Annotated in this window: 50 protein-coding genes, 1 tRNA gene and 1 riboswitch; of the genes, 22 read left to right on the forward strand and 29 right to left on the reverse strand. The window is 71.6% G+C overall.

Annotated elements, in window-relative coordinates:
* Positions 1 to 1,062: 1,062 nt before the first annotated feature.
* From D3273_RS20225 to denD, 3 genes are all read right to left on the reverse strand, one after another.
* Positions 1,063 to 1,266, reverse strand: a complete 204-nt coding sequence (locus D3273_RS20225; RefSeq protein ID WP_129228707.1) for a hypothetical protein — start codon at positions 1,264 to 1,266, stop codon at positions 1,063 to 1,065.
* Positions 1,267 to 1,606: 340 nt separating this feature from the next.
* Entirely contained in the window at positions 1,607 to 2,506 is a 900-nt protein-coding gene (locus tag D3273_RS20230; protein ID WP_129228708.1) for a hydroxypyruvate isomerase family protein, read from the reverse strand.
* Between the two features lie 26 nt (positions 2,507 to 2,532).
* A complete protein-coding gene (gene denD / locus D3273_RS20235) occupies positions 2,533 to 3,522 on the reverse strand; it encodes a D-erythronate dehydrogenase (RefSeq protein WP_129228709.1) in 990 nt (329 codons plus the stop codon).
* 226 nt (positions 3,523 to 3,748) lie between these two features.
* On the opposite strand from denD, the gene D3273_RS20240 reads away from it, so the two are divergent.
* Both D3273_RS20240 and D3273_RS20245 read left to right on the forward strand, forming a co-directional pair.
* Positions 3,749 to 4,168 (forward strand): CopG family transcriptional regulator, encoded by a 420-nt coding sequence (locus D3273_RS20240; protein WP_129228710.1) that lies wholly within the window; start codon positions 3,749 to 3,751, stop codon positions 4,166 to 4,168.
* Between the two features lie 89 nt (positions 4,169 to 4,257).
* Positions 4,258 to 5,334 carry an extracellular catalytic domain type 1 short-chain-length polyhydroxyalkanoate depolymerase gene (locus D3273_RS20245; RefSeq protein WP_129228711.1) on the forward strand — a complete coding sequence of 359 codons (1,077 nt, stop codon included), beginning with the start codon at positions 4,258 to 4,260 and terminating at the stop codon, positions 5,332 to 5,334.
* 107 nt (positions 5,335 to 5,441) lie between these two features.
* Here the strand turns inward: D3273_RS20245 and D3273_RS20250 are convergent, their stop codons facing one another.
* A complete protein-coding gene (locus D3273_RS20250) occupies positions 5,442 to 6,128 on the reverse strand; it encodes a fumarylacetoacetate hydrolase family protein (RefSeq protein WP_129228712.1) in 687 nt (228 codons plus the stop codon).
* 93 nt (positions 6,129 to 6,221) lie between these two features.
* Positions 6,222 to 6,527 carry an ATP-dependent Clp protease adapter ClpS gene (clpS, locus tag D3273_RS20255; RefSeq protein ID WP_129228713.1) on the reverse strand — a complete coding sequence of 102 codons (306 nt, stop codon included), beginning with the start codon at positions 6,525 to 6,527 and terminating at the stop codon, positions 6,222 to 6,224.
* 190 nt (positions 6,528 to 6,717) lie between these two features.
* On the opposite strand from clpS, the gene D3273_RS20260 reads away from it, so the two are divergent.
* Together D3273_RS20260 and D3273_RS20265 are read left to right on the forward strand one after the other, a co-directional pair.
* Positions 6,718 to 7,491: an SDR family oxidoreductase gene (locus D3273_RS20260; RefSeq protein WP_129228714.1), complete on the forward strand. Its 774-nt coding sequence runs from the start codon at positions 6,718 to 6,720 to the stop codon at positions 7,489 to 7,491.
* 174 nt (positions 7,492 to 7,665) lie between these two features.
* Positions 7,666 to 8,307, forward strand: a complete 642-nt coding sequence (locus D3273_RS20265) for a YciE/YciF ferroxidase family protein (protein WP_129228715.1) — start codon at positions 7,666 to 7,668, stop codon at positions 8,305 to 8,307.
* Positions 8,308 to 8,417: 110 nt separating this feature from the next.
* Here the strand turns inward: D3273_RS20265 and thiC are convergent, their stop codons facing one another.
* The gene (thiC, locus tag D3273_RS20270) at positions 8,418 to 10,286 is read right to left on the reverse strand and encodes a phosphomethylpyrimidine synthase ThiC (protein ID WP_129228716.1); all 1,869 of its coding nucleotides are present in this window, start codon (positions 10,284 to 10,286) and stop codon (positions 8,418 to 8,420) included.
* A gap of 63 nt (positions 10,287 to 10,349) precedes the next feature.
* A riboswitch (TPP riboswitch) is annotated at positions 10,350 to 10,455 on the reverse strand.
* 152 nt (positions 10,456 to 10,607) lie between these two features.
* Here thiC and D3273_RS20275 point away from each other — a divergent pair.
* Both D3273_RS20275 and D3273_RS20280 read left to right on the forward strand, forming a co-directional pair.
* Complete coding sequence (locus tag D3273_RS20275) at positions 10,608 to 11,057, forward strand: hypothetical protein (RefSeq protein WP_129228717.1); 450 nt, start codon at positions 10,608 to 10,610, stop codon at positions 11,055 to 11,057.
* Positions 11,058 to 11,211: 154 nt separating this feature from the next.
* Positions 11,212 to 13,218, forward strand: a complete 2,007-nt coding sequence (locus tag D3273_RS20280) for an SPFH domain-containing protein (protein ID WP_129228718.1) — start codon at positions 11,212 to 11,214, stop codon at positions 13,216 to 13,218.
* A gap of 45 nt (positions 13,219 to 13,263) precedes the next feature.
* On the opposite strand, the gene truB is transcribed toward D3273_RS20280, so the two are convergent.
* The 11 genes from truB to D3273_RS20335 form a co-directional block, all read right to left on the reverse strand.
* Positions 13,264 to 14,220: a tRNA pseudouridine(55) synthase TruB gene (gene truB, locus D3273_RS20285; RefSeq protein ID WP_129228719.1), complete on the reverse strand. Its 957-nt coding sequence runs from the start codon at positions 14,218 to 14,220 to the stop codon at positions 13,264 to 13,266.
* A 4-nt stretch (positions 14,221 to 14,224) separates the two neighbouring features.
* Complete coding sequence (gene rbfA / locus D3273_RS20290; protein ID WP_129228720.1) at positions 14,225 to 14,638, reverse strand: 30S ribosome-binding factor RbfA; 414 nt, start codon at positions 14,636 to 14,638, stop codon at positions 14,225 to 14,227.
* Between the two features lie 199 nt (positions 14,639 to 14,837).
* Positions 14,838 to 18,002 (reverse strand): translation initiation factor IF-2, encoded by a 3,165-nt coding sequence (infB, locus tag D3273_RS20295; RefSeq protein WP_129228721.1) that lies wholly within the window; start codon positions 18,000 to 18,002, stop codon positions 14,838 to 14,840.
* Between the two features lie 76 nt (positions 18,003 to 18,078).
* On the reverse strand, positions 18,079 to 18,795 hold the full coding sequence (locus D3273_RS20300) for an RNA-binding protein (RefSeq protein WP_129228722.1): 717 nt from the start codon (positions 18,793 to 18,795) through the stop codon (positions 18,079 to 18,081).
* Between the two features lie 15 nt (positions 18,796 to 18,810).
* Positions 18,811 to 20,412 carry a transcription termination factor NusA gene (nusA, locus tag D3273_RS20305; protein ID WP_129228723.1) on the reverse strand — a complete coding sequence of 534 codons (1,602 nt, stop codon included), beginning with the start codon at positions 20,410 to 20,412 and terminating at the stop codon, positions 18,811 to 18,813.
* Positions 20,413 to 20,453: 41 nt separating this feature from the next.
* Entirely contained in the window at positions 20,454 to 21,236 is a 783-nt protein-coding gene (rimP, locus tag D3273_RS20310; protein ID WP_245501302.1) for a ribosome maturation factor RimP, read from the reverse strand.
* A gap of 209 nt (positions 21,237 to 21,445) precedes the next feature.
* The gene (locus D3273_RS20315; protein ID WP_207210852.1) at positions 21,446 to 22,234 is read right to left on the reverse strand and encodes an alpha/beta hydrolase; all 789 of its coding nucleotides are present in this window, start codon (positions 22,232 to 22,234) and stop codon (positions 21,446 to 21,448) included.
* Positions 22,231 to 22,425 carry a DUF1192 domain-containing protein gene (locus D3273_RS20320; RefSeq protein ID WP_129228725.1) on the reverse strand — a complete coding sequence of 65 codons (195 nt, stop codon included), beginning with the start codon at positions 22,423 to 22,425 and terminating at the stop codon, positions 22,231 to 22,233. The genes D3273_RS20315 and D3273_RS20320 overlap by 4 nt, the downstream gene beginning before the upstream one ends.
* A 2-nt stretch (positions 22,426 to 22,427) precedes the next feature.
* A complete protein-coding gene (locus D3273_RS20325; protein ID WP_245501303.1) occupies positions 22,428 to 23,429 on the reverse strand; it encodes an NAD(P)H-quinone oxidoreductase in 1,002 nt (333 codons plus the stop codon).
* Positions 23,430 to 23,502: 73 nt separating this feature from the next.
* Positions 23,503 to 24,420 (reverse strand): polyphosphate kinase 2 family protein, encoded by a 918-nt coding sequence (locus D3273_RS20330; protein ID WP_129228726.1) that lies wholly within the window; start codon positions 24,418 to 24,420, stop codon positions 23,503 to 23,505.
* 101 nt (positions 24,421 to 24,521) lie between these two features.
* Positions 24,522 to 25,772, reverse strand: a complete 1,251-nt coding sequence (locus D3273_RS20335; protein WP_245501304.1) for a sensor domain-containing diguanylate cyclase — start codon at positions 25,770 to 25,772, stop codon at positions 24,522 to 24,524.
* 334 nt (positions 25,773 to 26,106) lie between these two features.
* Here D3273_RS20335 and rfbA point away from each other — a divergent pair, with 334 nt between their 5' ends.
* From rfbA to D3273_RS20350, 3 genes are all read left to right on the forward strand, one after another.
* Positions 26,107 to 27,000, forward strand: a complete 894-nt coding sequence (gene rfbA / locus D3273_RS20340; RefSeq protein WP_129228728.1) for a glucose-1-phosphate thymidylyltransferase RfbA — start codon at positions 26,107 to 26,109, stop codon at positions 26,998 to 27,000.
* A gap of 38 nt (positions 27,001 to 27,038) precedes the next feature.
* Positions 27,039 to 29,171, forward strand: a complete 2,133-nt coding sequence (locus tag D3273_RS20345; RefSeq protein WP_129228729.1) for a glycosyltransferase family 2 protein — start codon at positions 27,039 to 27,041, stop codon at positions 29,169 to 29,171.
* A 249-nt stretch (positions 29,172 to 29,420) separates the two neighbouring features.
* Entirely contained in the window at positions 29,421 to 29,876 is a 456-nt protein-coding gene (locus D3273_RS20350) for a gamma-glutamylcyclotransferase family protein (RefSeq protein WP_165359590.1), read from the forward strand.
* On the opposite strand, the gene D3273_RS20355 is transcribed toward D3273_RS20350, so the two are convergent.
* The 7 genes from D3273_RS20355 to D3273_RS20385 are packed head-to-tail and all read right to left on the reverse strand — an operon-like array spanning position 29,849 to position 37,833.
* Entirely contained in the window at positions 29,849 to 31,081 is a 1,233-nt protein-coding gene (locus tag D3273_RS20355) for a glycosyltransferase family 4 protein (RefSeq protein WP_129228731.1), read from the reverse strand. The two genes, D3273_RS20350 and D3273_RS20355, sit on opposite strands and share 28 nt — an antisense overlap.
* Positions 31,078 to 31,965, reverse strand: coding sequence for a sugar phosphate isomerase/epimerase family protein (locus D3273_RS20360; protein ID WP_129228732.1), 888 nt, complete (start codon positions 31,963 to 31,965; stop codon positions 31,078 to 31,080). Before D3273_RS20360 ends, D3273_RS20355 begins: the two co-directional genes overlap by 4 nt.
* A 49-nt stretch (positions 31,966 to 32,014) precedes the next feature.
* Entirely contained in the window at positions 32,015 to 33,553 is a 1,539-nt protein-coding gene (locus D3273_RS20365; RefSeq protein ID WP_129228733.1) for a YcaO-like family protein, read from the reverse strand.
* Entirely contained in the window at positions 33,550 to 34,572 is a 1,023-nt protein-coding gene (locus D3273_RS20370) for a Gfo/Idh/MocA family protein (protein ID WP_129228734.1), read from the reverse strand. The genes D3273_RS20365 and D3273_RS20370 overlap by 4 nt, the downstream gene beginning before the upstream one ends.
* Positions 34,572 to 35,729: a class I SAM-dependent methyltransferase gene (locus D3273_RS20375; RefSeq protein WP_129228735.1), complete on the reverse strand. Its 1,158-nt coding sequence runs from the start codon at positions 35,727 to 35,729 to the stop codon at positions 34,572 to 34,574. The genes D3273_RS20370 and D3273_RS20375 overlap by 1 nt, the downstream gene beginning before the upstream one ends.
* The gene (locus D3273_RS20380) at positions 35,726 to 36,646 is read right to left on the reverse strand and encodes an HD domain-containing protein (RefSeq protein ID WP_129228736.1); all 921 of its coding nucleotides are present in this window, start codon (positions 36,644 to 36,646) and stop codon (positions 35,726 to 35,728) included. The genes D3273_RS20375 and D3273_RS20380 overlap by 4 nt, the downstream gene beginning before the upstream one ends.
* Positions 36,646 to 37,833, reverse strand: coding sequence for an inositol-3-phosphate synthase (locus D3273_RS20385; RefSeq protein ID WP_129228737.1), 1,188 nt, complete (start codon positions 37,831 to 37,833; stop codon positions 36,646 to 36,648). Before D3273_RS20385 ends, D3273_RS20380 begins: the two co-directional genes overlap by 1 nt.
* A 376-nt stretch (positions 37,834 to 38,209) precedes the next feature.
* On the opposite strand from D3273_RS20385, the gene D3273_RS20390 reads away from it, so the two are divergent.
* The 6 genes from D3273_RS20390 to D3273_RS28385 all read left to right on the forward strand — a co-directional run bounded on the left by D3273_RS20390 (position 38,210) and on the right by D3273_RS28385 (position 42,589).
* Positions 38,210 to 39,244 carry a LacI family DNA-binding transcriptional regulator gene (locus D3273_RS20390; protein ID WP_165359591.1) on the forward strand — a complete coding sequence of 345 codons (1,035 nt, stop codon included), beginning with the start codon at positions 38,210 to 38,212 and terminating at the stop codon, positions 39,242 to 39,244.
* 101 nt (positions 39,245 to 39,345) lie between these two features.
* Entirely contained in the window at positions 39,346 to 40,338 is a 993-nt protein-coding gene (locus D3273_RS20395; protein ID WP_207210853.1) for a UDP-glucuronic acid decarboxylase family protein, read from the forward strand.
* A gap of 22 nt (positions 40,339 to 40,360) precedes the next feature.
* Positions 40,361 to 40,885 (forward strand): gluconokinase, encoded by a 525-nt coding sequence (locus D3273_RS20400; protein ID WP_129228740.1) that lies wholly within the window; start codon positions 40,361 to 40,363, stop codon positions 40,883 to 40,885.
* A 21-nt stretch (positions 40,886 to 40,906) separates the two neighbouring features.
* A complete protein-coding gene (locus D3273_RS20405) occupies positions 40,907 to 41,731 on the forward strand; it encodes an SDR family NAD(P)-dependent oxidoreductase (RefSeq protein WP_129228741.1) in 825 nt (274 codons plus the stop codon).
* Between the two features lie 178 nt (positions 41,732 to 41,909).
* Positions 41,910 to 42,116 carry a hypothetical protein gene (locus D3273_RS28380; RefSeq protein ID WP_165359592.1) on the forward strand — a complete coding sequence of 69 codons (207 nt, stop codon included), beginning with the start codon at positions 41,910 to 41,912 and terminating at the stop codon, positions 42,114 to 42,116.
* A gap of 107 nt (positions 42,117 to 42,223) precedes the next feature.
* Complete coding sequence (locus tag D3273_RS28385) at positions 42,224 to 42,589, forward strand: response regulator (protein WP_165359593.1); 366 nt, start codon at positions 42,224 to 42,226, stop codon at positions 42,587 to 42,589.
* Positions 42,590 to 42,633: 44 nt separating this feature from the next.
* Here D3273_RS28385 and D3273_RS20415 read toward each other — a convergent pair whose 3' ends face one another.
* Positions 42,634 to 43,122: a hypothetical protein gene (locus D3273_RS20415; RefSeq protein ID WP_129228743.1), complete on the reverse strand. Its 489-nt coding sequence runs from the start codon at positions 43,120 to 43,122 to the stop codon at positions 42,634 to 42,636.
* Positions 43,119 to 43,823 (reverse strand): hypothetical protein, encoded by a 705-nt coding sequence (locus tag D3273_RS20420; protein WP_129228744.1) that lies wholly within the window; start codon positions 43,821 to 43,823, stop codon positions 43,119 to 43,121. The genes D3273_RS20415 and D3273_RS20420 overlap by 4 nt, the downstream gene beginning before the upstream one ends.
* A 147-nt stretch (positions 43,824 to 43,970) precedes the next feature.
* Here D3273_RS20420 and ddpX point away from each other — a divergent pair, with 147 nt between their 5' ends.
* Positions 43,971 to 44,534 carry a D-alanyl-D-alanine dipeptidase gene (gene ddpX / locus D3273_RS20425; protein WP_129228745.1) on the forward strand — a complete coding sequence of 188 codons (564 nt, stop codon included), beginning with the start codon at positions 43,971 to 43,973 and terminating at the stop codon, positions 44,532 to 44,534.
* Positions 44,531 to 44,734: a hypothetical protein gene (locus D3273_RS20430; protein WP_129228746.1), complete on the forward strand. Its 204-nt coding sequence runs from the start codon at positions 44,531 to 44,533 to the stop codon at positions 44,732 to 44,734. The genes ddpX and D3273_RS20430 overlap by 4 nt, the downstream gene beginning before the upstream one ends.
* On the opposite strand, the gene D3273_RS20435 is transcribed toward D3273_RS20430, so the two are convergent.
* Positions 44,728 to 44,982 (reverse strand): hypothetical protein, encoded by a 255-nt coding sequence (locus D3273_RS20435; RefSeq protein ID WP_129228747.1) that lies wholly within the window; start codon positions 44,980 to 44,982, stop codon positions 44,728 to 44,730. The two genes, D3273_RS20430 and D3273_RS20435, sit on opposite strands and share 7 nt — an antisense overlap.
* 246 nt (positions 44,983 to 45,228) lie before the next feature.
* Between D3273_RS20435 and D3273_RS20440 the strand changes: the two genes are divergently transcribed.
* Positions 45,229 to 45,690: a hypothetical protein gene (locus tag D3273_RS20440; protein ID WP_129228748.1), complete on the forward strand. Its 462-nt coding sequence runs from the start codon at positions 45,229 to 45,231 to the stop codon at positions 45,688 to 45,690.
* A gap of 10 nt (positions 45,691 to 45,700) precedes the next feature.
* Here D3273_RS20440 and D3273_RS20445 read toward each other — a convergent pair whose 3' ends face one another.
* A complete protein-coding gene (locus D3273_RS20445) occupies positions 45,701 to 45,985 on the reverse strand; it encodes a hypothetical protein (RefSeq protein WP_129228749.1) in 285 nt (94 codons plus the stop codon).
* Positions 45,986 to 46,202: 217 nt separating this feature from the next.
* On the opposite strand from D3273_RS20445, the gene D3273_RS20450 reads away from it, so the two are divergent.
* Positions 46,203 to 46,802 carry a hypothetical protein gene (locus tag D3273_RS20450; protein WP_129228750.1) on the forward strand — a complete coding sequence of 200 codons (600 nt, stop codon included), beginning with the start codon at positions 46,203 to 46,205 and terminating at the stop codon, positions 46,800 to 46,802.
* A 242-nt stretch (positions 46,803 to 47,044) separates the two neighbouring features.
* On the opposite strand, the gene D3273_RS28390 is transcribed toward D3273_RS20450, so the two are convergent.
* A tRNA-Ser gene (locus tag D3273_RS28390) sits at positions 47,045 to 47,136 on the reverse strand.
* A 94-nt stretch (positions 47,137 to 47,230) separates the two neighbouring features.
* On the opposite strand from D3273_RS28390, the gene D3273_RS20455 reads away from it, so the two are divergent.
* The 3 genes from D3273_RS20455 (at position 47,231) to D3273_RS20465 (ending at position 50,383) form a co-directional block, all read left to right on the forward strand.
* Entirely contained in the window at positions 47,231 to 48,439 is a 1,209-nt protein-coding gene (locus D3273_RS20455; protein ID WP_129228751.1) for a tyrosine-type recombinase/integrase, read from the forward strand.
* Positions 48,440 to 48,624: 185 nt separating this feature from the next.
* On the forward strand, positions 48,625 to 49,797 hold the full coding sequence (locus tag D3273_RS20460; protein WP_129228752.1) for a DNA cytosine methyltransferase: 1,173 nt from the start codon (positions 48,625 to 48,627) through the stop codon (positions 49,795 to 49,797).
* Positions 49,798 to 49,828: 31 nt separating this feature from the next.
* Entirely contained in the window at positions 49,829 to 50,383 is a 555-nt protein-coding gene (locus D3273_RS20465) for a hypothetical protein (RefSeq protein WP_129228753.1), read from the forward strand.
* The last annotated feature ends 65 nt before the right edge of the window (positions 50,384 to 50,448 follow it).

Raw genomic sequence — 50,448 nt, forward strand, 5'->3', positions numbered from 1 at the left:
AAGACGTAGGCCGCGCGGCCCGCCGCGACCGTCCCGAGGCCGACGAAGGTGAACCCCAGGCGGGCCGACGTGGCGAACCGTAGAAGTCGGACGGGGTAGGGTCCCTTTGGGTCCCTCTGGCATCTGGGGGACCCTGGCGTTTGACCCCCCACCCCCAGTTTCAAAATCCCCGCTAAAGCCTCGCGTTGTTGTTCGGCTTCGCCGGCTTGAGTGGGTCCCAGGAAACTCCGGGTCCCCCCGGCAAATGGGTCCCCCGGCCGCTTCGGATTGCTAAAACTGTGAGTGGAGTTATTGCAACTACAGGGTATAGGTTCGGAAATGGTCCGGGTCCCATGAAGGCGGCCAGGTCCCGCTGGCCAGCCAGTCACACGCGAGGTCACACACGGGCAGCTTGCCTTCCGTCCACTTCGTGCTAGAACAATGACTTAGTGGGACGCCGTAGTGGGTGATTTGCCGGCCAGGGGCACCACCCATCTTCCGGACCGTTGATCTTACTTCGTCATCGGTCCGATCTGTCCCACTTTTCGGCACCCCTTTTCCGAGTGGGACACCTTCGTTCCCTAACCGTCCCGTCTCCAGCGTCGCCATCCCGCTCCGGGCGAGGCTCGCGCGGCCGTCCAGCGGGTGGTCTCCTTCGACGCCGAGCGGTTGGCGACCGCCATCGGCTCGCGGTCGGTGAGGCCGAGGACACGGCCATCGACATCGTTCTGCCGCGCGCCTTAGGGCGGCCTGGACAGCGCCGCCCACAAGGTCGCCGGCCGTGCCGCATCCATGACGAACGCTGCCGGGATCCGCGATGTGGCCCTCGCGGAGTTCAAAGGCGCACTCGACGCCGCGAAGGTCGAGCCGGAGCGGATGTGGAAGGATCGGGGTGCCGGCCGCGCCGCGAGCGCTCGACGCGCTTCCGCTACCGGTGATGGCCCTTCCCGATGACAGGCCCGCGCAGGCCTGGGGGAGCCTGGTCCGGCACCATGCCCCACGCGCCCCGGCCTCATGGCCGGGGCGCTTTGATCGTTTCTGTTTCCGCCCGCTATCGAGCGGCCGAGGCCGAACCGGTTGATCCTACTGGCACTCGTTCTCGTGCTTGTTGCAATACAGGTTCGGGGCAACGCGCGACGCGCGCTCCTGCTTGACCTGCGCAGTGTCCGACCCGGGATAGACCCGATGCTGGTCCGCTGCCGTCGCAGGCGACAGGGAAGCCGCGACCGTCGACAGGGTGACGAGGGCCAGCAGGGTAGCCTGCTTCGGGGAGGCGAAGAGCTTCATGGGAGTTTTTCCTAGTTCCGCCGCGGATGGCCGCTGCTGATGACTAAGTTTGTGCTCATAATCGTTATCGAGTCCATAACGATCTGATAAAAAATGTTTTATGATCGACTCGCCGATCCATGATCTGGGGGCCGTCACAGGTTGAAGGCAGAATGATGGGCCGATACTTGCGTCTGTAGGATCGGGCGGCCCTTTGTGCTCTGCCTGCTGCCGCCCTCGTTCGAAATACACCTCCACAGGAGAGCCCTTCCCGGTGGCGATCCGGCCAGCGGCATCGAGCGCCATCCGACGACCGGCGATGCACCACCCCCGTCCCGCGCGCGCCGGCTCCGGCCGCGGGTCACAACCCCAGGTGCGCGTGGGCTTCCGCCGGCCGCATCTCGCGGATCGCGTCCTCGGTGAAGCCGAGCTCCCGCAGCCGCTCCTTCTGGCGGCGCGTGATCATCAGCGACACGGCCGGCGCCGCCGCCGCCGCCGCCGCCGCGGCCAGCCAGCCCAGGCCGTCGTCGGTGGCGGCGCGGGGCCGGTATTCGGCGCCGACCCAGCCGGCGTAGCCGAGCGCGTCGATGGCGCGGAACACGTCGGGGTAGTCGGGCGTGCCGGAGTCCGGCTCGGCGCGGTCCGGCACGGACGCGAACTGGATGTGGCCGACGAGGGGCAGGAAGCGCCTCAGCGTCGCGACGACGTCCTGTCCCACGGACGCGACGTGGTAGCAGTCGAACATCAGCCGGAGGTTCGGGGCGCCGACGGTCTCGATCACCGCCGCGCCCTCCGCCACCGTGGAATAGAAGTAGCCCGGCGCGTCCTTGGGGTTGATGGGCTCCAGCAGCAGCGTCAGCCCGTGCGGCTCGGCCGCGCGGGACGCGTTCCGCAGGTTGGCCACGAAGGTGTCGCGCGCCGCCGCGGGGTCGGCGTCGCCGATCACCCCCGCCATGCAGTGGATGGCGCTCCCGCCCGCCGCGACGCAGAACGCGATGGCCTGGTCGACGGCGGCGGCGAACTCGGCTTCCCGGCCCGGCAGCGCGCCGAGCCCGGACTCGCCTTCGCGCCCGCGCGACGTGTTCACCCCCAGCAGCGTCACGCGTCGCGCGTCGCAGCGCTCCCGCACCTCGGCGGCCGGGGTGTCGTAGGGCCAGTGCAGCTCGACGGCCCGGAAACCCGCCGCCGCGGCGGCGTCGATGCGGTCGAGCAGGGGGCGGTCCGGCCACAGGAAGCCGAGGTTGGCCGAGAAGCGGGGCATGGGCGGGGTCCTCGAAGCGGGCGGGCTCAGCCCCCGATGCGCCCGCCGAGCTCGTCCTCGACGTGGGCGCGGACGATCTCGTCCATGGAGGCTTCGGCGCGGAAGCCCAGCGCTTCGGCGCGCGACGCGTCGAAGTCGCGCGGCCACCCCGCGACGATGCGGGCGATGGCGGGGTCGGGCTCGTGGCGGATCAGCGCCACGGCGCGCTCGCCGGCGACGCGCCGCAGCGCTTCGATCTCCTCGGCCACCGTGGCGGACAGGCCGGGCAGGCTCAGGGTCCGGCGCGCCCCGAGGCCCGCGACGTCGATGGTGGCGGCGTGGAGCAGGAACCCCACCGCGGCACGGGGGCTCGCGAACCAGTGGCGCACGTCCGTCGGGACGGGCAGCACGGCGTCCCGCCCGACGAGCGGCTCCCGCAGGATGTTGGAGAAGAACCCCGAGGCGGCGAGGTTGGGCTTGCCCGGCCGCACGCAGATCGTCGGCAGGCGGATGCCGATGCCGTCGAAGAAGCCGCGGCGCGAATAATCGCCGAGCAGCAGTTCGCCGATCGCCTTCTGGGTGCCGTAGCTCGTCAGCGGGGTGAGGAAGAACTCGTCGCCGATGCGCTCGGGGAAGGGGGCGCCGAAGACCGCGATCGACGAGGTGAAGACGACCCGCGGCCGGTAGGGCTCGCGCAGGCCCTCCTGCCGGATCGCCTCGAAGAGGTGGCGCGTGCCGTCGAGGTTGATGCGGTAACCCTTGTCGAAGTCGGCTTCCGCTTCGCCCGACACGATGGCGGCGAGGTGGAACACCACGTCGGCGCGCCGGGCCGCGAGCCGCCCGGCCTCGCCCGGGGCCGACAGGTCCGCCGTCACCGCCTCGACCGCGCCGCCGAAGGCCGGGGGGGCCGTCGGCGCCACCACGTCGACCAGCGTCAGGCGCTCGACGTCCCCCGTCCCGAGCCGCCCGTCCGCGGCGAGCCGCTCGGTCAGCTTGCGCCCCACCATGCCGGCAGCCCCGATGATCATGACGTGCATGGTTCGCCTCCCCTTGGCCGGCGCCCTGTTCGGCCGTGCCGATGCGAACGGCCGAACCCGGCGTTTGGATCGGGCGGGGCCGCATTTCCGGGGAGCCGGGCGCCCGGGCGGCGCCCTCCGTCCCGCAGCCCCGGTGGCGCCGCGTCGAGAAAAGCGCCGGAGCACCCTTGCGGATGGCCGCTTCATGCCGATCTACCATCCATATGGATGGCGTGAGGATGGTGACATGGCCGGCGACGTTCGGGGTGCGAGGGCCAAGGTGCCCGACAGCGAGAAGATCACCATCAACCTCGGCTTCGTCGACCTCGGCCACATCGACCTGCTCGTGCGGGACGGCTTCTACGCGAATCGGACGGATTTCATCCGCACCGCCATCCGCAACGGGCTCGAGCGGCACGGGGACGCGGTGAAGCAGTCGGTGGCGCGCAAGCGCCTCAGCCTCGGCCTCACCCATTACGGGCGCCGGGACCTGGAAGCCGCTGTGGCGGCGGGGGAAACGCTCGACATCCAGGTGCTCGGCCTCGCCACCATCGGCTCGGACGTGACGCCCGAGCTGGCGCGCGCCGCGATCAGCTCCGTCCAGGTGCTGGGCGCGCTCCACGCCAGCCCCGCCGTCAGGGCCGCGCTGGCCGACCGCACGACCTGACTGCCGCTCCCGTTCCGCGGCGCCGTCCCGACACCCCCGCCCCCGCACCCCGCGGGGGACCGAGCCCCCATGCCCGAAGGACCAGACCCATGCCCAGGACCTCCGCTTTCGACCTCGGCCGCTTCGCCCGGCTGCCGTCCCTCGACGCCCTCAGGGCGAAGCTGCCGCCGATGCCGGCGCTCGGCGACCTGCCTCCCCTCGCCGGCGGCGGCGTCGCCCCCGGCCTGCGCGACATGCTGGCCCGCCTGTCCGAGCTGAAGCCGGGGTCGCCGCTCTGCGCCATGGGGCCGCGCGGCCCCGCGGCGGCCGAGGCGCCCCTCCCCGCCGGCGCCCGCTTCACGGAGTTTGCCCATCGCGGCGCCGCCGGCACGCTCGGCTACCGGCTCTACGTCCCCAGCCGCACCGCCGGGCAGCCGATGCCGCTGGTGGTGATGCTGCACGGCTGCACGCAGTCGCCGGAGGACTTCGCCGCCGGCACGCGGATGAACGAGGTGGCCGAGGAGCGGGGGATCCTGGTGGCCTATCCGCGCCAAACGCAGGGCGCCAACGCGCAGAAGTGCTGGAACTGGTTCGACGCCGCGGGCCAGCTCCGCGACCGGGGCGAGCCCGCGCTGATCGCCGGGCTGACGCGCGACGTGATGCGCGACTTCGCCGTGGACCCCGCCCGGGTCTACGTGGCGGGCCTGTCGGCCGGCGGCGCCGCGGCGGCCATCCTGGCGCAGTGCTATCCGGACCTTTACGCCGCCGCGGGCGTGCATTCGGGGTTGGCGGCCGGGGCCGCCCGCGACATGCCGGGCGCCTTCGCGGCCATGCGGGGCGGCGGGCGGGCCGCGGCCGGCCGTGCCGTGCCGGTCATCGTCTTCCACGGAGACGCCGACCGCACCGTGGCCCCCGTCAACGGGGAGCAGGTGGTCGCCCAGGCGCGGGGCGGGGCCGCGCTGACGGCGGACACCGTCGGCGGCCGCTCCGAGGGCGGCCTCGCCTTCACCCGCAAGGTGGAGTGCGACGCGGCCGGCCGGCCGATGGCCGAGCATTGGATGCTGCACGGCGCCGGCCACGCCTGGTCGGGCGGCAGCGCCGCCGGGTCCTACACGGAGCCGCGCGGCCCGGACGCCAGCCGCGAAATGCTGCGTTTCTTCCTCGAGCACCGGCTCGGGGCGGCGTGAGCCGTCAGAGTCTGTGGAGGTCTCGAACGTGTGCCTGAATGCCCTCTGAAAATATCGAGGAGATTTCCCCCTCGGTTCCGGCCAGAAGGGCATTCATTCACAAGCTCTCAGGCGATCCGCACCGTGAGGCCCGGCAATCCGGCGATGCTGCCTTCCAGCACGTCGCCGCGCTTGGCGGCGCCGACGCCGTCCGGCGTGCCGGTGAAGATCAGGTCGCCGGGCTCGAGCCGCACGAGCCCGGACAGGTAGGCGATGGTTTCCGGCACCGACCAGATCATGCGCGACACGTCGGACGACTGTCGCACGGCGCCCCCCACCTTCAGCTCGATGGCGGCGCTCGCCATGGGTCCGGCCTTGTCGGCTTGCAGGAGGTCGCCGATGGGGGCCGACAGGTCGAAGCCCTTGCTCATGTCCCAGGGGCGGCCGGCCTTCTTGGCCACGGACTGCATGTCGCGCCGCGTCATGTCGAGCCCGACCGCGTAGCCCCATACGCAGGCGGCGGCGTCGGCTTCCGCGATGTCGGCGCCGCCGCGCCCGAGGGCGACGACGAGCTCCAGCTCGAAGTGGAGGTCGGCGGTGGCGGACGGGTAGGGCATGTCGGCGCCGCCGGTCAGGAGGGCGTCGGCCGGCTTCGTGAAGAAGAAGGGCGCTTCGCGGTTCGGGTCGTGGCCCATCTCGCGCGCGTGTTCCGCGTAGTTGCGGCCCACGCAGAAGACGCGCCGCACCGGGAACGATCCCCCGCCCGACACGGGCACGGCGGTGATCCGCGGCGGCGCGATGACGTAGTCGGACATGGTCGGGCTCCTCCCGGGTGTGGCGCGGGGAGGTCTAGCCCACGACGCGCCGGCCCGCCACCGCGTCCGCGCCGCCGGCGAGGGCGTCGCGCGTCACTCTTCCGGTTCGGTGGTGAACTGCAGCGGGAAGCCGCGCGAGCGGCCGAGGTCGGTGGCGCGTTCCGCCTTGGTCTCGGCCACGTCGCGCGGGAAGACCGCGATCACGCAGGAGCCCTTGCGGTGCGCCGTCAGCATCACGGCACTGGCGTTGGATTCGCCCATCTTGAACTCCGCCTTCAGCACCATCACGACGAATTCGCGGGGCGTGTAGTCGTCGTTGATGAGGATGACCTTGTAGAGCTTGGGGCGCTCGGGCTTGGTCGTCGTGGCGGGGCGGGTGACGAACGTCGTGTCGGGCATGGCGGAACTCGCCCTGAACTTGTGATGGCGGCCAACGCATGGCACCGGCGGCCTGTTTCGTCCAGGGCGGCGATGCCGCGCCGCCCGTCCGTCACCTCGTCCGGGCCCCGCCGGACGATCGATCCGCCCCGCTCGCCGCGATGGGTCGGCGCGCCTATACAGGGCAATCACCGACATGGAGCGGAAGCGGATGCGGATCGACCTTTCGAACAAGCGCGCCCTGGTGCTGGGGGCGAGCGGAGGCCTCGGCGGCGCCATCGCGCGGGGCCTCGCCGAGGCGGGCGCCACGGTGGCGGTGTCGAGCCGCTCGGCCGACAGGCTCGCGGCCGCCTTCCCCGACGACCGGGCCTTCCCGAAGCTCGCCGCCGACCTCGCCGCGCCCGGGGTCGGCCGGAGCCTCGCCACGCGGGCGCTCGATGCCTTGGGCGGGGTCGACATCCTGGTGAACAATTCCGGCGGGCCGCCGCCCACCACCGCGCTCGGCGCCACGGACGATCAGTGGCGCGCGCAGTTCGACGCCATGGTGATGAGCCTGGTCGACCTCACCGGCGCGCTGGTGCCCGGCATGCGCGAGCGGCGCTGGGGGCGCATCGTCACCGTCGCGTCGTCGGGCGTCGTGGCGCCCATCCCCAACCTCGCCCTGTCGAACGCGCTGCGCGCGGCGCTGCTCGGCTGGTCGAAGACGCTGGCCGCCGAGGTCGCCGCCGACGGCGTGACGGTCAACATGGTGCTGCCCGGCCGCATCGCGACCTCCCGCGTCGAGGCGCTCGACCGCGCCAACGCCGAGCGCAGCGGCCGCAGCGTCGGGGAGGTCGAGAAGGCGGCGCTCGCCACGATCCCGGCCGCCCGCTACGGCACGCCGGAGGAATTCGCCGCCGCCGCCGTATTCCTGGCGAGCCCGCAGGCTTCCTACGTCACCGGGACGACGATCCGCGTCGACGGCGGGGCGCTGCGTAACGTGTGACGCGGTTCCGGAAAATGAAGCCTGTGAATCTCGGCCGGGGCTGTGAACCTTCGCCGGTGCATCGGACTTGAGTCGGCGAAGTTGAGCGGAGGCGAACGCGCTTTCCTCGACTCTTGACGGCGCCCTCGCGGGCGCCGCTCTACTGTTCATTCACGTTTCAGGCAGGGGTTCATCATGGCGGCCAAGGAAAAGACGCTCAGCGACGCGTTCTACGAGACGCTGAAGGACGTGTATTGGGCCGAGAAGCAGGGCACACGCTCGCTCGGCAAGGCCGCGAAGGCCGCCAAGGACCCCGAGCTGAAGAAGGTGTTCGAAAGCCATCGCGAAGAAAGCGCCCACCAGATCGAGCGCCTGGAGCAGGTGTTCGAGATCATCGGCAAGACCGCCCGGGCCAAGACCTGCGAAGCCATGAAGGGCATCTCGGAGGAGATGACCGAGGACCTCGAGGACTTCGGCGACACCGACGCCGCCGATGCCGTGCTGATCGGCTGCGCGCAGGCCGTCGAGCACTACGAGATCGCCCGCTACGGCACGCTGAAGTCCTGGGCCAAGCAGCTCGGCTTCGCCGATGCGGAGAAGCTCCTCGGCGAAACGCTGGAGGAGGAGAAGAAGGCCGACCAGATGCTCAGCGACGTGGCGGACAGAAACGCCAACGCGGCCGGCGGCGAGGGTGAGATCGAGGAAGAGGACGGCGAGGAAGACGAGGACGAGGAGGCCCGCGGCGAGCTCGAGGGCGACGAGGCCGACGAGAAGGCCAAGGGCGACAAGAAGCCGGCCAAGAAGGCTCCGGCCAAGAAGGCCGCCGAGAAGGCCTGACGCTCCGAAGCGTCCAGGGTTCGACGAGCGAGACAGGGCGGCCCGCGGGCCGCCCTGTCCGTTTTGGAGCGATGGGCCGCCGGGGAAACGGCCCGGGGCGATGCGGTCCGTTATTCCGCCGCCGGCACGTAGAGCTTGCCGCCCGCGTCCATGAACTCCTTCGACTTCTCCTCCATGCCCAGCATGGCCTCGGCTTCGCGGCGCAGGTCCTGGGTGATCTGCATGGAGCAGAACTTCGGCCCGCACATCGAGCAGAAATGCGCGACCTTGTGGGCGTCCTTCGGCAGGGTCTCGTCGTGGTAGCGGCGCGCCGTGTCGGGGTCGAGCGACAGGTTGAACTGGTCCTCCCAGCGGAAGTCGAACCGCGCGCGGCTGAGCGCGTCGTCGCGCATCTGCGCGGCGGGGTGGCCCTTGGCGAGGTCGGCCGCGTGGGCGGCGATCCGGTAGGTGATGACGCCGGTCTTCACGTCGTCGCGGTCCGGCAGGCCCAGGTGCTCCTTCGGGGTGACGTAGCAGAGCATGGCGGTGCCGAACCAGCCGATCATGGCGGCGCCGATGCCCGAGGTGATGTGGTCGTAGCCCGGCGCGATGTCGGTGGTCAGCGGCCCGAGCGTGTAGAAGGGGGCTTCGCCGCATTCGGCGAGCTGCTTCTCCATGTTGACCTTGATCTTGTGCATGGGCACGTGGCCCGGGCCTTCGATCATCACCTGGCAGCCCTTGGCCCAGGCCACCTTGGTGAGCTCGCCCAGCGTTTCCAGCTCGCCGAACTGCGCGGCGTCGTTGGCGTCCGCCAGCGCGCCCGGCCTCAGCCCGTCCCCGAGCGAGAAGCTCACGTCGTAGCGGCGCATCAGGTCGCAGATCTCGTCGAAGCGCTCGTAGAGGAAGCTTTCCTTGTGGTGCGCCAGGCACCAGCGCGCCATCATGGAGCCGCCGCGGCTGACGATGCCGGTGACGCGGCGGGCGGTCAGCGGCACGTGGTGCAGCCGCACGCCGGCATGGATGGTGAAGTAATCGACGCCTTGTTCGGCCTGCTCGATCAGCGTGTCCTTGAACACCTCCCAATCGAGCTTGACCGGGTCGCCGCCGACCTTCTCCAGCGCCTGGTAGATCGGCACCGTGCCGATCGGCACCGGCGAGTTGCGGATGATCCAGGAGCGGATGTTGTGGATGTTGCGGCCCGTCGACAGGTCCATGACGGTGTCGGCGCCCCAGCGGATCGCCCACACCAGCTTCTCGACCTCCTCGGCGGCGCCCGACGTCACGGCCGAGTTGCCGATGTTGGCGTTGACCTTGACGAGGAAGTTGCGCCCGATCGCCATGGGCTCGACTTCGGGGTGGTTGATGTTGGCCGGGATGATGGCGCGGCCGAGCGCGATCTCGCTCCGCACGAACTCGGGCGTCACGAACTCGGGCAGCGCCGCCCCGAAGGAGTTCCCGTCCGCCAGCGTGGCGGCGGCGCCGGCGACGGCGGCTTCGCGGGCGAGGTTCTCGCGGTGGGCGACGTAGACCATCTCCTCCGTGATGAGCCCCGCGCGGGCGAACTCGTATTGCGTGGCCATCTGGCCGTCCCGCGCGGCGCGCAGCGTGCGGTGGGCCGGGCAGGCCTCGACGACGCGGTCCTCGGGCAGGTTGCCGTTGTCCTCGGGGCGCACGGCGCGGCCGGCGACGGGGCTGAACCCGCGGCCGGCGATCCAGCCCTCGCGGATGGAGGGCAGGCCCTGGCGCAGGTCGATGCGGGCGTCGTCCTCCGTGTAGGGGCCGGACGGGTCGTAGACCCGGACGGCGGGCTCCTTCGGGTCGCTCAGCGCGATCTCGCGGAACGGCACGCGCAGGTGCGGGTGGGACTTCGGCGCGGCATACACCTTGCGCGAGCCGAAGATCGGCCCGGTGGTGACGGTGTCGGGCGCGGGTGCGACGTTGACGGCCGCCTTGGTGCCGGCAGAGCCGGTGCCGGCGGGTTCGGACGGTTGAAGCGACATGGATCTCCTCCACTCTGGTTGGAGACCCGGGCGCGATGGGTGTGGAGGAGCCGGGGACGCGAAGCCGCGCGGCAGATCCGTCCCTTCGCCGGCATGACCCGGATCAGGTTCAAAGGGATCGGCTCGTCGCCGTCTCAGCCCCGGTCATGGGACGCCCCTCGGACGCGTGCAGATTGGCGCGGCGCCGGACGGGCGTCAAGCCGGTCGGGCCGCCGGGGCACCGCCCGGCCTGGACCGGGACGCGGCTGGGCCTGCCCCGGCGACCCGACCGTCGGCCTCGGGCGTTGGCGTGCCGGCATCCTGCCGCGGAGCGACCCCACCATGCGCCACGCCATCGCGATCCCGATCCTCGTCGCCCTGTCCGGCGCGGCCGGCGCCACCCCCGCCCAGCGCGACGCCCACATGGACGACTACCTCGCCATCTGGTCGCGGAACGGCGCCATCACGCCCGCCATCGTGTCGCGGCTCTATGCGCGCCGCGTCGACTACTACGGCCACGCGATGTCGGCCGAGGCCGTCTACCGCGACAAGCTCGCCTTCACGCGGGCGTGGCCCGTCCGCCGCTACGCCGCCGTACCCGGCACCGTCACCAACGATTGCGGCGCGGGCGCGGACCGCTGCCGCGTCACCGCCCTGATGCGCTGGAGCCGGGCGGACGGCGCCGGCCATTCCGCCAGCGGCACCAACAGCGTCCGGCTCGACCTCGCCCGGCAGGACGGCGCGCTGAAGATCGTGCGGGAAAGCGGGGCGCCCGCGTCGGGACGGCGGTGAAGGGGGCGGGTCGAAAGCAGAGCTGCAATAATTCTCCGCGCCGTCTTCAACCCATCGGCGATCGGGCGTAAAAGGTCGCCGGCCCCGCCGGGACGGCCCACGGCTCGACGCAAAGAGCCATGACGAGGCGCCGGCGGCCATCGGTGCCACCCCCATGTCGGACCTGTCTCCCGTGCTCGGCTTCCTGTCCGAGCATCCCGTCTACGACGCCGTCGCGATCCTGCTGCTCGTCCTGGTGCTGTCCGTGCTGCGCGGCAGCTTCGTCTACATCCCCAACACGCAATACGGCATCGTCGAGCGCCGCTGGAGCGCCCGGCGCTCCCGCGAGCCCTTCGCCCCGATGGCCGTCAACGGCAATGCCGGCTTCCTGCCCGAAGTGCTGCGCGGCGGCTGGCACACGCTGCAGCCGTTCCAATACGTGGTGCACAAGCGCCCGCTGATCGGCATCGACCAGATCGCCTACCTGGTGGCGCGCGTCGGGCGCCCGCTCGAATCCGGCCAAGCGCTGGGCGAATGGCCGAACGACGTCGCGGTCGACGACGCGCGCGGCTTTCTCGACGGGGGCGGCCAGGCCGGCCCGCAACGCCGCACCCTGCGCTCGGGCACCTATGCGATCAACACCGCGCTCTTCGCCGTCATCACCGAGGACGACATCCACCACCTCGACGCGGCCAAGAAGGACGACGCCCAGTTCCAGGCGACGCTGCGCGACCGCGACGGCTTCCAGCCGGTGGTGGTGAAGGACGACCGCATCGGCATCGTCACGGTTCAGGACGGGCCGGCGCTCCAGCACGGCGAGATCATCGCCCCCACGGTCGGCACGGATGCCGCCAACCCGGACCACTTCCACAACTCGTTCCAGAACATCAGCCGCTTCCTCGCCGCCGGCGGGCGCCGCGGCCGGCAGGAACAGGTGCTCGTGGAGGGCACCTACTTCCTCAACCGCCTCTTCGCCACCGTCGAGGTCACGGGAAAGCGCCGCATCGAGATCGGCACCGTCGGGGTCATTAACTCCTTCGTGGGTCGCGAGTCCGACGAGGCCATCACGGCCGAGAACGGGCGCGGCCGCACCGTCGAGGTCGGCAGCCGCGGCATCTGGCGCCGCCCGCTCGAGCCCGGCAAATACGCCATCAACCCCTACGCCGCCGAGGTGGTCGACGTGCCCACCACCAACTTCCAGCTGCGCTGGATCGCCGGCGTGGTCAGCGCCGCCGCCATCCCCAACGGCCGGTCCTACGACGACGACCTGCGCGAGATCCCGGTCATCACGCGCGACGCCTTCGAGATCCTGGTGCCGCTGTCCGTCGTCGCCCACATCGCGCCGATCAACGCGCCCCACGTCATCCAGCGCTTCAGCCAGATCGAGCGGCTGGTGAACCAGACGCTCGACCCCTTCGTGTCCTCCTACTTCAAGGACACGGCGCAGCGGAACACGCTGCTCGACTTCATCGAGCGGCGCGTCGACATCGGCAAGGAAGCGCTCGACGCCATGAAGGCGCGCCTGAGCGAGCACCGGATCGAGATCGAGGAGGTGATGATCGGCACCCCGCGCCCCGCGCCCGGCGACACCCGCATGGAAGCCATGCTGGAGCAGCTGCGCGCCCGCCAGCTGGCCCGCGAGGAGCAGAAGACCTTCGCCGACCAGCAGGAGGCCGCCACCAAGCGCAAGGCCCTGAACGAGCAGGTCGCCCTGGCCGAGCAGCAGGCCGGCATCACCCGCTCGGAGCTGTCGATCCGCATCGCCGAAAACGAGGGCGCCGCCGAAACGGCGCGCAAGCGCAAGGCGGCGGACGGCATCAGGGTGATGGCCGAGGCGGAAGGCTCGGCCGAAACGGCGCGCAAGACCCGCGCCGCCGAGGGCATCCGCGTCATGGCGGACGCGGAAGCCTACGCCGCCAAGGCGCGGTCGGAGTCCTTCGGCGGCGACGAGAACCTGATGCGGCAGGCGGTGCTGAACGCGCTCGTCGAGATGGTCAAGGACAGCAGGACGCCGCTGGTCCCTTCCGTCGTCCTGGGCGGCGGCGGGGAAGGCGGCGGCATGTCGGGCATCCCCGGCCTGCTCCTCGCCATGGTGGCCAAGGACCTGGTGCCGGCGGATGCCCAGGCGCAGGAGATGAAGGGGCAGGGGACGAGGGGCTCGGACGGCCAGGGGCGGCGGTGACGTCCGGCAGGGGAGGGAGGGCTTCGCGCCGCCCTCTCCCTGCCGTCAGAACGGCAGGTTGAACACCCGGTAGGGCTGCAGCGCGCCCTGTTCGATCGGCCCGAAGGCGACCACCACGCCGCCGCAGGCCGCATAGGCCATGCCCTCGGCGGGCGCGTCGCGCCCCCGCAGGATCAGCGCCTGGCCGCGCCGCAGCCGCGCCGCATCCTGGCGCGCGATCTCGACGCCCGGCACCTCGCCGAGGCCCGCCTCGACGCGGCGCAGTTGCCCCATGAAGGCGGACGGGTCCTCGTCCTCGCCCGGCAGCGCGGCGCCGTCGACCTCGAGGAACGGGCCCACGCGCGTGCGGCGCAGCGCGTTGACGTGGCCGAGGCAGCCCAGCGCGTCGCCGAGGTCGCGCGCGATAGCGCGCACGTAGGTGCCCTTGCCGCAATGGGCTTCGAGCACGGCCTCGTCGACCGAGCATTCGATCAGGTTCAGCGCGTGAATGGTGATGGGACGCGCCGCCAGTTCGAACACCTCGCCTTCCCGCGCCCTGTCGTAGGCGCGCTCGCCGTTGACCTTGATGGCCGAATAGGCGGGCGGGCGCTGCATGATGGTGCCGAGGAAGGACGGCAGCAGCGCTTCGATCTGCTCGCGCGTCGGGCGCAGGTCGGAGGTCGCCACGACTTCGCCTTCGGTGTCGTCGCTGTCCGTCTTGATGCCCCACCGGATGCGGAAGCGATAGCTCTTCGCGCCGTCCTGCACGAACGGCACCGTCTTGGTGGCCTCGCCGAACGCGATGGGCAGCAGGCCCGAGGCCAGCGGATCGAGCGTGCCGGCGTGGCCGGCCTTCTTGGCGTTGAACATGTGCTTCAGGCGGCCGACCGCGTGCGTCGACGTCATGCCGACAGGCTTGTCGAGCACCAGCCAGCCGTTCACCTCGGCCTTGGCCCGGCGGGGCGGCCGGCCGTTGCCGCGCGTGTCGGCGGGTCGCGCGTCCTGCGCTTCGGTCGTGCTCATCGTTTCAGTCCTGATCGTGGTCATCGTCGCCCTGCAGGTCGCGCTGCACCACGGGGGACGCCAGCAGCGCGTCGATCCGGGCGGACTTCTCGAAGCTCTCGTCGACGCGGAACTTCAGGTCGGGGGCGAATTTCAGCGCCACCTTGTGGGCGAGCTCGGTGCGCAGCACCTTCTTGTGCTTCTCCAGCGCGTCCACCACCGGCTTCACGTCGCCGCCGCCGAGCGGCATCACGTACACGTTGGCGAGCTTGAGGTCCGGCGACATGCGGACTTCGGGCACGGTGACGACGAGCTTGTCGAGCACGGGGTCGTTGATGGCGCCGCGCGACAGCATCTCGGCCATGACGTGCCGGATCAGCTCGCCGACGCGCAGCATGCGCTGCGACGGCTGGGCGCCGGAATGGTGCACTCTGGACATGGGATTCTCGGTCCTGGACCTGTGAGCGGCCGCTCCGCGGACCGCTGGGAGAGCACGGACGGCCGCCCGGGGCGCATCCCCGCGCGTCCTGCACCGTCCGGCGCCGCCGATCCGTCGGACCGGCCTCAAACGAAATGCGGGAAGGCGAGCCCCTCGGGCCCGCCTTCCCGCCGATGTCACCCCGGAGGGCGCCGCCCGGTCAGAGCGAGCGCTTCTCCTCGTGGACGCGGTAGCACTCGATCACGTCGCCCGAGCGCATGTCCTGGTAGGTTTCGAAGGCCATGCCGCATTCCTGGCCGGCCACGACGTCCTTGACCTCGTCCTTGAAGCGCTTGAGCGTCGACAGCTTGCCCTCGTGAACCACGACGTTGTCGCGGATGAGGCGCACGTTGGCGCCGCGCTGGACGTTGCCGTCCGTGACCCGGCAACCCGCCACCTTGCCGACCTTGGAGATGTGGAAGACCTCCAGGATCTGGGCGTTGCCGAGCATCTCCTCGCGGAGCGTCGGGGGCAGCAGGCCGGACATCGCCGCCTTCACGTCGTCCACGAGGTCGTAGATGACGTTGTAGTAGCGGATCTCCTGGCCGTTCTGCTCGGCCATGGAGCGCGCCTCCTTGTGGGCGCGGACGTTGAACCCGATGATCGCGGCGTTGGACGCCTCGGCCAGCGTGATGTCCGATTCCGTGATGCCGCCCACGCCGGCGTGGATGATGCGGGCGCCGACCTCGTCGTTGCCGAGCTTGTCGAGCGTGGCCAGGATGGCCTCGACCGACCCCTGCACGTCGCCCTTGATCAGCAGCGGGAACTCCTTCTTCCCGACCGATGTGAGCTTGGTCATCATGTCGACGAGCGAGCCGCGCACGGAGGCGCCGCGGGCGACGGCCTTCTCGCGCCTCACGCGCTCCCGGTATTCGGTGATCTCCCGGGCGCGGGCTTCGCTTTCCACCACGGCGACGCGGTCGCCCGCATCGGGTGCGCCGCCGAAGCCGAGCACCTCGACGGGGAAGGACGGGCCGGCCGAGGTGACCGGGTCGCCCGTGTCGTCGAGGAGGGCGCGCACGCGGCCCCACTGGGACCCGGCCACGACGATGTTGCCGATCTTCAGCGAGCCGCGCTGCACCAGCACGGTGGCGACGGGGCCGCGGCCGCGGTCGAGCCGCGCTTCCACGACTGTGCCCTCGGCCGACCGGTCCGGATCGGCCTTGAGGTCGAGAACCTCGCTCTGCAGCTCGATGGCCTCGAGCAGCTTGCCGAGGTTGGTCTTCTGCAGGGCCGAAACTTCGACTTCGAGCGTGTCGCCGCCCATGCTCTCGACCTGCACGTCGTAGTGCAGCAGCTCGGAGCGCACCCGCTCGGGCTTGGCGCCCGGCTTGTCGATCTTGTTGATCGCCACGATGATCGGCACGCCGGCCGCCTTGGCGTGGTTGATGGCCTCGATGGTCTGGGGCATCACGCCGTCGTCCGCCGCCACCACGAGGATGACCACGTCCGTCACCTTGGCGCCGCGGGCGCGCATCGCCGTGAAGGCGGCGTGGCCGGGCGTGTCGATGAACGTGATGGCGCCGCCGGTCGGCGACGTCACCTGGTAGGCTCCGATGTGCTGCGTGATGCCGCCGGCTTCGCCTGACACGACCGCGGTCTGCCGGATGGCGTCGAGCAGCGACGTCTTGCCGTGGTCGACGTGGCCCATGATGGTCACGACGGGCGGGCGCTGCAGCAGGTCGTCGTCGGAGCTCGGCTCGTCGAACAGGCCTTCCTCGACGTCCGACTCGGCGACGCGGCGCACCGTGTGCCCCAGGTCCTCGGCGATCAGCTGGGCCATGTCGGCGTCGATCACGTCGGTGATCTTCGCCATGTGGCCCTGCTTCATCAGCATCCGGATCACGTTGGTCTCGCCTTCCGACATGCGGTTGGCGAGCTCCTTGATCGTGATCGTCTCGGGCAGCACGACTTCGCGGAGGATCTTCTCCTTGGTCTCCTGGCCCCGGTGACCGTTCATCCGCTGGTTGCGGCGACGGGTGGACGCCAGCGACCGGGTGCGATCGTCCTGCTCCGACGTCGCGGTGGACACCGTCAGGCGACCGCGGTCCTTCTGCGGGCCGGAACGCGACGGCCGCGGCACGGCGAGCCGCGCCGGCGGGTTCATCATCGGGCGACGGATCACGGGCTGCAGTCCGCCCTCGGACGGGCGGGCCGCGCTGGCGGTCGGGGGGCCACCGGCCCCACCGGCGCTCGGCGGCAGGCGACGGCTCGCCTCCTCCTCGGCGCGGCGCTTGGCCTCGATCTCCTGGGCGCGGCGCGCGTCTTCCTGGCGCTGACGCTCCTCGGCGGCGGCGCGCTCGACGGCGGCGGCGGCTTCACGCTCGGCGCGACGCTTGGCGTCCTCCTCGGCGCGGCGGCGGTCGTCCTCCTCGCGGGATTTCGCGCCGACCAGCGCGCGGGCGCGGGCCTCGCGCTCCTCCTCGGTCAGGGTGCGAAGCACCACGCCGGTCTGCGGGCGATTGCCGCCGGGACGGGCCGGGGGGGCACCCCGGCCGCCGGCCGGCGGGGGAGCGCCGCGGTTGCCCGACGCGGGCGCGCCGGAACCGGACCTGTTGCCGACGGGCGCGGGACCGCGGCCGGCCGGCTGGCCGGGGCGGACGGGTTGGCCGGGGCGAGCCGGGACCGGCGCGCCGCGCGGCGGCACGGAGCCGGTGGACGGACGTCCGGCCGGGGCGGCGGGCGCCGCCGGGCGAGCCGGCTGCGGTGCCGCCGCCTGCACGGCGGGGGCCTGGACCGCGGAAGCCGGGGTCGTGGGGGCCGGGGCGGCGGGAGCCGGCACCGCGGCGGCCTGGGGCGCCGCCGCCGGGGCGGGCGCTGCCGGAGCGGCGGCCTGGGGTGCGGCCGGCGCCGGTGCCGGGGCAGCGGCCGGGGGCGCGACCGGAGCCGCGGCCTTGACGGGCGCTTCGACCGGCTTCGGCGCGGCGGGAGCCTCGGCCTTGACGGGGGCAGGGGCGGCCGGCGCGGCGCTGGGCGTTTCCGCCGCGGGAGCCGCCGGCTTCGAAACGGGAGCGGGCGCGGGCGCGCGGGCCTGGACCGGCGCGGACGGCACCGGCGCGGGGGCGGCCGGGCTCTGCGGCGCTGCCGAAGGCGCCGCCTGGGCCGGGGCCGCAGGCGCGACCGGGCGCGCGGGCGCAGGCGCGGCAGCGGCCGGCTTCGCGGGCGCCACCACGCGGCTCTTCACCTTTTCGACGACCACCTGCTTCGTACGGCCGTGGGAAAAGCTCTGTCGAACCGTGCCCTGCTCCACCGGTCGCTTCAACGACAGGGTGGCCTTCTGGGTCACGCTCAGAGTCTTCTCGCCAACGTTGTTCGGTTCACTCATCAGTCATTCGTCCTGAGGGCCGTGTCCGTGCCCCAATCCTGCGAGCGCCGAAGCCGATCTTCGGCAAGTGTCTCGCTCAATCCTCGATAGGTCTCGTCTCGATCGTCGAATGGGGTGCCGCGGCTTTCGCCGCCGATCCCCCGCGATAGCGCGCCAGTCGCCGCGCCCGCGTCAAAAATCCCTCGGCTGCCCGACCCCCGGCCACCGCTGCGTGTATCACATTTGTGCGCCCCAGAGCCAAATCCAATTGGTCGGAGCGAAAATCTCGAACGCGGGCGATGGAATCCGCCTCGTCGCCCATCAGGCGGCGGACGGCGGCTTCCATCTTTCGGATGCCGTCGGCGCTGCCGTCGCTCGCCGAGATGAGCGCGGCCGGCACCTTCGGCCCGATGGACCCTTCGACCTTGGTGGCTCCCGCGACCACCAGGCCGGCCTTGTTGGCGAGGCTGAGCGCCTGCAATGCATCTTTTTCCATGAGGCCGTCAATCATGTCGGCCAGCGTGGGCGGCACCTCCACCTCGGATTTGAACGCGCGCTTGAAGCTTTTCCGCTTCACCGCTTCGAGAACCTTCGACCGTTCGGCCGTGACCCAGGCGCCTCGCCCGGGCAGCCTGCACCGCAGGTCCGGGACGACGGACCGGTCGGGGCCCACCACGAAGCGGATCAGGGCTTCGGGCGATCCCTTCGACCGCGTGACGATGCAGGTGCGCTCCGGCCCCTCGTCGGGAAAGGCGACCGCGTCGGACAGGTCGTCCGACTCGGCGTCGCCCGCGGGCGTCGTCGCGTCCGTCATCGTGCCGGCCCCGCGTCAGGCCATCTCCTCGTCGGCCGGGGCGTCCTCGCCTTCCTGGCCCTCTTCAGCGGCCTCGATCCAGCCGGCCTTGAGGCGGGCCTGCATGATCATGGCCTCGGCATCCTCGCGCGACAGCTCGAAGCCGTCGAGGTAGCCCGGGACGCGGGTCGATTCGCCGTCCTTGCGCTCCGTGTAGCCGACGAGGTCGTCGGGCACGCAGCCGGCGAAGTCCTCGATCGACTTCACGTCGTTCTCGCCGAGCGGAACCAGCATGGCGGTCGTCAGCCCGTCGATCTCCTTCAGCTCGTCGAGCACGCCCAGCGCCACCCGCTTGTCGTCGTGCTCCTTCTCGATGGCGTCGAGGTGGGCGCGGGCGCGGGACTGGATTTCCCCGGCCGTGTCCTCGTCGAAGCCCTCGATGTTGCTGAGTTCCGCCGGCTCCACGTAGGCCAGCTCCTCGAGCGAGCGGAAGCCCTCTGAGGCCAGCAGCTGCGCCACGGTCTCGTCGACGTCGAGAGCGCCCATGAACAGGGCGGTGCGCTCCACGAACTCCTTCTGGCGGCGCTCGGATTCTTCGGCCTCGGTCAGGATGTCGATGTCCCAGCCGGTGAGCTGCGAGGCCAGGCGGACGTTCTGGCCGCGTCGCCCGATCGCAAGGGAGAGTTGGTCATCCGGGACCACGACTTCAATGCGCGACGAGTCTTCGTCGAGCACGACCTTGACGACTTCGGCCGGCTGCAGGGCGTTGACGATGAAGGTCGCGGCGTCGGGCGACCAGGGGATGATGTCGACCTTCTCGCCCTGGAGTTCGGTCACCACGGCCTGCACGCGCGAGCCGCGCATGCCCACGCAGGCGCCGACGGGGTCGATGGAGGAATCGCGCGAGGTGACGCCGATCTTGGCGCGGGAACCCGGGTCGCGGGCGACGGCCCTCACCTCGATGATGCCGTCGTAGATTTCCGGCACCTCCTGGGCGAACAGCTTGGCCATGAACTGGGGATGGGTGCGCGACAGGAAGATCTGCGGCCCGCGCTGCTCGCGGCGCACGTCGTACACGTAGGCGCGGATGCGGTCGGCCGGGCGGAAGGTTTCGCGCGGGATCAGCTCGTCGCGGCGCACGATCGCCTCGCCCCGACCGGCGAGGTCGACGACCACGTTGCCGTATTCGACGCGCTTCACCACGCCGTTGATGATCTCGCCGATGCGGTCCTTGAACTCGTCGTACTGCTTGTCGCGCTCGGCTTCGCGCAGCTTCTGCACGATGACCTGCTTGGCCGACTGGCCGGCGATGCGGCCGAACTCGAAGGGCGGCAGGGTTTCCGAGATCCAGTCGCCCACCTGGGCGGCCGGGTTGCGGCGCCGGGCCTCGGGCAGGGTGATGTGGATGGCGTCGTTCTCGATCTCGTCGACGACGAGCAGCAGGCGCGAGAAGCGCGTTTCGCCGGTGCGCGGGTTGATCTCGGCGCGGACCTCGGTTTCCTGGCCGTAGCGGGAGCGCGCCGCCTTCTGCAGCGCGTCCTCCATGGACGAGATGACGATCGAGCGGTCGATATTCTTCTCGCGGGCGACCGCTTCGGCGATCTGCAGAAGTTCGAGCCTGTTGGCGCTGACGGCCATGAGAGTGTCTCCTCGAAAGGGATGCGGGGGGCGGCGGCGGCTCAGCGGCCGCGCGGGGCCGGCGATCTGGGGTTGGGTCGGGCGCTGCCCTGCAGGCCGGCCGGCACGGCGCGCTTCGCCTTGTTGCGGTCGGCGAAGCGGCCCGGGCCGCGGCGCGCTTCAGCGGGGGCGGCGGGCTCCGCGCCCTCGGCGGGTTCGGCGTCGGGCGATGCCGCAGCCTCGGCCGCCTCGGCATCCGCCTGCGCCCGCAGCGATTCGCGGATCAACGCATCGGTGAGCACGAGGTGGGCGTCGCCGATGTCCTTGATCGGCACCGCGACGGTGTCGGGTTCGGACGCCTTGTTGTCCTTGCGGCGGATGACCAGCGCGTCGCCCTCGACCGCGTGGAGGAAGCCGCGAAAGCGGCGCCGTCCGTCCATCGGCACGGCGAGCTCGACCTTGGCTTCGTGGCCCATCGCGCGGCGGAAATCGCTCATCCGCACGAGCGGGCGGTCGATGCCGGGCGACGACACCTCGAGCCGGTATTCACCCGTCACCGGATCGTCGAGGTCGAGCACGGGGGACAGGGCCTTGGAAGCGGCCTCGCAGTCGTCGATGGTGAACGTGCCGTCCGGCCGCTCCGCCATGATCTGCAGGATCGTGGGCGAGCCCGCCGAAATCTTCACCCGCACGAGCCGGAAGCCGAGGTCGGCCAGCACCGGCACGGCGGCGTGGCCGACGCGGGCGGCGGCGCCGTGCTCGGTCGCGAAGCGGGGCTCGTCGAGCGGGGCGTCGACGGCCGCGGCGGCGTCATCGGCAGGGAGGTCGGGGGGCGTGAGGGTCAAGGAAGCGCTGTCCATGAGGGCCCGGGCGGATGGCTCCAAAAGCAAAAGAGCGGGTCCGGCAGGAGCCCACTCTTCATCGATCTACCGGACCGTACCGAACATCGTCAGTACGAGGGCGGATGTAGACCCTTCGGGCCCGCGGCGCAAGGCGGGACCGCCGACGCGAAGCCGGCCGGCCGGCGTTCACGGGCGGGCCCGCGCGGTCCCGCTCACCGGTCCAGCCACCCCGACACGCCGTCCACCACCGCGGGCTCGATGCCGCGGTAGCCGTGCGGCGACAGCGACCCGCAGGCGCGCCCGCCGGCCGGCCCCCCGTCGACCCGCAGGACCTCGGCGCGGCGCGAGCCCGTGAAGGCCGCGGCGACCCGGTCCGCGTCCCCCGGCGGCGTGACGGCGCAGCGGTCGGCCGCGTCGGCGACCACCAGAACGGGCGCCGTCACGGCGGCGGGATCGGCGTCGAAAACGGTTTCACCGCTGCCGCCCCTGCGCGACACGGCTTCGAGCAGCACGAGGCCCGCCACGTCCGGCGCGTGGGCGGCGCCGTTGACCGCCGCGATGGCCCCCTGGCTCGTGCCGACCAGGGCGACGGGTCCCGGGACGGCGCGGTGGGCTTCGGCCACAAGGGCCGCCACCGTGGCGGCGTAGCCCGGCGAGGCCCGGGTGCCGCGCAGGTTGACGGGCGCGTCGGGGATCAGCAGCGCCCAGCCCCGCGCCAGCCACAGCGGCGCCGTGCGGATCACCACGTTGTCGGCGCGGTCGATCCGGCCATCCGGGGACAGGCCGACGTCGCCGCTGCCACCGGGCAACATCACCAGCGTGCCGCGAGGCTTGGCGGGCCGGAGCAGCAGGGCGTGCTCCGCGCCGCCGCCCGGCACGGAGACGTCGAGCACGGCCGGGTGCCACACGGCCGGCGGGGCGAGGGACGCGGCGAGCGCCACCGCGGGCAGGCCGGCGGCGGCCAGCGCCGCGCCGGCCAGCACGGCGAGGAGGGGCTTCACCGCTTGAACACCGCGTCGGCGGCGCTCCGCGACGCCTGCTTGGAGCCGATCTCGGCGTCCAGCCGCGCGATCTCGGCCTCCAGCAGAGCGATGCGCAGCCGCAACTCGTCGACCGACAGGGCGTCGAGCGGTTCGCCGACGGCGTGCCGCGGCCTGGGGGCGGGGCGGTCCGGGTCGTCGTCGCGCGCCATCGTCAGCCGTCCACCCGCAGCATGATCTTCCCCACGTGGTCGCCCCGCTCCATCCATCGGTGGGCGTCGGCGGCCTCGGCCAGGGGGAACACGCGGTCGATCAGGGGCTTCACGGAGCCCGCGGCGAGCAGCGGCCACACCCTGTCCTCCAGGGCGCGCGCGATGGCGCCCTTCTCGGCCACCGTGCGGGGCCGCAGCGTCGAGCCGGTGTGGACGAGGCGCTTCACCATCAGGGCCGAAAAGTTCACCTCGGCCTTCGCCCCGCCCAGGAAGGCGATCTGCACGATGCGGCCTCGGTCTGCGGCGGCCGCGTAGTTCCGCTCCACGTAGGCGCCGCCCACCATGTCGAGGATGACGTCGACGCCGCGGCCGGCGGTGAACGCCTTCGCGACGCTGACGAAGTCCTCGGCGCGGTAGTCGATGGCGCGGTCGGCCCCGAGCGCCCGCACGGCGTCGCATTTGGCGGGGCTGCCCGCCGTCGCCAGCACAGCGGCCCCGAAGGCCTTGCCGAGCTGGATCGCGGTGGTGCCGATGCCCGACGTGCCGCCGTGCACCAGCAGGGTTTCGCCCGGCTTCAGGGCGCCGTGGTCGAACACGTTGACCCAGACGGTGAAGTAGTTCTCGGGCAGCCCCGCCGCCTCGATCATCGACAGCGTGCCCGGGATCGGCAGGACCTGCGGCTCGGGCGTGGCGACGAACGGGGCGTAGCCGCCGCCCGGCACCAGGGCGCAGACCCTGTCGCCGACCCGGAACCGCGCCGCGCCCTCGCCGAGCGCCACGACGTCGCCGGCGACTTCGAGGCCCGGCAGGTCGGAAGCGCCGGGCGGCGGGGCGTAGTGGCCGGAGCGCTGCAGGACGTCGGGCCGGTTCACCCCCGCGGCGGCCACCCGGATCAGCACCTCGCCGGCCCGCGGCCGCGGCACGGGCCGCGTGTCCGGCCGCAGGACCTCGGCGCCGCCGGGCTCCGAGATCGCGATGGCGGTCATGGTGTCGGGGGTCGTCATGCTGGTCTCCTCATGGGCCGGGAGGTGGGGGCGGCGCGTGCCGGAGGGAAGGCTCCCGGGCCGACCGCCGGCGTCACTCGGCTTCCAGCGCCGCCCGGGCCTCGGCGAAGCTCGCCTCGACGGCGTCGGACACGACGGGCGCCTGGAGGTCGAGGTCGCGAAGCGCCTCGACCACGGCCGCCACCACGATGAGCCGCATCAGCCATTTGTGGTCGGCCGGAACCACGAACCACGGCGCGTCCGCGGTTGCGGTCGCGGCGATCGCCTCCTCGTAGGCCGCCATGTAGTCGTCCCAGCGGCTGCGTTCCTTCAGGTCCGACGGGCTGAACTTCCAATTCTTGTCGGGCTCGTCGAGCCGGTCGAGGAAGCGGCTCTTCTGCTCGTCGCGGCCGACGTGGAGGAAGAACTTCAGCACCCGCGTCCCCGAGCGGCCGAGGTGGCGCTCGAAGCCCGCGATGTCCTGCAGCCGGTCGTCCCAGAAGCCCTTGCCGCCCGTCAGCGGCGGCGGCAGGCGCTGGGCTGCGAGGATCTCGGGATGGACGCGGGCGACCAGCACCTCTTCGTAGTGCGAGCGGTTGAAGATGCCGATGGTACCGCGGGCCGGCAGGGCCCGGGTGACCCGCCACAGGAAGTCGTGGGCGAGGTCCTCGGGGCCCGGCTGCTTGAAGGACGTCACGGCGACGCCCTGCGGGTTCACCCCCGTCATCACGTGCTTGATGGTGGAATCCTTGCCCGCCGCGTCCATGGCCTGGAACACGAGCAGCAGCGACCACGTCGAGCTGGCGTAAAGGGTTTCCTGAAGGCCCGACAGTTCGGCGATGCCGCGCTTCAGCAGCGCCTGGCCCTTCGCCTTGTCGAGCAGGTCCGGCACCGGGTTGCCGGTGGCGTGGCGGGCGAGCCTGAAATGCTTGCCGGACGAAACGCGGCAGCGCGCGACGAGGTCGCGAATGTCGTCCGGGCTGACGGGCGCGTCGTCGGAATCGTGGGCCATGTCGGGGGAACGCTCCGGCGGGGTCGGGCCGCCAGGATGTCACGCGGGCGGCGCGGACGCTACGGGCGGCCCGGCCCGTCGCAGTTCGGCCGCGGTTCGCATCACGCCGCGGCAGCCGGGAGGCGGCTCCGGCCCTCGCCGAACCGGCCCTCGTAGACCGCACACCGGTTGCGGCCCTGCCGCTTGACGCTGTAGAGCGCCGCGTCGGCTTCCGCCGTCAAGGTGGTGGCCCCCATGGCCGCGCCCGCCTCGGCGACCGCTACCCCGATGCTGACGGAAACGACGGCGATGCCGTCGGATCGGCCCGCGTGTTCGAGCGCCAGCGCTTCCACACCCGCCCTCAGCGCCTCCGCGGCGGCCAGGGCCGAAGCGCGGCCGAACCCCGGCAGCACCACGGGGAACTCTTCGCCGCCGTAGCGCGCCGCCGTCGCCCCCGGGATGCGCGGCACCAGCGACGTCGCCACCGCCCGCAGGCAGCAGTCTCCGGCGACGTGGCCGTAGGTGTCGTTGAAGCGCTTGAAATGGTCGACGTCGATCATCAGGAGGGCGATCGGCCCGGTGTCGGCGCCCTGCAGGCCGGCGTCCAGGGCCGCCTCCAGGGCCGCGTCGAAGGCCCGCCGGTTGGGGAGCCCGGTCAGCGGATCGGTGCTGGACAGCCCGAGGAGCAGCGTGCGGTCCGCCTCGAGCCCGTCCGACCGGACGATCTCGCGCAGCGCGCGCAGGTAGGCGCGGCGGCGGCTCAGCTCGGCGCGATAGCTGCCGTAGAACGCGAAGGCGCAGCCCGTGGCGGCCTGGAACATCAACGCCCCCAGGACCGCCGGCGACAGGTCCGGCCTCTGCACCAGGGCCGCCCAGGTCGCCGCCAGCGCGAAAGCCGTGAAGGCGGCCATGTGGGGAAAGCGCAACTGCAGCGTCATGCCCCCGTACACCAGCACGAGGTACAGTTCCGGCATCGTGTAGGTCGCGTTCGGTGCCGACGACGCCCAGAAGGTGAACAGCGGGACGGCGAAGACGCCCATCATGGCGACGAGCAGGAGCCGCTCGCGCAGCACCGCCGAAATGCGGGACACCAGCCAGCACACCACCAGTGCGATCGGCAGGATGACGAGGAGGTGGAGGCAGATGCCGACCACGATCACGTCCGGGAGGAGCACCGCGTCGGTGACGAGGTAGGCGTTGTAGAAGAAGAGCCCGACCGGGATCGCCACGCGGAGGTGTTCGACCCGTTCTCCTCGGGTTTCGATGTCGAACAGCCGTTCCACGGTGGGCGCGAAGCCGAGCAGCGGCCCGAGGTGGGCGACATCGGCGCCGTCGATCCGGTCGGGCGGGGCGGCCGCGCCCGGCTCGGTCATGTCAGGCACGTTGAGCATCCTGTCTGCCTCGCCTTTCCTCCCCCGGGCGCTCCGCGCGGGATGGGCGACCCCGCGGCGCGCCACCTCGGCGGCCGGCACGGACGCGCCCGTCGGTCGGGGGACACCGCCCGGGCTCAGCATGTCACGGCAGGTGTTAAGTCTCCTTTTCCTCGAACCATCCGATGCGCTCGTCGCCGACGGCGCGCGGGCCCTGCAAGGGACCCGCACCGCCCTTTCGCCCCGCCTCGCGCCGAGACCGGCCTTGCCCTGGCCGGGGGAGGGCGCTAAGGCGGCGCCTTGGCGCCATGCGGCGCGCGAGCGAAGACGAGGCGACATGCGCGGCATCATCCTGGCGGGCGGAAGCGGCACGCGTCTTCACCCCATGACGCATGTGGTGTCGAAGCAGATGCTGCCGATCTACGACAAGCCGATGATCTTCTACCCGCTGTCGACGCTCATGCTGGCCGGCATCCGGGAAATCCTCATCATCTCGACCCCGCGCGACCTGCCGCAGTTCCGCGATCTCCTCGGCGACGGGTCCCAGTGGGGCCTGGAACTGTCCTACGCCGTGCAGCCTTCGCCGGACGGGCTCGCGCAGGCGTTCCTCATCGGGGCGGACTTCGTGGGCGACCAGCCCTGCTCGCTGATCCTCGGCGACAACGTCTTCTACGGCCACGGCCTGCCCGAGATGATGCGCCCGGCCGCGGCCCGCACGGAAGGCGCCACCGTGTTCGCCTACCACGTCACCGATCCCGAGCGTTACGGCGTGGTGGACTTCGACGACCGCGGCATCGCGGTGTCGATCGAGGAGAAGCCCGCCGAGCCCAAGACCAGCTGGGCCGTGACGGGGCTGTATTTCTACGACGCCGAGGTGGTCGAGATCGCCCGCGCGCTGAAGCCCTCGCCCCGCGGCGAGCTCGAGATCACCGACCTCAACCGCGTCTACCTCGAACGCGGCGCTCTGCGCGTCGAGCGCATGGGGCGCGGCTTCGCCTGGCTCGACACCGGCACGCCCGACAGCCTGCTGGAAGCGGGCGAGTTCGTCCGCGTGTTCGAGAAGCGCCAGGGCTTCCGCATCGCCTGCCCGGAGGAGATCGCGCTGAGCCAGAACTGGATCGACGAGCGGCTCTTCCTCGAACAGGCCGAGCGCTTGAAGAAGAGCACCTACGGGCAGTACCTGTTCAGGGTGCTGGCCGAGCGGGGCCCGGCCGAAAGCGCTCGCGTCTGAGCGGGGCTTCGACCCTGCCGTCCCCCGGCGGCGCACCCGTGTTGCCGCCCGGCTGGCGCGTCGAGCCCGCCCCGGCGCGGCCGCCCGGGGTCGAACCCCCGACGCTGCGCCACCCCGAGCCGGGGCTGCGGCTCGTGCGCGACTTCGCGCCCGCGCATCCGGTCGGCTGGTCGGCGCTGACGCTGCGCTACGACGGGCCGGGGGTCGTCGACGCGCGCCTGGCATTCCGGTTCGACGACGGCACCGAACTCGTCCAGCACCTGGCCAAGACCGGCCGCAACGTGTTCTTCGGCATGGTGCGGCCGTCCCGCCCGTTGCTCGGGATCGCCGTCGCGGTGTCGGGTTCGGCCGACCTGGCCGCGCCCGCCGTCCTGGAGTTCCGCCCGGTGCCGCCGTGGGAACGGCGCCGGGCGCTGGTCCGCCGCGCCGCGGCGGTGCTGCGCGGCGACCCGCGCTCGTTTCCGTGGCGCCTCGCCCGCTTCGCCGTGCAGTTGAGCCGGTCCGGCCGCACCGTGATCCCCGTGTCGACGGAGGTCCGCAGCCCGGACGGCGCGTATGCGCTGTGGCGCGAGCGCTTCGACGAGCGGCCGGAGGCGGAAGCCGCCTTCCATCGCGCCCGCTCGTCCGCGCTGGCGCGGCGGCCCGTCTTCACCGTCGTGGCGGGGCCGGACCTCGACGGCCCGGCGCTCGACGGGCTCGCCGCCAGCCTCGACGCCCAGATCTATCCGGATTGGGAGCTGCTGGTGCCGGACGGCGCCCCGGCGCCCGACCGCGCGCGGCTGCGCCGCTACGATCCGGCCGATCCCGACGCCGCTCTGGCCGGGGCGCAGGGCACCTTCGCGCTGCTGCCGCGCCCCGGCACCCGCCTCCGCGCCCACGCGCTGCTGACGCTGGCGCTGGCCATCGGCCGGCACCCGGAGGCCAAGCTCGTCTATGCCGACGAGGACCGCATCGCCCCCGACGGCGCCCGCTCGTCGCCCCAGTTCAAGCCCGCCTGGTCGCCGGCGCGGCTGCTCAGCTCGAACGCCGTCGGCGACCCCTGCTGCATCGCGATGGCGAGCCTGCGCGCTGCCGGGCTGTCGGCCGCGGACGGCGCCGCGGACTACGGCGTCGCGGCGTGGCGCCACGACCTGATGCTGCGGCTCGGCGAAGGGTTCGAGCCGCGCGACGTGCTCCACGTCGCCCAGGTGCTGTCGCACGGCGCCGGCCCCGCCGCTCCCCCCGCCGCTGAAGCCCGCAAGGAGGCGATCCGGCGCGCGCTCCACCGGCGCGGCGCGGACGCCCGCGTCCTGTCGGACCCGCGCTCGCCCGATCCCCGCATCGCCTTCGCCTTCGACGAGAACCCGCTCGTCACCCTGATCGTCCCGACGCGCGACCGCGCCGACCTCCTGCGCGTGTCGGTGGGCAGCATCCTCGCCAAGACCGCGTATCGCCGCTTCGAGATCGTGGTGGTGGACAACGGATCGGTCGAGGACGACACGTTCAAGCTCTTCGACAGCTGGGCCGCGGAGCCGCGCGTCCGGGTGCTGCGCGACCCCGGCCCCTTCAACTACGCGCGGCTCAACAACGCCGCCGCCAGGACCGCCAAGGGCACGCTGCTCGGCCTCGTCAACAACGACGTCGAGGTGACGGACGCCCATTGGCTGGAGGAGATGGCCGGCTGGGCGGCGCAGCCCGGCATCGGGTGCGTGGGCGCCAAGCTGTGGTACCCGGACGGCCGGCTGCAGCACGGCGGCGTCGTCGTCGGCGTGGCGGGGGCGGCCGGCCACCGCCACAAGCGTGCCGGCAAGGCCGACCGGGGCGGGCGCGACGACCTCGTCACCGTCAACGAGGTGTCGGCCGTGACGGCCGCCTGCCTGGTGGTGAAACGGGCCGTCTACGAGGAGGTCGGCGGGCTCGACGAGGCGCGCTTCGCGGTCGGCTACAACGACGTGGACTTCTGCCTCAAGGTCGCGACCGCGGGCTATCGCAACCTGTGGACGCCCTTCGCCGAGATGGTCCACCACGAAAGCCTCAGCCGGGGCCGTGACCTGAGCCCGAAGACGGCTGAGCGCTTCAACCGCGAGGTCGCGGCGCTTCGGGAGAAGTGGGGCGAACGGCTGCTCGACGACCCCTACGGCTCCCCGAACCTGACGGTGGACGCGGAGGACGGGAGCACGCGGGTGCAGTGATGCGCGGCCCGGCTGAACCGGCCGGGTCCTGCATCACCGTCCGTCGCGGCGCCCGGGCGAAGCCGCCCGCCCCACCGCGAAGCGGTCGGGAACCGACCGCCGGCAAGCGCCGCCGCCGGTGCGGCGTGACCCGTCGGACATGCGTCGGCACTCCCGACGGCCGGTCCGAGGGGCGGCCCGCGTCGCGCTGGTCGCAACCTCGGCTGCCGTGCGATGACATCGGCACCGCGTCCCGCCCCGGGCCCCCCCATGCTCTACTTCGCCTACGGATCGAACCTCCAGCGCGCCGGCATGGGGTCGCGCTGCCCGGCGGCGGTGCCGCTCGGCCGGGCCGCGCTCCTCGGCCACGCGCTTCTGTTCCGCTCGTGGGCCGACGTCGAGCCCCGCCCCGGCTGGTCCGTCGCGGGTGCCCTGTGGCGCATCACCCCGGCGTGCCTCGCCGCGCTCGACGATTACGAGGACGTGGACGCGGGCCTGTACCGGCGGGTGACGCTCCCGGTCCGCCCCGAGGGCGCGCCGGAGGACGTCGAGGCGCTGGTCTACCGCATGGCGGCGAGCCACGCGGCGGCGCCCGAGCCCGGCTATCTCGCGATCGTCCGCGAAGGGTGCCGCGACTTCGGGATCGACGACGCGCCGGTCCTGCTCGCGGCGGGATCGGCCGGGGAAGGCCCGTCCCCCTACAGCAGGTGCGGCTCGGCCCGGTAGCGGCATTCCGGCGAATAGGGCAGTTCGGGGTCGAAGTCCGTATCGGGCTTCTCCCGCACCACGCGGGCGTAGACGTCCATGATGCGGGCGCCGACCGCGCTCCACGAATACACGCGGCGGCATTCCTCCAGCCCGGCCGCCGCGATGCGGCGGCGCAGGGCGGGGTCGAGGATCATGGCGGCCAGCGCGTCGGCGTGGGCCACGACGTCGCCGGGCTCGGTCAGGATGCCGTTCTCGCCGTCCCGCAGGCAGTCGATTACGCCCACGGCCCGGCAGGACACGTTGGGCAGCCCCGACGCCATGGCTTCCAGGATGGTGTTGGAGAAACCCTCCATGTAGGTGGGGGACGCGAAGACGTCGGCGTTCCGGTACAAGTCCGGCACGGCCTCGTAGTCGGCGTAGCCGGTGAAGGCGACACGGTCGTCGAGCCGCAGCGCCGCCACCCGCTCGCGGCAGGGGTCGACGTCAGGGCCGATGCCGGACACGATGCCGCGGAACGGCAGCCCGCGGTCGCGCAGGATGCCCAGCGCGTCGAGGAAGTCGAGGGCGCCTTTCCGGCGATCGACGCGGCCGTGGTACAGGAACCGCACGGGGTCGGCGGCGTCGCCCACCCGGGCTTCGTCGGCGGGGCGGAAGCGCTCGGTGTCGACCGCGCCCGGCACCACGGTGAACCGGTCGCGGCGCGTGCCGAGCCGTTCCGTCACCTCGTCGATAAAGCTTTCCCCGCCGATCAGCAGCGCGTTGGCGTGGTTCAGCACGTCCACCATGGCGCGGCGGTGGGTTTCGCAGCAGGAGCCGACCCAGTGACCGTCCCCGCCCTGGATCGACACCACGCAGGGGAGCCCCAGCCTGCGGGCGGCGAGGAGGGTCGCCCAGCCGGTCGGATAGCCGTATTGGGCGTGGAGCAGGTCGAAGGGCATCGCGGCGTGTTCGGCCGCGATCGTGTCGACCATCGTGTCGATGTCGCGCTCGAAGTCGCCGCTGGTCTGTTCGCCGAGCTGTTCAAGGCCGATGACGCGCACGCCCGGCACGGCCGGCGGCGGGCCGCCGCCGTAGACCCGCGTCCCGAACGCGTCGCCGCGGTACTGGCTCACCATGGTGACGTCGTGCCCGGCGCGGACGAGCTCGCGCAACAGGTTCACGGCGTAGACGCTCATTCCCGAGATGGCGGGGAAGAAGCGCCGCGATACGAAGCAGACCCTCATCGGTGGAGATCCTCCCGCCCGGCGGGTTCGCCCGCGCTCGGCGCCGCGCGGACGTTGCCCCGGCACAGGCTGAGATAGGAGAAGGCCTGCGGGATCATCAGGTCGGCGCGGTGTCCGTCGCGCGACAGTTCCACGCAGACGAGGCCGCCGAACGATGCGGCGTCGAGCGCGGCCAGGACGGCGGGCACGTCCATGTCGCCTTCGCCGAAGGGCAGGTGGACGTGCTCGCCGCGGCGCATGTCCTCGATGCTGACGGTGCCGAGCCGGTCCGCGAACTCGGCGACCGCGGCGGCGGGATCGCGCTCGCCGGTGACGAGGAGGTGGCCGGTGTCGAGGGCGAGCTTCAGCCCGGGGATGCCCGCCGCGACGTCGCGGTAGTCGTCGACGGTTTCGACCAGCATGCCGGGTTCGGGCTCCAGCGCCGCCACGACGCCGCGCCGGCCCGCGTAGCCGACGACCTGTTCGAGCCCGGCCCGCAGCCAGTCCCGCGCCTCGTCGGGGTCGATGCCCGGCTTCGGCACCCCGGCCCAGAACGACACGGCCTCCGAGCCCAGGATCGCGCCGACGTCGATGGCGCGGTGCAGGAAGGCGATGCGCCGCGCCCGGCCGGCCGGGTCCGCCGTGACCAGCGTCGGCTCGTGCTTGGAGCGGGGGTCGAGCAGGTAGCGGGCGCCGGTCTCGATCACCGAGCCGAACCCCAACCCGCGCAGCCGCTGCGCGAGCTTCTTCGCGTCGGCTTCCCAGGTGGCGGCGAAGGGGTCGAAGTGGTTGTGGTCGAGCGTCAGGGCCACGCCGCTGTAGCCGGTCTCGGCCATGATCATCAGGGCGTCGTCGAGCCGGTGCGAGCCCGTGCCGTTGGTGTTGTAGGCGAAGCGGAGGGTCATGGCGGGCTCCCCGGCGTGGGGTGGACGGGACAGGCGCGGGCCATCGTCGTCAGGCCACCGCGGCCCGCGCCGCCAACCGGTAGGCGACGTGGTGCGCTTCGGGCTCGCGGTAGAGCGGGTACAGGGGCCCGACGATGCGGTCGGCTTCGGCGGTGTCGAACAGCGGCGCCCGACCGCCGGTCAGCGGTGCCAGCCGCTCCGCGGCTTCGGGCGCCAGCCGCACGGGGCGGCGCGTGTCCGTCTCGTCGCCGAACACGATCAGCGGCGAGCCGCGCTCCAGCAGCTTGCGGGTGTTGCGTTCGCCGATGCGGTAGTAGCTCATCGTTTCGACCTCTAGGTTCGGCACGATGACCTTGACCACGCCGACGGAGCCGTCCCGCGGCGAACAATCGACGTAGAGCACGTCGAAGCCCGCCGCTTCGAGCCGCTCGCGGGCGATGCGACCGCGGGAGCGCGTGTCCGAGGGCTCGGACGAGGGGGGCCGGTCGGCGCCGGGCAGCTCTCGGAAGGGCTTCTTCGACCGCACGGAGAAGACGGAGCCGTCGAGCGCGCGCTTGAGGTCGGCCGCACCCATGTCGGTCCAGTCCATCATGGCCCGCAACGCGCGGCTTTCTTCCAGCTCCAGGCTGGGCAGCGCGGTGCGGACGAAGTCGTCGACGTAGCCGGGGGGCGCCACCGAAAGCGCTTCCCCCATGGGGCCGTGGCCGTAGGTCTTGCGCACGCGCGCCGAGCAGAACTCCAGCAGCGCCTTGTGCAGGGCGCGGCGCGGGTCCGGATCGCAGGCCTCGCCGCAGGCGGACAGCATGATGGGGACGCGGGGCGTCCCGCGGTCGTAGCCCACCACGTAAAGGTTGGTCAGGCCGAACTCGTCGGTGGCGAACTTGGGCAGGACCTCGATGCCGAGGCCGTCGAGCTTGGCGAGGAGCGCGCGGGCGTCCTCGCCGACGTCGGCCCCCTCGAGGTCGAGCACCACGCCCTGGTCCAGGGCGCGGAACAGCAGGCCGTTGCCGTCGCGCTGCAGGCATTCGAGGAGCCCGTGGCCGACCGCCCAGTCCACGTCCGGGCCCGCGCCCAGCCCGTTGGTGATCAGCGTCGTGAACGGCTGGTAGCCCGGTGGCAGCTCGAAGAAGTCGCAGGCGGCCACGTCCATCGGCACCCACACGCGCTCGCCGTTGCGGGCCCGGGTGGCCTCGATCCAGGCGAGGGGGGTGGCGCGCGTCACCGGGCTGCCGGCCGGCAGCCCCAGCGTCAGCGGGTCGGCCACGCGGTCGCGGCCGAACTCGCGCGCCAGCGTGTCGTAGCTGTCGATCCGGCGCGGCTCGTCGCGCAGCCGCAGCGTCGGGCAGATCATCTCGGCGATCTCCGCCACGGCGCCGATGATCGCCTGGGCGTCCGTCGTGCCGTAGCCGTAGCCGGACGGCATGGCGCCGCGCAGGTCCAGCGAAGAATCGAGGAACAGCCCGACCATCCAGGCCGGCACGCCCGTGCCGTCGAGCGGCGTCATCGAGAAGCCGGCGAAGCGGCCCGCGGGCAGGGCTTCGATGTAGCGTCGGGCCGCCTCGGGGAGGTCGGCCGGCAGGTTGTTCATGGGAAGCTCGCGGTGGTGTGGGCCGCCGCCGATCGGTAGGCGGCGTCGAGGAGGCGCATGGTGGCGAGGTCGCGCGCGCCCGAGAAGGCGGAACGGTCGCCCGAGCGGAGCGCGTGCCCGAAGGCGCGCACCTGCGCGAGGAAGGGCGACAGCGCGCCGTCGAAGGGCACCGGCTCGGTTCGGCCCGTCGCGGCGTCGGTGAAGGTCAGGCTGCCGCCGGCGTCCTGGCCCATGGTGTTCTCCGCCGCCATCAGGCCGCCGGTGCCGACCACCTCCAGGCGGCGGCGCGGCAGCGTTTCCGGATGGTTGTAGGCGACGTGCAGCTGCGCCAGCGCGCCCGACGCGGTCGCGCCCATCAGCATGGCGCCGTCGTCGACCGCATAGTCCTGCACGCGGCTCTGCGTCATGGCGGCGACGGCGGCGAGCGGCTCGCCGAGCAGGAAGCCGGCGAGGTCGAGCCCGTGCGGGGCGAGGTCCATCAGGGCGCCGCCGCCGGCCTTGGCGGCGTCGACCCGCCAGTTGTCGCCGCCGGAGCCGGCCGACCAGTCCGAGCCGAGCCAGCAGGCGTAGACGATGCGGACCGCCGTGACGGTGCCGAGCCGGCCGGCCCGGACGGCGTCGCGCATCGCCACGTGGGCGGGGTGATGGCGCTGGTCGAAGGCCGTGCCGTAGAGGATGCCCTCCCGCTCGACGGCGGCGATGAGGGCGGCCGCATCGTCGAGCGTGTGGGCGAGCGGCTTCTCGCACAGGACGGCCTTTCCGGCGCGGGCGAGCGCTTCGACCATCGGCCGGTGCAGGTGGTTCGGCGTCGCCACGTAGACGGCTTCGACGGCGGGGTCGGCGGCGAGCTCCTCCACCGTGGCGTGGGCGGCGGCGCCGAGCGCGGTCGCGTGGGCCCGGGCCGCGGGATCGGGATCGCAGACGGCGGCGAGGCGGTCGCCCGCGGCCAGCATGGCGGGCGCCGTGAAGTCGCGCGCCACCCAGCCGAAACCCGCGATGCCCCAGCGGACGGGTTCCATCACCAGCGCTCCGGAAGGTCGACGAGGGCGCGGCGCCGGGCGGCGCCGGCGCGGGCCGCGGCGTCGGCGGGCTCGGCGAAGGTCGCCGGGTAGGTGGCGAGGGGGCCGTATTCGGCGGCGTAGCGCTCGGACGGGAAGCGGATGCGCGGCGGCGCGCCCGCGTCGTAGAGCGGGTTGGCCCGCAGCGCCGCGCCCTGGGGCGGCATCGCGAAGCCGGCGTCCAGCGCCCGCGGCCGCCGCCGCAGCCCCGGGCCCGCCGCCACCGCGAATGCTTCGACGTGCCGGAGCTCGCCCGGCGCCCGCGGCACGGGAGCGCGCGCGTCCTGCAGCGCCCGCGTCAGCTCCCCGTCGTCGTAGACGACGCCGTCCGGGAAGCGCGCCGCGATCTCGTCCGCCGTCACGGCGCGGCCGGCCGAATAGTTCTCCGCTTCGCGGTTGTGGACGTGCCCCACCGCCAGCCACCCGCCGGCGGCGGCGAGCCCGCGCAGCCGCGCGAGCACTTCGTCCTTGGGCTCGAGGAAGTAGAAGGCATCCTGGCACAGGACGAGGTCGAAGCCGCCGTCCGCGACCGGCCAGGGCGAAGCCGCGTCGAAGCAGACGAGGCGCGCGTCCGGCCCCACCACCCAGTGCCGGGCGAGCCACAGCTTGGCGAAGACGACATCGGCACCGGCATAGGCGGCGCCGCGGCGGATGAACTCGCGCCCGTAATGGCCGATGCCGCAGGCGAGTTCGAAGCAGCGGCCGATCTCGCCCCGATGCGCCTCGATCAGCGCCAGGCCGGCGAGGTAGGTCGGGTCGCTCCAGCGATGGGCGAAGTAATCGCCGACGCGGCCGAAGCCGAGCAGGCCCATGGCGTCGCGCAGCGTCAGGCTGTCCGCCCCGGCGGCGAGGCGCGCGAGGTCGGCGGGGTCCGGCGCCGGGCCGGTCCACCAATCGTCCTGGTCGCCCAGCAGCGCCGCCAGCGCGCCCGCGCGGTCGCCGGCGTCGAGCCGCTCCAGCGCATGGGCCGACAGGGCGTCGCGGCCCGTGCGGAGGAAGGGGATGCCGTCGACGACGGGCCAACGCTTCCCGTCCGGCTCGCGCAGCGCGTGCGGCCCGTCGGGGACGAGCGCCGCGCCGGTGACGGGCGACAGAAGCCCGCTCCAGTCCGCCGTCACGGGATGCGCATCTCGGCGAGCACGCGGTCGTGGAAGGGCTTCACCGGCCCGTCGTGGACCAGGGCCATGTCGCCCAGCACGACGTCCATGGTGAGCGACGCCGAGCGCAGGTGCTGGGCGATCTCCATCACGCGGTCGACGACGTCCGCGGCATGGAACGCCCGGCCTTCGGGCGTTTCGGCGTCGGCCAGGCATTCGCGCGCTTCGGCGACGCGGCGGCGCAGGCCGGGCTCCAGCGACCCGAGCGCATCGTCGACGAAATGCTGCATCACCGGGCCGAGGTGGTCGCCGAGCAGCATTTCGCCGGTGAAGCCCGAGTCGGGCATGCCGGCGTTGTGGAAATGATGCGCCAGCGCGGCCAGGAACACGGTGGCGGGGTCGGCGCCGTAGCGGGGCGCCAGGATCACGCCGTAGACCGCCACCACGAGGCAATGCTCGGCGTGATTTTCCGCGGGCTCCAGCACGATCCGGGGACGGCCCGGGCAGGTCACGCCGGCGCGGGGCTGGTCCTCGAGCTGGCCCACGAAGCGCGGGAGGTCGGCCGGCCGGCCGGGCCCGGGCACCGCGATGGCGGACACCAGGGCCGAGCGCAGCGGCTCGGGCACCGGCGCCGAGATCTCCTCGACGGCGCGGCACAGCACGCCGTTGACCTCGGCCGCCGGCAGGCCGGCCTCGATCAGCAGCGGGCGGTCGATGTCGCCGAGCCGGGCCGCCGCCAGGGCCTGCGCGGTGATGCGGCGCGCCACCTCGGGCAGGGGCGCGCCCGCCACCAGCTCCGACCATGCGGCGCGGAACAGCCGCGTCGCGACCGTGCCGTGGCGCCCGGCCGAACGGACGCGCTTCAGGTCGCCGATCTCCCCGAAGAGGCCCTTCAGCGCGTCCGGGGCGTCGTCGTGGGTCGTCTGCACGGGGATCATCAGCCGACGTTGAGCCAATCCATGAGCATGGCTTCCTGGGCGTGGAAGGCGTGCTCGGGCTTGCGGCCGTCCCGCGTCATCGGCGCCTTGAAGAAGTGGCCGAGCTGCTCCTGCACGCCGCCGTCGCCGCGCTTGCCCGCGAGGCCGAGCACGCGGGCGATCTCGATGGCGAGCGGAGCCGCCAGGATCGAGTCCTTGCACAGGAAGTTGATCTTGATCTGCATCTTCTGGCCGAGGAAACCCGTGACGTCGATGTTGTCCCAGGCCTCCTTGTCGTCGCCGCGCGGCCGGTAGTAGCGGATGTCGACGAGGTGGTCCTCGACCGGGTAGCCGAGCATGTCCTCGAGCACGCAGCCCTTGGTGTTGAGCTTGGACTGGAGCGAGTTCGGGTCCTGGAGGGCGAAGCCGTCCCGGTTGCCGAGGATGTTGGTGGAGAACCAGCCGTCGACGTGCAGGGCGCGGGACTTCAGCGCCGGGGCGATCACGGTCTTCATCATGGTCTGGCCGGTCTTGCCGTCCTTGCCCGCCACCGCGACGTTGCGGTCCTTGGCGAAGGCGGTGAGCGCCGGGATGTCGGCGGCGACGCTCGGCGTGAAGTTGCCGTAGCCGCAGCCGCTCGCGATGGCGGCATAGGCGTAGAGCATGGCGGGGCCGATGGCTTCGCTGCTGTCGTCGAGGCCGCGCTCGAAGCCCTGGACGCTGTTCAGCGTGTCGAGGGTCAGGTCGGGCCAGGCTTCCGTCGACGCGAGGTTGACCACGACGACGCGGTCGAGGCCGTTGTCGGCCTTGAAGCGGCGGAGGTCTTCGGAGATCATCTCCACGGCTTCGCGGTGGCTGCCCGCCGCCGTCATGTTGCGGCCGACGATGTTCTTGCAGAACTTCTGGCTCGCCACGGCCTTCCACGGCGTCATGCCCTTCAGCGTCTCGGTCGCCGCCGACTCGCCCCGGCCGAGCACCCCGTGCTCCTCGGCCGCGGCCGCGAGGTCGACGCCGTTGACGTCCCACCCGCCGAACACGAGGTCCTTGTAGTCGGCGAGCCCCGCCACGCTGAGGTGCGCCAGGGGCAGCCCGTCGAGCTGGTTGGAACCGGCCTTGATGGCCTCGATACCAGCCACCGCCGTGGTGGCGACGGCACCGCCGAGACCCACGATCGCCACGCCGAGCCGCTCGCCGCGCGCTGTGCCCATGTTCGCCAAGAGAACCCCTATCGCGGACGCGGGCCATGGCTCGGGCCTCCCGCGTCGTTTCCGTAAAGTCGGGGCCAACGTTTCCCGCGTGAGGCGGTTCCCGGCCGGCCCGGTCCGAACCGGTTTCCGTCACCTAGCGGACGCGCCGCCTGCGCCCATTGCGACATTTAGGCGATTGGGGGATGCGGCCCGCGGCCCGCCGACCGGCCGGGGGCTGGGTGCGACGGCACGGCGCACCGTCGCATGCGACGAAGGTGACAGACTCTCGCGGTTGAATATGATCCCGTCGTCGTCCACCCGACCGGGGCCGCCCGGACCTGGAGTTACCCTTGCGCCGCCAGAGACCGACTCCCGAGCCCGCCGCCCGGCGCATGCCTTGATCGAGGATGCCAAGCGGTCCCCCGTCCGCCTGAGCGACGTCGCCCGATCGGCCGGATGCTCGGCCGCGACCGTGTCGCGCGTCCTGAACAGCCCCGAATCCGTCAACCGGGATGCGCGGCTGCGCGTCGAGGCGGCGGTGCGCGAGCTGGGCTACACGCGCAACGGGGCCGCCCGGGCGTTGCGGTCCCGCCGCTCGCAGATGGTCGGCGTGATCCTGCCGACCCTGAGGCAGCCCATCTACGCCGACTTCATCGGCACTTTGCAGGACGGGCTGGCGCGCCAGAACTACGCGCTGGTTGTCACCACGTCCGATTATTCGCCGGACCGGGAGCTGTTCCAGGCGCGCCTCCTGGTGGAGCGCGGCATCGACGGGCTCGTGCTGGTCGGCCACACCCATCGCCCGGAGCTCTACGAGCTGCTCGAGATCCAGGACCTGCCCTTCCTCACCACCTACACGTTCTGGCCCGAGTTCCCCCATCCCATGGTGGGCTTCGACAACTTCGCCGCCATGGTCCGCGTCGTCGACCACCTCCACGGGCTGGGCCACCGCGATTTCGCCATGCTGGCCGGCGCCCGCAAGGACAACGACCGGGTCGAGCAGCGGGTCGCCGGCGCCGTCGCGGCGCTGGCGGCCCGGGGCATCGACCTGCCGGCGGAGCGCATCGTCGAGGAAGCCTTCACCATCGAGGGCGGGCGCCGCGGCCTCGCGCGGCTTTTCGACACCGGGAACCCCACGGCGTTGCTCTGCTCCAGCGACGTGCTGGCCTACGGGGCGCTGATCGAGTGCCGGGCGCGGCGGCTCGACGTCCCGGGCCGCCTGTCGATCGTCGGCTACGACAGCCTGCAGTCCTCGGCCCATACCGTGCCGGCCCTGACCAGCATGGAGATCCCCGCCGACGAGATGGCCCAGCGCGCCGCGGCCTACATCCTGGCGCGGCTGGCCGGGCGGAGCCACCCCGCCCGGGTGGAGATCCATCCCCGCCTCGTGGTGCGCGACACCACGGCGCCGCCGCCCGCGGCCCGGCGCTGATCCCCGGGGGGCGACGCGCGCCATTTGCGCAGCGGCGCGGGTGCGAGGTAAGTTGATCCCGGCCGCCGGATCACGGCGTGGCGGCCCCGCGGGAGAACGACTTGACCGAGAAACGCGTGCTGATCACCGGCGGTGCCGGCTTCGTCGGCTCCCACTTGTGCGAAGCGCTCCTCGCCCGCGGCGACGAGGTTCTCTGCGTCGACAACTTCTACACCGGCCAGCGGCGCAACGTGGCCCACCTGATGGGCGACCCGCGGTTCGAGGTGATGCGCCACGACGTGTGCTTCCCGCTGCACGTGGAGGTGGACGAGATCTACAACCTCGCCTGCCCGGCGTCGCCGGTCCACTACCAGTCCGACCCCGTCCAGACCACCAAGACCAGCGTGCTCGGCGCGCTCAACATGCTGGGCCTGGCCAAGCGCCTGAAGGTGCCGGTGCTGCAGGCTTCCACCTCGGAATGCTACGGCGACCCGTCCGTGCATCCCCAGCCGGAAACCTATTGGGGCCACGTCAACCCGATCGGCCCGCGCTCCTGCTACGACGAGGGCAAGCGCTGCGCCGAAACGCTGTTCTTCGACTACCACCGCCAGCACGGCGTCGACATCAAGGTGGCGCGCATCTTCAACACCTACGGGCCGCGCATGCACCCGGACGACGGCCGCGTGGTGTCGAACTTCATCGTGCAGGCCCTGAAGGGCGAGGACATCACCCTCTACGGCGACGGCTCGCAGACGCGGTCCTTCTGCTTCGTCGACGACCTCGTGGACGGGCTGATGCGCCTGATGGCGACGCCGCGCGGCGTCACGGGCCCGGTCAACCTCGGCAACCCCGGCGAGTTCACCATCCAGCAGCTGGCCCACACGGTCGTGGAGATGACGGGCACGCGGTCGCGCCTCGTCCACCGCCCGCTGCCGCAGGACGACCCGCGCCAGCGCCGCCCCGATCTCGCCCGCGCCAAGGCCGAGCTCGATTGGCAGCCCACGACGGCGCTGAAGGACGGCTTGGCGCGCACGATCGCCTATTTCCGCTCGCTCCTGGACCTCCAGGACGCGCCGCCGATGCGCGTCAGCGCGGCGCGCAGCCGCGTCGCCTGACGCCGCGCAACAGGACATGGCCATGCAGGACGCCGACACCGCCGAACCGCTGCCCCTCGTCGTCATGGGGGTGAGCGGTTCCGGCAAGTCCACCATCGCGGCGCAGCTCGCGGGGCGGTTGGGGCTGCCCTACCTCGACGGCGACGACCTGCATCCGCAGTCCAACGTCGACAAGATGCATGCGGGACACCCGCTCGACGACGACGACCGGTGGCCCTGGCTCGACCGCGTCGCCGCGGCGCTGAATGACCGCGCCGCGGCAGGCGGCGTGGTGGTCGCCTGCTCGGCGCTGAAGCGCTCCTATCGCGACCGGCTGCGCGACGGCACGGGCGGCCGCGTGCGCTTCGCCTTCCTCGACGTCGGCTTCGACGAGATCGAGCGCCGGCTGAAGAAGCGCGTCCACCATTTCATGCCGAAGCAGCTCCTGCAGAGCCAGTTCGACACGCTGCAACGACCGGGGCCCGACGAGGCCGACGTGTCCACGGTTTCGGCCGACGGCCCCGCCGAGGGCATCGTCGCCGACATCGCGGGCCGGCTCGGGCGCTGACAGGTTTCGGAGGTTTCGCCCATGGTCGATGCCCAGTTCCCCCTCGCCGGACGCGTCGCCATCGTCACCGGAGGGGGCCGCGGCCTCGGTCGGGCCATGGCGCTGGGCCTCGCGGCCGCGGGGGCTCGCGTGGTCGCCACGGCGGCGCGGAGCCTCGCCGAGGTCGAAGCCGTTTCCGCCGAAGCCGGGCCGGGAACGGTCCTGCCGCTCGCCGCCAACGTCACGCGGCCGGAAGATTGCGCCGCGGCCGTCGCGTTCGCGGTGGCGCGCTTCGGGCGCCTCGACGTGCTGGTGAACAACGCCGGCCGCGGCATGCGGCTCGTCAGCGACGACTTCCTGACGACGCCGACGCGCTTCTGGGAGGTCGAGCCGGCGGTGTGGCGCGACATCGTCGACACCAACGTCAATGGCCCGTTCCTCATGGCCCGCGCCGCCGCTCCATCGCTGATCGCATCCGGCCGCGGCCGCGTCGTCAACATCTCCATGAACCACGAAACCATGCGCCGGGCCGGGTTCTCGCCCTACGGGCCCAGCAAGGCGGCGCTGGAATCCGAGACGATCGTGTGGGCGCAGGACTTCGCCGGCACCGGCGTGACCGTCAACGCGCTGCTGCCGGGTGGCGCCACCGAGACCGGCCTGATCCCCGCTTCCGTCGGTGCGGACGCCCGCGCCGCCATGCTGCGCCCGGCGATCGTCGTGCCGCCGCTGCTGTGGCTCGCGTCCGACGCGTCGGGCGGGTTCACGGGTCGGCGGATCGACGCCAAGCGCTGGCGCCCCGAACTGCCCGGGGCGGAGGCCGCCGGGCAGGCGTCGGAGCCCGCCGGCTGGGCCGTCGCCCCGGCCTGAGGAGGGCCGGACCGCGACAGCGCTGCGTTTCTGCCGCCACCGTGTCCGCCGCGCCATCGCGGGCGGAGGGGCGGGATGGTAGGGCTTCGGTTCGACGCGGGATCCCGTGCGCCGCGGCCCCGGCGCGCGGGAGCGGGGCAGGGCGCGCGGCGCGGGCCGCCGCCGGAGGAGAGACGGGATGCGACGTATCATGGGAGCGCTCGCGCTGGCGGCGGCGACCGCGCTGGGCGGCTGTGCGAGCGCGCCGCCGCCGGAAGCCGCGCTGCGGGGGCAGGGCGTCGCGCAACGCTCGCCCGCCGTGCCCTGCACGACCACGTGGCTGGTCCTCGCCACCGTGTCGAAGTGCGGCTCGGGCGGGCTCAGGTTCGGCGTCGCGACCGAATAGCGGCCGGGCGCTTTCCGCGTGGCCGAAACGCCGTCCCCGGCGTTGACCGCCGGATGGCCCCGCCGGGGCGACGTCCGACGGGTCGTGCCGCCTCGGGAGCCTTCGCCATGGACCGCGCCATCGTCGTCATCGAGGACGAACCGCTGCTGCGCCAATACGCGATCGAGACCTTCGCGTCGGCGGGCCTCGACGTGGTGGATTTCGAGGACGGTGACCGGGCCCTCGCCTATGTGCAGGACCATCCCGACACGGTGGCGGCGGTGTTCACCGACGTGCGGCTGATGGGCGCCACGGACGGGCTGCGCATCGCCCGGGCCATCACCGAGGCCCATCCCGCCATCACGGTGGTGGTCACGTCGGGCCGGTTCTCGGAGCGGCCCGCCGAGCTCGGGCCCCGGGTCGTGTATATCGGCAAGCCCTGGATGGCGATCGACGTGCTCAACGCCATCATCGACGCCAAGCAGGACGATTGACGGCAGGGCCGGCGCGGCGCTTGCCCCCGCGTCGAGCCCGACGATCAGCCCCGCTTGGCCGGCGGGGGCGGGCTGGCGTCGAAATCGTCGCGGTCGATCACCGTGATCGGCACCTGCGCGGCTTCGGGGGCGGGATGCCGGAAGTCGAGGTCGATGCGCCAGCGCTTGACGTACTCGGTCGCGCTGGCCTGGACGAAGCCGAGGCGGTCGCGGGTGGTGTGGTCGTAATGGCAGACCTGCCCGGCACGGCAGCCGGGCACGAGGGCGACGAGGGATTTCGAGGAGGGCCGGGCCGCATCGACCCCCTGCCGCACGCAGGCCGTTTCGGCCTTCACGGTCTTCTCGGGGCAGTCCGCCAGGGCGCGGTCGAGCAGGTTGGCCCGCGGGCCGACGACGTGGTCGTAGGAGGTGGCGTAACGGGCGACGCCCGACACCCGATCCATCTCGCCCTGCACCGGAAGGGCGCAGCCCGAAGTCGCCGCGCCGAAGCACAGAACCAGTCCCGCGCTGAAGCGCGGCAGCGTCGCCCTCATCGCGGGCCCGCGGGGGCGTGGCCCAGGAGCCGGTCGACGGCCGCGACGGCCGCCGACGCGATGGCGCCCGCCAGCGCCATGGGCTTCGACAGGAAGTGCTCGCCCGGCGCGGCGGAAGCCACCGTCGGCGCCGATGCGGCCTCGTAGGCGATGCCGTAGCGCTGGCGATCCGCCGGCAGGATCCAGGTCATCTCGTCGGGCGCGGCGCTGGTCAGGTACACGATCGCGCGATCGTCCAGGCCGAGGCGGCCGAGATAGGCGCCGATCAGCGCGTTGGCGGCTCCCGTCTCGACGCTGACGCCGTTGCGGCGGAGGTAGGCGGCGTGGAGTCCGACATGCGCGTCCTGGCCCATGGCGCGCGGCGCACCGGCGAGCCACACGAGGCCGCAGGCCGAAGCGCAGACGCCCCGCGCCGGGACGTCCGTGCCGATGCCCTCGCGCCGCACCGTTTCGCCGAGCGCCAGCGCGGCCTGGACGTTGCCGCCGAGGCTCGACAGGCGCAGGGTGCGGGGAGACGGGGCCGCCGCCAGCGCGGCCACGAGCTTGAGGTCGTCGCCGGGCTCGATGATGCCGCTGAGCTCGACGGCGCCGCCCGAGGGCGCCACCTTGATCTCCGCAGAGGCGCAGGGGCCCGCCGCCGAAGCCGCCACGAGGGCGAGCATCGCGGCGCTGAAGGGAAACCGGGGCTTGGATGACGGCATACCGATCCCCCTAACATCATGTGGGAAAATATCCCACAAAATTCCGCCGATCGCACGGGCGAGCCGCCGGCGGCCCCGCTCCGACCCACACTGGCGCCCGTTTGCGGCGGGGTTGAGGGCGGGGCCGCGCTCGGGCATGGTGCCCGCATGCTGATCCCCATCACGGATGCCGACGGCATCCTGCTCGATCTCCGTTACGCTTCCGTCGACAACCTGCTCGGGCGCGCGATCTACGGCCGGGCCGTGGCGCTGCTCCGCCCGCCCGCGCGCGACGCTCTCCTGGCCGCCGCCCGCCATGCCGCCGCGCTGGGGCTGAAGCTGAAGGTCTTCGACGCCTTCCGGCCGCTCGAAGCGCAATGGGCGTTCTGGCACGCCGCGGAGGACAAGACCTTCGTGGCCGACCCGCGCGGGGGCGGCACCCATCCGCGCGGCATCGCCGTCGACTTGACGCTGGCCGATGCCGTCAGCGGGGAGGAACTCGCGATGGGCACAGGGTTCGACGACTTCACCCCTTTGTCGGCGCACGACCGCGTCGAAGGCCTGCCCGCCGAGGCGATCCGCAACCGGGCGCTGCTGCTGGGCCTGATGACGGCCCGGGGCTGGGAGCATTACGGGCCGGAATGGTGGCACTATCACCTGCCCGGGCGGGACAACTATCCCGCGCTGTCCGCTGCCGACGTGCCGAACGGCCCCATGGATGCGGCGCCGTGAGGGCCGCCGCCGGGATCGCCGCGGCCGCGGCCTTGGCCGCCACCCTGGCGGGTTGCGCGCGGGACGCGCCGCCGGCGACCTTCGCGGTGCCTCGCGCCGCGGCGGCCGAGATCCGGATGGCGTGCCCGCCGGGCACGTTCATCGGCACCATGACGGTCAACTGCCCCCGGCCGCTGCCGAGGAACGCCCCCGTTCAATGAGCCTGGGTGCGGATGCCCTTGTCGTAGACGGCGCGGCAGCCGGGGCTGAGCTGGGCGCGAAACTTCTTCATGCAGGCGGCGGTCTGCTCCTCGTCGAGGAGGGTCTGCGGACAGAGCCGGACGGCGTCGCCCGTGCAGGCCTGGACCGCCTGCTGGCGGAACTCGGGGCTGAGGTTCTCGGCCCCCGCCCAGGCGGGGGACGACAGACCGACGACCAGGGCGACGCTGAAAGCTCCGACGATCCGCATGAAGACCTGTCCTGTTCGAGTGGGACTGCCGAGAGCCGGACCGCCACGATGGGGTCCGGGCGCCACGGCGGCCCGTTGAGCCGTGCATGTGGGTTCGGACCCTCGGGTCCGACAACCCCCGCGCCCCGTCCGGGCCGCCATGGGCCGGCGGCAAAGCTTCGTCAAGGTCCGGGCCGCTAGGCTCGTCGCCGACCCCAGACGCGGGGGCCCGGTTCGGGCCCGCCCCCGTCCGTGCCAGGAGAAGCCATGACCTCGCCCGCCCGCCCGGCCGGAGCGCCCCGATTCGTCGCCTATTCGACCATGACCCGCATGCCCGCGCTGGTCGGGACCGATGCCGCGAGCCTTCTCGTCGAAGCCCGCTCCATCCCGGCGCTCGGCTACGACAACCGCTTCGTCGAGGTGCTCGACTGCGGGGCGCAGGGTCCCGATGCCGGCACGGTCGATGTCCCGCTCGACGCCGCGCGCTCCCTGTACCGCACGGTGTTCCGCGGCTCGGGCGCCCTGGGCCAACCCGGCATGCCGCCCCTGCCGCTGCAGGACCCGCTGCCGACGCCGCCCGACCGTGCCGCCCTGAAGGCGATCGAGGACGGCCTGTCGTCCCTCACCGCCCGCGCCCGGGCGGCGGGGCTCGACGGGCTCGCCTCCGCCCTCGGCCGCGTTCTCGACGACGCCCGCGCCGAGATCGCCGCGCGGCTCGGCCCCGGCTGACCTGTACGGTTCAGGGCTTGGCCGGCGCGGCCCCCGGGACGGGCTGGGGCGGCGGCGTGTCGACCTGCTGCCTGAGCGCCACGGTTCCGTCCGGATGGAGCACGACCATCACGGGCCGGCCGTCCCGGGTGGCCTGGGCCATCCAGTCGCCGAGGTTGCCCTCGTGGATCCGGGCGACGTCCGCGTAGCCCGCCGCTTCCATGCGGGACTTCGCCTGCCCCTCGTCGAAGCCGTCCGCGGCGGCGGGGACCGCCGAAGCGGCGACGAGGAACAGCGACAGGGTCGTGGTCTTCATGGTGGCTCCCGGGTATCGTCCATGGAACGGCGGCGGGCGCCGTCCGGATCCGCGCGCCGCGGCATCGGCGGCGGGTCGCCGGGCGGCCACGGCGGGCCGGGCGATCCCGTGCATTCGGACGGGCCGCCGAACGGCCGGCCGGCCATTCCATGTTATTGACGCAGCGTTAATCATGGCGCACATGATGGCACTATCAAGATCGCGAAAAGGACACACGTTGGCGAGCGTCAAACAAGTGCCGAAGGCGGACACGACAGCCGAAGCCCCGACGTCGGTCGACCAGGCCGAGATCGACACGCTCATGCGTCGTTTCTTCGATCAGGGCCGTGTCCCGGCGGCCGAAGCGCCCGCCACCGCGGCGGTCCCGGCCGCCCATCCCCGTCGCGACTTCGACATGGCGTCCGAGTTGCTGGAGCGGGCCGCCCAGGCCTTCGACCTCCTGATCGGGCGGTGCCAGAACCTGGAACGCGAGCTCGAAGAGTCCGGCGAACGGGCCCGCACGCAGTTCGCGGAACAGGACGAGACGATCGAGCAGTGGAAGCGGCTGGCGTCCGGCCTGAAGGCCCAGGCCGAAGCCTCAGAACAGGACGCGTCCGCCTTGAAGGCGCGCTGCGACGCCGCCGAAGCCCGCGCCGCCGCCGCCGACCAGAGAGCTGCGTCGCTCGAACGAGCCTCGGCCCAGGCCGCCGGGCATGCCGCGATGGCCGAGCAACTGTCCACGAAGCTGCACGACAAGGTCGTGTCGGCCTTCGGCATCGGGTCGCGGGCCCATCCCGTCCTCGAAGCCGTCGCGACGCGGGCCGCCGCCACCGAGTGATCGGCCCGCCGTCGCATCGCGACGCGGACCCGCACCCCGCGCTTCCCTCGAAGGGGAGCGCGGGGCGCGACGGAGGTTCCGCGGCGGTGAGGGCCGATCCAGCCATCGGGGCGCGGGATCGTTCATCGTAGGGGCGTCCGCGGCACCGGCCTGACATTCCAGGGCGACTCTGCGCGGATGCGCGATATCGAGCGACACATGAGGTGAGGATGTCGGCTTGAAGCCGCTGACCGCGTCAGGAATGGCGCGCCCACGGGGAATCGAACCCCGGTTTTCGCCGTGAGAGGGCATCACCGGGCGTCCATTGGCGTCCAGTGCAGTCCAGCTAACGCGCTGGCATTGCTTGAAAAACGTCGCATGACAAGGTTGCGCTGTCCAGCCCGGTGTGCGAGAGTTTAGGCCCGCCGACAGGACACAAACGGGACACCATGGCCCAGAGCACCCGCGCCCCGAAGCTTGAAACACGGGCCAATCGACTCAAGCTACCGGTGGCAAAGAAGCCTGTTTTCGTTCGGGTCGCGCCCGGCATCTCGCTCGGCTATCGGCGCAACGCGACAGCCGGCACGTGGGTCGTGCGGGTCGCTAGCGGCGACGGTGCAGCCTGGACGAAGCGCGTTGGCACCGCTGACGATCATGATGAGAGCGACACCAACAGCATTTTGACGTTCTGGGAAGCGCAGACCGCGGCGAAGCTGATGGCGCGTGGCGATCAGGAAGGGGCAGCGCGGAACGCGCCCCTCACCGTCGAGCGTGCGGCCCTCGCCTACCTGGGCAGCCTCGAAGCGCGAAATCGGCGAACCGCAAACGACGCGCGCCTACGCCTGACCCGGCTCTTCCTGCCGCGCTTCGGGACGACATACATTGGAGATCTCACCCGAACCGCCTTGGAGAGCTGGCGCGATGGCCTCGTGCGGGCTGGCGGCGATGCCGAACAGCGACGGAAGAGCCAGGACACGGCGAATCGAGTTCTGAGCATCGTGAAGGCGCTGCTGAACCACGCTGTAGGTGACCCGGCGAACGGGCTGTCGAACGACAGTGCATGGCGGCTCGTGAAGCCGTTCCAGCGAGTCGGACGGGCGCGCGAGGTGCATTTCGAAGCGACCGAGGTTCTGCGGCTTCTGGAAGCGTCCGACGACACGGCCTTCAGCGACCTGCTGACCGCCGGTTTCCTGACCGGGGCGCGGTATGGAGAGTTGGCAGCCTGTCAGGTGCGTCATTTCGATCATGAGGGCGAATCGCTTCGCGTTCCGAGCGGCAAGACGGGCGCCCGCACCGTCATTCTTCAGCCGGAGGCGGTCACCTTTTTCGCTCGTGTTGCTGGCGCTCGGGCAAAAGATGAAGCGCTGCTGGCCCGTGCTGACGGTGGCGCTTGGGGTGCGAGCCATCAGGTTCGGCCGATGAAGCGGGCGCTTGTAGGGGCTGGACTGGACCCAAGCGGGACCTTCTATGCCCTCCGCCACTCCTACATCTCGCGAGCTATTGAAGCCGGCGTACCGCTGAACGTTGTGGCCGAGAACTGCGGGACGAGCGTGCGCATGATCGAAACAACCTACGCGAAAGTGCTGGCGGGTAAGCGACGAGAGTTCATCGCCCGAGGCGCGCCTCGCCTGTTCGCTGACATGTCCGCGCCAGCCTAGAGATGCCTCCTTCACGTTTTTGGTAACGAAGCTTCGACGCTTTCGAATCTCATCGGCGCGACCCCGCCTCCCTTGTTGAGGTTAGCGATGCGTTTCGGAAAGCGCTGTAGTATGTCACCCTGGGGTGGAGGGAAGGCCGGACCTAACCGGAATTCCGTCCAGCCGTGCCAGAACTGAGGTGTCGTATGTCGGTTCCGGTCAAGGCGACCTACTACGAGTTCTTTGCGGGCGGAGGTATGGCGCGTGCGGGCTTGGAAGGCACGTGGGAATGCCTATTCGCCAATGACGTAGACCGGATGAAAGCCGACGTTTATCTCAGAAACTGGGGATCGAAAGAATTTATTGCGGGTGACATCGCAGCGGTAACCATCGACCAGCTGCCCGGCCGAGCTGACCTAGTATGGGCCTCGTTCCCTTGTCAGGACACGTCGGTCGCCGGAGTAGGACGGGGATTAGGTCAGCAGGCAGCTCTGCTCAGAACTCGGTCCGGCGCCTTTTGGAGCATGATGGACATTGTTCGTCGATTGGACGCCGACGATCGTGCACCAAGAGTCTTAGTTTTAGAAAACGTTCTCGGATTGCTGACGGTGAACGGCGGATCGGACTTCGTTGCGACGATTAAGTCTCTTTCGGAGAACAATTATCGCTCAGGTGCAGTCGTAGTGGATGCGTCACTGTTCCTTCCTCAGTCCAGGCCTCGAGTGTTCATTATTGCAGTCCGTAAGGAAGATGATGCGTATGAGGGCGTGTCAAGTAGAAATCCCATATTACCGTGGCATCCCGATCCTATCCAAAGAGCACGAAAGCATCTCTCTGCGGCAAACATCGAAGACTGGATTTGGTGGGACTTGGGAACAGCGCCGCAGCGGCAGATCGCGCTATCCCAAATCATCGGGCGTGAAAGGGACGAGATCAAATGGCATTCAGCTGACGAAACCGCCAGGCTCATGGCCCTTATGTCAGCTATAAACCTTGATCGGCTTAACGACGCAGGCCACCGAGGTGGGACAGCCATCGGTAGCCTTTACCTGCGCATGCGTCCAGCGGGCGGTCGCAATGAGCAACGTGCTGAGGTCAGTTTCAACGAAACCTTTGGTTGCCTGCGAACCCCACGCGGCGGCGGATCGAGGCCCAGAATTGTGGTGGTTGAAGGGAAAACCATCAAATCTCGGCAAATCGTTGCACGAGAAGCAGCCGAACTGATGGGTTTACCGGCGCAGTACATGCTGCCTCCGATCTATGATCATGCATTCAAAGTCATAGGTGATGGATTGGCAGTTCCTGTCGTTAAGTTTCTACGCGATCGCCTGCTTCGGCATCTAGTTGTAGGCGGCCAGATCATGACCGAAGCTGCCTAACGTGGGATCTCTCTCACCTGGAATGATACAAATGCAAGGTTTAAAATACGTCGATTTTGGACGATATCGCTCATTCGATCAGATGCAGGTAATGGAACTCAGGCCATTGACGCTGCTTTTCGGCCACAACAGTGCGGGGAAAAGTGCCGCGCTTAGACTACTTCCAATTCTTGCTAGCGCAGCCCGGCAGCAGATTGACGGTATAATAATTCCGACCGTTCTAGATTATAGCTCGCCAGCTCTGAGAGGTGCGAGCTTCAATGACCTAGTCAACCAGCATTACAAAGGCAGCTTTCTGGAGTTTGGAATTGGCTGGGGTGGTCAGTCCTACAAGATGCGTATTAAATCAGGAACCGCGGCTGAAGGCGAGTTTCTCTCCGACTTCCAATTTGTCTCTGGCGAAAAACGCTTTGCCGGACATCCAGCGGGCGAGGGGCATATCAACCAGCTAGCAGTTTCGCTCAATGATGGGCTTCAGGGCGAAATCACCGTTCGATCCCGCGGACTAAGATTGTCCGTGGACGAAAACTCCCCTACCGCCATCGTCAACCAGTTCGATGCACTAAACCGGCTTCTAGTGCTCTGAGTCATTCGTTTGATGCACCCTGAGCTTGGCCATGACGCTGGCGGCTGAGGCGGTCCAGATGAAGG

Source organism: Lichenibacterium minor (genome assembly GCF_004137685.1).
Lineage (GTDB): Bacteria > Pseudomonadota > Alphaproteobacteria > Rhizobiales > Beijerinckiaceae > Lichenihabitans > Lichenihabitans minor.

Coding starts and splice junctions, on each gene's coding strand:
- D3273_RS20225 (WP_129228707.1), bottom strand. CDS start 1,266: ATGAAGCTCTTCGCCTCCCCGAAGCAGGCTACCCTGCTGGCCCTCGTC.
- D3273_RS20230 (WP_129228708.1), bottom strand. CDS start 2,506: ATGCCCCGCTTCTCGGCCAACCTCGGCTTCCTGTGGCCGGACCGCCCC.
- denD (WP_129228709.1), bottom strand. CDS start 3,522: ATGCACGTCATGATCATCGGGGCTGCCGGCATGGTGGGGCGCAAGCTG.
- D3273_RS20240 (WP_129228710.1), top strand. CDS start 3,749: ATGGCCGGCGACGTTCGGGGTGCGAGGGCCAAGGTGCCCGACAGCGAG.
- D3273_RS20245 (WP_129228711.1), top strand. CDS start 4,258: ATGCCCAGGACCTCCGCTTTCGACCTCGGCCGCTTCGCCCGGCTGCCG.
- D3273_RS20250 (WP_129228712.1), bottom strand. CDS start 6,128: ATGTCCGACTACGTCATCGCGCCGCCGCGGATCACCGCCGTGCCCGTG.
- clpS (WP_129228713.1), bottom strand. CDS start 6,527: ATGCCCGACACGACGTTCGTCACCCGCCCCGCCACGACGACCAAGCCC.
- D3273_RS20260 (WP_129228714.1), top strand. CDS start 6,718: ATGCGGATCGACCTTTCGAACAAGCGCGCCCTGGTGCTGGGGGCGAGC.
- D3273_RS20265 (WP_129228715.1), top strand. CDS start 7,666: ATGGCGGCCAAGGAAAAGACGCTCAGCGACGCGTTCTACGAGACGCTG.
- thiC (WP_129228716.1), bottom strand. CDS start 10,286: ATGTCGCTTCAACCGTCCGAACCCGCCGGCACCGGCTCTGCCGGCACC.
- D3273_RS20275 (WP_129228717.1), top strand. CDS start 10,608: ATGCGCCACGCCATCGCGATCCCGATCCTCGTCGCCCTGTCCGGCGCG.
- D3273_RS20280 (WP_129228718.1), top strand. CDS start 11,212: ATGTCGGACCTGTCTCCCGTGCTCGGCTTCCTGTCCGAGCATCCCGTC.
- truB (WP_129228719.1), bottom strand. CDS start 14,220: ATGAGCACGACCGAAGCGCAGGACGCGCGACCCGCCGACACGCGCGGC.
- rbfA (WP_129228720.1), bottom strand. CDS start 14,638: ATGTCCAGAGTGCACCATTCCGGCGCCCAGCCGTCGCAGCGCATGCTG.
- infB (WP_129228721.1), bottom strand. CDS start 18,002: ATGAGTGAACCGAACAACGTTGGCGAGAAGACTCTGAGCGTGACCCAG.
- D3273_RS20300 (WP_129228722.1), bottom strand. CDS start 18,795: ATGACGGACGCGACGACGCCCGCGGGCGACGCCGAGTCGGACGACCTG.
- nusA (WP_129228723.1), bottom strand. CDS start 20,412: ATGGCCGTCAGCGCCAACAGGCTCGAACTTCTGCAGATCGCCGAAGCG.
- D3273_RS20320 (WP_129228725.1), bottom strand. CDS start 22,425: ATGGCGCGCGACGACGACCCGGACCGCCCCGCCCCCAGGCCGCGGCAC.
- D3273_RS20325 (WP_245501303.1), bottom strand. CDS start 23,429: ATGACGACCCCCGACACCATGACCGCCATCGCGATCTCGGAGCCCGGC.
- D3273_RS20330 (WP_129228726.1), bottom strand. CDS start 24,420: ATGGCCCACGATTCCGACGACGCGCCCGTCAGCCCGGACGACATTCGC.
- D3273_RS20335 (WP_245501304.1), bottom strand. CDS start 25,772: ATGACCGAGCCGGGCGCGGCCGCCCCGCCCGACCGGATCGACGGCGCC.
- rfbA (WP_129228728.1), top strand. CDS start 26,107: ATGCGCGGCATCATCCTGGCGGGCGGAAGCGGCACGCGTCTTCACCCC.
- D3273_RS20350 (WP_165359590.1), top strand. CDS start 29,421: ATGCTCTACTTCGCCTACGGATCGAACCTCCAGCGCGCCGGCATGGGG.
- D3273_RS20355 (WP_129228731.1), bottom strand. CDS start 31,081: ATGAGGGTCTGCTTCGTATCGCGGCGCTTCTTCCCCGCCATCTCGGGA.
- D3273_RS20360 (WP_129228732.1), bottom strand. CDS start 31,965: ATGACCCTCCGCTTCGCCTACAACACCAACGGCACGGGCTCGCACCGG.
- D3273_RS20365 (WP_129228733.1), bottom strand. CDS start 33,553: ATGAACAACCTGCCGGCCGACCTCCCCGAGGCGGCCCGACGCTACATC.
- D3273_RS20370 (WP_129228734.1), bottom strand. CDS start 34,572: ATGGAACCCGTCCGCTGGGGCATCGCGGGTTTCGGCTGGGTGGCGCGC.
- D3273_RS20380 (WP_129228736.1), bottom strand. CDS start 36,646: ATGATCCCCGTGCAGACGACCCACGACGACGCCCCGGACGCGCTGAAG.
- D3273_RS20385 (WP_129228737.1), bottom strand. CDS start 37,833: ATGGGCACAGCGCGCGGCGAGCGGCTCGGCGTGGCGATCGTGGGTCTC.
- D3273_RS20400 (WP_129228740.1), top strand. CDS start 40,361: ATGCAGGACGCCGACACCGCCGAACCGCTGCCCCTCGTCGTCATGGGG.
- D3273_RS20405 (WP_129228741.1), top strand. CDS start 40,907: ATGGTCGATGCCCAGTTCCCCCTCGCCGGACGCGTCGCCATCGTCACC.
- D3273_RS28380 (WP_165359592.1), top strand. CDS start 41,910: ATGCGACGTATCATGGGAGCGCTCGCGCTGGCGGCGGCGACCGCGCTG.
- D3273_RS28385 (WP_165359593.1), top strand. CDS start 42,224: ATGGACCGCGCCATCGTCGTCATCGAGGACGAACCGCTGCTGCGCCAA.
- D3273_RS20415 (WP_129228743.1), bottom strand. CDS start 43,122: ATGAGGGCGACGCTGCCGCGCTTCAGCGCGGGACTGGTTCTGTGCTTC.
- D3273_RS20420 (WP_129228744.1), bottom strand. CDS start 43,823: ATGCCGTCATCCAAGCCCCGGTTTCCCTTCAGCGCCGCGATGCTCGCC.
- ddpX (WP_129228745.1), top strand. CDS start 43,971: ATGCTGATCCCCATCACGGATGCCGACGGCATCCTGCTCGATCTCCGT.
- D3273_RS20435 (WP_129228747.1), bottom strand. CDS start 44,982: ATGCGGATCGTCGGAGCTTTCAGCGTCGCCCTGGTCGTCGGTCTGTCG.
- D3273_RS20440 (WP_129228748.1), top strand. CDS start 45,229: ATGACCTCGCCCGCCCGCCCGGCCGGAGCGCCCCGATTCGTCGCCTAT.
- D3273_RS20445 (WP_129228749.1), bottom strand. CDS start 45,985: ATGAAGACCACGACCCTGTCGCTGTTCCTCGTCGCCGCTTCGGCGGTC.
- D3273_RS20455 (WP_129228751.1), top strand. CDS start 47,231: ATGGCCCAGAGCACCCGCGCCCCGAAGCTTGAAACACGGGCCAATCGA.
- D3273_RS20460 (WP_129228752.1), top strand. CDS start 48,625: ATGTCGGTTCCGGTCAAGGCGACCTACTACGAGTTCTTTGCGGGCGGA.
- D3273_RS20465 (WP_129228753.1), top strand. CDS start 49,829: ATGCAAGGTTTAAAATACGTCGATTTTGGACGATATCGCTCATTCGAT.